Raw genomic sequence first — 42,861 nt, 5'->3', positions numbered from 1 at the left:
CGTTCCAACAGAACGATAATGAATTGACTGTGCTGAGTCCGAAGACTCAATGGTCACTTCGTATCATTGAAACCTAAATTGTTTCCGAAGAAACTATTTGGATTATCATCAACGAGTGCCCACACAGATTGATAGGTTTATATTGTTAAAGAACAGTGCTTTTCGAGAAGCTTTTCTCTCAAAGCGGAGGTGCATTCTAGCGAGATAATTTGAAGAGTCAAACACTTTTTCAAATTTATTTTCTCAAGAAGTTTTCACCTCTCTAACACCGCTGAAGCCTTGTGCTGTCTGCCGTGTCAGTGGATGCGCATTATAGGGAGTTGATTCGATAGCGCAACCCCTTTTTCAAAAAAAATTGAAAAAAGTTATCGTTCGTTGAATTTGTATTCAAAAGCATAAAAAAAGAGAGCATTTTGCTCTCTTTTTATCCTGATTGACTGGGCTTTTAAATAAAAGCGTAGGCATCTGCGAACATGCGGTCGCTGCTGGCACCTTTATTCTGCGTGAACTGTTCACGCGCAGCGCCTGCCATTTCAAAGCGTCCAGCGATATAGATGTCATATTCTGCCAGTGAGTCAAAGTCTTCACTCACCGCTTGAAGCACATTTCCCACTTTACCTTGCCATTCATCTGCTTTTTGCTCGATAACAGGGATAAAGTGAACATTACTGTTCTGGGTTGCAATTTCGATGAGTTCATCTTTCGCGTATAGCTGGCATTCATCACGCGCTCCCCAGTATAGGTAGATGTCGTTCTCTTTATTCTGTGCCACACAGTGATCCAGAATTGAGCGCACGTAGCTGAATCCTGTTCCACCAGCGATAAGAAGCAGTGGACGTTCACTCTCCTCTTGAACCCAAGCATCACCATGTGGCGCATCAATCACTATCTCGCCGCCCTTTTCTAACGCCAGTTTCATTGCTTCAACAACTTCCAGCGCATAGGCATTGTGCTCAGCCGCGCCGATGTGCAACTCTAGCTCACCTTCATGGCGACACGGGCTGCTCGCAATAGAGAAAGGACGCTTGTCTTTTTCACCCATCACAACCATCAGGTACTGACCAGCTTTGAAGCTCACTGGCATTTCAGGGTGAAGAAGAATTTGATAAGTATTACAAGCTAACGGCTTAATAGACTTTACTTTACATTGGATGGTCATGGTGTTCCTCTTACTTACTCCTCAAAAGTAAGTACTAAATTACTGTCGGCAAACGCCTGACAAGCAAAGATCCAACCTTGTTGCTGCTCTTTCTCGGTCAACATTGGTTCAAGGTGGTAACTTACTGTTCCTTCGATTTTGCGGCACAGGCAAGCTGCGCACGCCCCAACCTGGCAACGGTGTGGAAAGCCAATATTATTGTTGAGCGCGGCTTCCAACACGGTTTGCCCATCTTGTACTTCAAACTGAATGTTTTGTGGCGACAAGATGACTGTTTTACTCATGATATTCCCAGCTTACTCCATTTCGCGTCTACCTGCGCGACAAGCTGCGGATCTTTCTTAATCGGAATGCCCCACTCTCGTTGAACTTCACCCGCAAATTTGTTGGTCGCGTCCAAACCGAGTTTCGAGCTTCTTCCATCTTTGGCTGCTATTTGTAGTGTGTCTCTCGCAGGGTCCATTCGAGTGGTCATCGCCCAAATCACATCATTCCAGTCATGCACATTGACGTCTTCATCACAGAGAATGACAAACTTAGCGTCGGTAAACTGAGCCAAGAATTCCCATATGCCGCTCAATAACTGTTTCGACTGATGTGCTTGGGTCTTGCGCATAGAGACAATCACAAAGCGATCATTTCCCGCCGACGCGGGCAGTGCAATGTCGATGACTTCCGGGTACTGGGATTTGAGCTCAGCTAACTGTGCCTCGCCAATCTTGCTTGCGTCAAAGTGATTTAGTTCTGGTGCTGTTGCGTTTTCTGCGTCCCATTTGATCGTTGCGTCCATCCCCATCTTGGAGCCTAGGCCAACAACCGGTGAAGCAAAGTCCAATGAGTCGATTGGTGTGTTCTCGATCATCAAGGTATCGCGTACTGGCTCCATGTTGTCGACCATCGCTTTGACGACGTCATCCCAACTGCGTGCGTTGACACTATCATCACATACGACAACAAACTTGGTGTACATAAACTGGCGCAAGAAAGACCATACCCCTAACATGACTCGCTTAGCATGTCCTGGGTACTGTTTCTTCATCGTCACCACTGCCATTCGGTACGAACAACCTTCAGGCGGCAGATAAAAATCTTCGATCTCTGGGAACTGCTTTTGCAAGATAGGCACGAATACTTCATTTAGTGCCACACCCAGAACCGCTGGCTCATCAGGTGGACGACCGGTATACGTACTGTGGTAAATCGGGTCTTTGCGCATGGTGATATGCGTAATGGTAAAGACGTGATGCTTTTCTTTTTCGTTATAGTAACCCGTGTGGTCACCATACGGCCCTTCGTCAGCAAACTCGTTCGGGTCGATGTAACCTTCCATCACAATCTCTGCACTCGCAGGCACTTCTAAATCGTTACTGATGGATTTCACCACTTCGGTTTTACTGCCGCGTAACAGACCTGCAAACGCATATTCCGACAAGGTATCTGGTACTGGGGTCACAGCGCCAAGAATGGTGGCTGGGTCCGCGCCAAATGCCACAGATACTGGGAATGGTTGACCCGGGTTGGTTTCCATCCAGTCACGCAGATCGAGCGCGCCACCACGATGAGCCAACCAGCGCATGATAATTTTATTCTTAGCAATTTTTTGCTGACGGTAGATGCCTAAGTTTTGACGTTTCTTATGCGGTCCACGAGTCACCGTCAGTCCCCATGTTAATAGAGGAGCGACATCATCCTGCCAGCAGCTCATGACTGGCACTTTATCCAAATCAACCTCATCACCTTGCCAGATAATTTCCTGACACGGTGCTTTACGCAGTCTTTTGGCTGGCATGTTTAAGACTTGCTTAAACACAGGAATTTTTTCCAACGCATCTTTGAATCCGCGCGGCGGCTCTGGCTCTTTAAGATACGCTAGCAACTTACCCACTTCACGCAGTTCTTTGACGTCACTGCGGCCCATACCGATCGCGACGCGCTCTGGTGTACCAAACAAGTTGGTTAACACTGGCATGTCATAACCGATTGGGTTTTCGAATAACAACGCTGGACCACCGGCACGCAGCGTACGATCACTGATTTCCGTCATTTCGTAATGTGGGTCGACGGGATGAGAAATGCGTTTCAACTTACCTTGTTGTTCAAGGTGAGCAATAAAATCGCGTAAATCCTTAAAACTCATAGGCCTTCTGATGGGCTGGTTAAACTGCACGCAGTATAACAAAAAGAGGGATCATTCGATCCCTCTTTTTCATGTGGTTATTTCACGCCTATGGGCTATTGCGCGAGTGCATTAGTAATAGCGTTAGTGCGGATTTTATTGTTATCGAGCGCCAATTCACGTAGCCAAGATTGATAACCCTGACGCGCCAATGCGTTTGCCACTATAGAGGCGTCGTCCCTTTGCTTCATCTTATCGACAAGAAAAGTTTTGATATCGTCGTTCAGTGGCTTAATCCGCGTTAACTCTTGCAGCGCTTGTTCTTTCAAACTTGGGTTCTGAGTCGCAAGCATCAGTTGTTCGATAGAAAACGCGTCGGCAACCTTAGCCAGTCGTGAAAGCTCTTGATAACTGTTGAAGTCAGCACGCATCAACCACAGCAGTTTGTAGACATCGGAGTCTTCACTGACCTGAGCTAATCTCACCATGACAGCCGAGGAAGGCAACCAACTCGTGACCGCTTCTCCGGTTAACTGGGTAGAAAGGTAGTTGAGCGCTTTAGGCGAAAGGCTATCTAACTCGCGAATAAGTAATGATTCACGCATCTGTACCATGTAGTCACTGCCACTTAACCATTGCTTGAGGTTTAGCTCCCCTCGCTCGGCTTTGAGGACAAAATCGAGTGTCGATTGATCTTGCTTCCATCGTTTAAGAAGTCGGCTAGCGATTGCAGGATAATTAAAGGCAGGGACAGAGAATTCATAGCCATCCCCTTTTTCGAGGATCTGATAAGTCGGCACCATTGATTTCTGACTCTCGACAAACAGCGCCATTTTCGGCGTCAAGATGATGTCCTGCTGTTCAAATTTACTCAAAAGCAGAAAACGCACCACTTCTTGCTGCGGCAGAGAAAGCCTCTCAAGCGCAAAGTTGAGCGAGTCAGTATTGTCTTCCACTACATATTGCAGTAGCTCTGCCACTTTATGGTGAATTTGCTCATCCTCAAGCAAACGTTCCACTTTGGCGGGTGCCATTTCTGTCGCAGAAACGACAGGAACTCCAATTAGCAAAGATGCAGACAGGAGAACCGACGACAACATTCCTTGTTGCATTTTAACCTCCTTGTAACATTTAAACCATTTTGCTTGCTCTGCCGTGAGAATGCAAACAAAAACGCCTCCGCAATGCGGAGGCGTTTTCTTAATCTTCTGTCAGGTGTTACTGACGACGCATCGCGTCAAAGAATTCATCGTTAGTTTTGGTCATTGCCAGCTTATCGATTAAGAATTCCATCGCGTCGATTTCGCCCATTGGGTGGACAATCTTACGCAGAATCCACATCTTCTGTAGCTCGTCCGCCTTGGTTAGAAGCTCTTCACGACGAGTACCACTACGGTTGAAGTCAATCGCAGGGAAGACACGCTTCTCAGCAATCTTACGGTTCAGGTGCAATTCCATGTTACCTGTACCTTTAAATTCTTCGTAGATAACTTCATCCATCTTCGAACCAGTATCGACTAGCGCAGTTGCGATAATAGTCAGGCTGCCGCCTTCTTCTACATTACGCGCCGCACCGAAGAAACGCTTAGGACGATGTAGAGCGTTCGCATCCACACCACCTGTCAGTACTTTACCCGATGAAGGGACTACGGTGTTGTAAGCACGTGCTAGACGAGTAATAGAGTCAAGCAAGATAACGACGTCTTTCTTGTGTTCAACAAGACGTTTCGCTTTCTCAATAACCATCTCTGCAACTTGTACGTGACGAGACGCTGGCTCATCAAACGTAGAAGCGATTACCTCACCTTTAACTAGGCGCTGCATTTCTGTTACTTCTTCCGGACGCTCATCGATAAGCAGTACCATCAACTCACACTCTGGGTGGTTATAAGCAATACTCTGTGCGATGTTCTGCAGTAGCATAGTTTTACCCGCTTTAGGCGGAGCTACAATCAGACCACGCTGACCTTTACCGATTGGTGAAGCCAAATCCAATACACGTGCCGTAATGTCTTCAGTCGAGCCATTACCGCGTTCCATCACCATGCGCTCATTCGCATGTAGCGGTGTTAAGTTCTCAAATAGAATCTTGTTACGCGCGTTATCAGGCTTGTCGTGGTTAACTGTATTAACTTTTAGTAGTGCGAAGTAACGTTCACCGTCTTTTGGTGGACGAATTTTACCGGCAATTGAGTCACCAGTACGCAGGTTAAAACGACGAATCTGACTTGGCGATACATAGATATCATCTGGACCAGCTAGGTATGAACTGTCAGCACTACGCAGGAAACCAAACCCGTCTTGAAGTATTTCCAGAACCCCGTCGCCAAAAATATCTTCACCACTTTTAGCATGCGCTTTTAGGATGGCGAAGATGATGTCTTGTTTTCTTAGACGAGCTAGGTTCTCAAGGCCTAGGCTTTCGCCAAGTTTGACAAGATCAGACACAGGTCTGTTCTTCAGTTCTGTTAGATTCATGGTGGTGGATACTTGTTTAGTCAAAATAGGATCTGTTATTTAGTTAGATGGATTTGGTCACAGGATCGACCAAGAAGAGAAACTTGTTTAATTAACGTGCGATAAATTAGCACTAAATACTAGCCTAGTCTAGATTTTGTTGGTCTTCAAAAACAAAACCGTGCACTCCATAAAATGCACGGTCTCATCGAGCTATTATAGGTTTGCGTCTAGGAACTCTTTCAGTTGAGTCTTAGACAACGCGCCTACTTTAGTCGCTACTACGCTACCATCTTTGAATAGAAGTAACGTTGGAATACCACGGATACCAAACTTAGGTGGTGTACCTGCGTTTTGGTCGATATTTAGTTTACCGATAGTGAGTTTGCCTTCGTACTCTTCCGCGACTTCGTCCAGAATAGGAGCGATCATCTTACAAGGACCACACCACTCTGCCCAAAAATCAACAAGAACCGGGCCTGCAGCATTGATTACATCGTTTTCAAAACCGTCATCAGTCAGCTGCAAAATCTTATCACTCATCTTCCACTCCAATGTGTTTTTCAGAACTGGTTGGATGATAACCAGTATTAAGATGCCCTATTGGAATGTATTTACTTTCGTATTGCAAGCTTAAGCTGATATTCTATACCCATGAAAAAGACGCATATCACAGAGCAAAAGTTCGCCGATTTGGGATTACACCCTCAAGTTATCGAAGGTTTGAGCAAAAAAGGGTTCGATTTTTGTACCCCGATTCAAGCCTTGGCGTTGCCGGTACTGCTCACCGGCCAAGACATTGCAGGTCAAGCTCAGACAGGGACAGGTAAAACCCTGGCTTTCTTGGCTGCTACTTTTAACCATCTATTGACGACACCGGAGCATGAAGGTCGTAAGCCAACACAACCGCGAGCCATTATCATGGCGCCAACGCGTGAACTGGCGATTCAGATCTACAACGATGCAGCACCACTGATCGAAAGTACCGGTATCAAAGCCGCGCTCGCGTATGGTGGCGAAAGTTACGACAAGCAACTTGCGAAACTAGAGCAAGGCGTGGATATCCTGATCGGTACCACGGGTCGTATCATCGACTTTTACAAGCAGCGTGTTTTTAACCTCAACAACATCCAAGCGGTTGTACTGGATGAAGCGGATCGTATGTTTGACCTTGGCTTTATTAAGGACATTCGTTTCCTATTCCGCCGTATGCCTGAGCCAAAAGAGCGTTTGAACATGCTGTTTTCTGCGACGCTGTCTTACCGCGTACAAGAGCTGGCTTTCGAACACATGCACAACCCAGAGCACGTAGTGGTTGAGCCAGAACAGAAAACCGGTCACCGCATCCAGGAAGAGCTGTTCTACCCATCAAACGAACACAAAATGGCGCTACTTCAAACTCTCATTGAAGAAGAATGGCCAGACCGTGCAATTATTTTCGCTAACACCAAACACAAATGTGACTCGGTTTGGGGACATCTAGCGGCAGATGGTCATCGTGTTGGTCTACTCACGGGTGATGTACCACAGAAGAAACGTGAACGCATTCTGGAGCAATTCACGAAAGGTGAAGTGGATATTCTGGTTGCGACTGACGTTGCAGCGCGTGGTCTACACATTCCACAAGTAACGCACGTATTTAACTACGACTTACCGGACGACTGTGAAGACTACGTACACCGCATTGGCCGTACAGGTCGTGCTGGTGCAAGCGGTCATTCAATCAGCTTTGCGTGTGAAGATTACGCGATTAACCTTCCTGCGATTGAAGAATACATTGAACACATGATCCCTGTTTCTGACTATGATCCAAGTGCGTTGATTGAAGACCTACCAGCTCCAATCCGTATGCGTTCTAATCGTCCGCAACAACGTCGTACTAACACGGGTGGTTCACGTTCAAATAACCGCCGTCAAAACACTCGCTCTCGTCCGCGCCAACAAAAGGATTCGTAAGTCGTCTATGAGCCAAGCAGTTTCTTCTCCGCTTTACGCAGCCATCGACCTCGGGTCGAACAGTTTTCATATGCTCGTTGTGCGTCACATTGATGGCAGCGTTCAAACTATGGCTAAGATCAAACGCAAAGTGCGTCTTGCCGCTGGGTTAGACGAACACAACGCTCTTAGTCTGGAAGCCATGCAGCGCGGTTGGGACTGCCTGAGCCTATTCGCAGAACGACTGCAAGATATCCCCAAAGAGAACATCCGCATTGTGGGTACCGCCACGCTGCGCACCGCGACCAATGTGGATGATTTTCTCGCTAAAGCTAATCAGATCCTAGGTCATAACATCGAAGTGATCAGTGGTGAAGAAGAAGCTGCGACTATCTATAAAGGTGTTGCGCATACTTCTGGCGGCAGTGGCCGTCGTCTGGTGGTCGATATCGGTGGCGCAAGTACCGAGCTTATTATCGGTGAAGGTTTCGAAGCCAAAGCCTTAACCAGCCTGAAAATGGGCTGTGTCACTTGGTTGGAGCGTCACTTTAAAGACCGACAACTCACGGCAAGCAACTTCAACAATGCGATTCAAGCGGCGAAAGACACGCTCCAACCGATGCTAGAGCAATACACGCAGATTGGTTGGGATGTGTGTGTTGGCGCTTCGGGTACAGTGCAAGCGCTGCAAGAGATAATGTTGGCACAGGGCATGGATGAGGTCATCACCCACTCCAAACTAAAGCGCCTACAGAAACAGGCGATGCGTGCAGACCATCTTGAAGAGCTGGAAATCGAAGGGCTGACTCTAGAACGCGCGTTAGTGTTCCCAAGCGGCCTGTCGATTTTAATCGCGATCTTTGAGCTTCTAGAAATCGACTCAATGACGCTTGCCGGTGGTGCGCTACGTGAAGGCTTAGTCTATGAAATGGTTGATGAACTCAAGCAAGACGACATCCGCGCCCGTACCATTGCCAGCGTGCAAAGCCGTTATCAAATCGATATCTGTTACGGTGAGCAAGTCGCTACGCTAGCCTCCAAGCTGTTAGGACAATGCCAATCTGAGTGGATCAGCGAAGAACAAGGTCGCATCCTACTCGATACCGCTGCGAAGCTACATGAAATCGGTTTAACGATTGATTTCAAAAAAGGTGGCGAGCACAGTGCTTACTTATTGCAAAGCCTCGACTTGCCTGGCTTTACGCGCGCGCAAAAACACCTGTTGGGTGAGCTTGCACGCCGCTATCGCGAGCAACTGACGTCATTGCCAGAACAGCACGCGATTTCCGGTACCAGTGCCAAACGCGTATTACGCTTGTTGCGTTTAGCGGTACTGCTATCGCACCGACGTAATCCAGCCTTAGAGCCTAACTTCCGCTTAGAATCAGACGGTGACAAGCTGACATTGACGCTCGATAGCCAGTGGTTAGAACAAAACCCACTGACCACGGCTGAGCTAGAAATTGAAGCAAACCGACAAACCGATATTGGCTGGCCATTGAGCGTGGTAGCTAAATAGCGAAGTGAACAGATAACAAAAAGCCCGAGTGATGTTTTCACTCGGGCTTTTTTATTTCCGATGCCGATATGGCTTAGTTCGCGCCGACCATCTTGAACTCTGGATTCACTGCGGTCAGTTTCTTCACTAGGTAGTTAAGTAGCACACCATACATAGGCACAAACAGACCTAAGCTGATCACCAATTTAAAGCCATAATCAACCAAGGCGATTTCTGTCCAGTGCTCTGCCATAAATGGGTCTGGGCTTTGGTAGAAAGCAATCGCAAAGAAAGCGATGGTATCAATCGCGTTACCAAACAGCGTCGAACAGGTTGGCGCTACCCACCACTGTTTTAACTGGCGCAGGCGATTAAATACGTGTACATCGAGAATCTGTCCTAGCAGATACGCCATAAAGCTCGCCGCAGCAATACGTGCGACAAACAAGTTAAACTCGCTCAATTGAGCAAAACCTTGAAACTGGCCTTCGTAAAACAGTACCGACAGCGCGTAAGACACCGCTAACGCTGGCAACATCACTAAGAAGATGATGCGACGCGCTAATTGCGCACCAAAGATACGTACCGTTAAATCCGTCGCCAAGAAAATAAATGGGAAAGTGAATGCGCCCCACGTGGTGTGGAAACCAAAGATGGTAAACGGAAGCTGAACCAGATAATTGCTCGATGCAATAATGATCAGGTGGAACAAGGTCAAAAAGAAAAGGGCTTTGCGCTGCTGCGCAGGGGTAAAGTTACTCATGCGATACCTTTTTAGTTTGGTTTGGGGGTGAGGGAACCCAAATCGAATCCATCCCAACTATTTGGAATGACTCTTACCAACAATGTAAATAAAGAGATTAAGATATTTTAAATAGTTGGAGTTTCAACAAGGCGACAAATGAGTACTGCCCTATGAGCATAGGGAACCTATGCGATTAGGCCGGGCTGGCGAACCAGAGGACGAATGTAGTCAACGACGATGAAACTTCAAATATGACAAATATCGCGGCGGGCGATTATACATTAACCAACTTTAGCCGCAAGCTTGAGTGATTACGCAATCGTTGCCGTACTAAAATCCGCGCTGAAACAGGCTGGCTAAGAAGGCAAGCTCTTCTTTTGAATCGTCAACGGCAAGTGCTTCAAACCACACACATTCACTGTAATGCTCTGCTTTGAGAAACAGTTGGCAGCCTTCAAAATCGACCAGCCAAGAGTGAATATCCGCATCCCATTGCTTTTCCAACACTCGGGCGGACAATAATGAAACCAATCGCTCCCCTAGTTCCGGGAAGGAATCAAAATCAAAACGCGGGGTACGGATAATGATACACCCCTCTTCTGCCTGATATTCTTGTAGGCCAAATTCCGTTTGTTGCTCAGCCATGGTTGGTTAAGTGCTCCTGAATTAAATCTAAGAATGGGTCGGCGTACTTTTCCAATTTACGCTGCCCGACGCCATTGACTGCCAACATTTCTCCATAAGAAGTCGGCAGTATTTCTGCCATGTCGATCAATGTCGCGTCACTGAATACCACGTATGGCGGCAACCCGTCTTCGTCGGCAATCGCTTTACGTAGCTTACGCAGTTTGGCAAACAGTTTCTTGTCGTAGTGTTTATTCGACAATTTGTCAGACTTAGCCGCGCGCGCTGCGGTGTCTAAACGCGGCACAGCTAACTCGAGTGACATCTCGCCACGCAGCAGCGGACGCGCCTCTTCAGTCAGTTGCAGCGTCGAATTGCGGGTAATATTCTGCGACAGCAGACCTTTGTGGATTAGCTGACGGAAGATACTCACCCAGTAATCGTGGCTGTTTTCGCGCCCCAGACCGTAGGTCGAGAGTTTATCGTGGCCGTTTTCTCGGATACGAATGTTCTGCATGCCGCGCAGCACTTCTACCACGTAACCCATACCAAAGCTCTGGTTGACGCGGTAGACACACGAGAGTGCCTTTTGCGCTTGCTCTGTCGCATCGAAATGCTTCGGTGGGTCGAGGCAAATATCGCAGTTACCACACGGTTTTTCACGGTACTCGCCAAAGTAGTTGAGTAACACTTGTCGGCGACAGGTTTGCGCTTCAGCAAACGCGCTCATTGCGTTAAGTTTATGCGCTTCGACCTGCTTTTGCGGACCATCGTCTTTTTCATCCAACATACGACGCAGCCAGCTGATATCCGCAGGGTCATACAGCATCATCGCTTCGGCTGGCAGGCCATCACGTCCAGCACGGCCGGTCTCCTGATAATAAGACTCGATGTTGCGCGGAATATCAAAGTGGACAACAAAGCGAACGTTAGGCTTATTGATGCCCATACCGAACGCCACCGTCGCAACCACAATTTGGATATCATCACGCTGGAATGCGTCTTGGACATAAGCCCGTTCATCAACCTCTAAACCGGCGTGATAACTTGCTGCGCGTAAGCCGTTGTTACACAGCTTCTCGGTCAACATTTCGACTTTCTTACGGCTACCACAATAAATGATGCCGCATTGACCGCGCTGGTTTTCAAGAAAACGAATCACCTGCGAAACTGGCTTGTGTTTTTCAACCAAGGTATAGCTGATGTTCGGGCGGTCAAAACTGCCCAAATACACATGCGGGTTATCGAGTTGCAGACGGTGGGTAATGTCTTTGCGGGTCGCGTCATCGGCAGTGGCCGTCAGCGCCATCACAGGCATGTGCGGGAAATACTGTTTGAGTTGTCCGAGCGAGGCATACTCTGGTCGGAAATCGTGCCCCCACTGAGAAATACAGTGCGCTTCATCGACCGCAATCATGGAGAGCGGCAAGTTTTCCAAACGTTCAATGAAATCACGCATCAGTACTCGTTCAGGTGACACATAGACCAACTTCAACGCGCCCGAGTGCATGCGGTTATAGACCGAGATCAGCTCTTCACGCGACAAGGTTGAGTTCACACATTCCGCCGCGACGCCGTTGGCCTTGAGCTGGTCAACTTGGTCTTTCATCAATGAAATCAGCGGTGAGATCACTAATGTCAGTCCACTACGCACCAAGGCTGGAATTTGATAACAGAGCGACTTGCCGCCGCCTGTAGGCATGATCACTAAGCTGTCCTGCCCCTTCACTGCGTATTCGATCGCCTCTAACTGACCATCACGGAATTCTTGGTATCCAAATACCTCCTCAAGCACGCTTTGAGGAGTCACCATTGAATCGGATTGTTCAGCTAACAGTGTGGCAGTCATTTATATCTCAACAGGGATAGAACGCAGAAGTGCAGAAAGCGAAGCGCACATTGTATACCCAAGTCCCCTTCGGATGCTACGGCTGAGGGCAATTGTCCGCCGAGCATTTGTTACGGTAACCTCGTCAATAGTGGCGTAAAACGCTAGGTGATTTGCATCACCATTCGTATACTGGATGTTTCAAATTGTAAAAGTAGTGTTGAGATTATCCAATGACACCAGAAGAACAACAGAGAGCGAAGCAAGGGGTATTGCTTGCTATTGGTGCCTACACCATGTGGGGTATCGCTCCGATTTATTTTAAAACGATTAGCGATGTGTCACCGCTTGAGATCCTCAGCCATCGTGTCATTTGGTCATTCTTCTTATTAGCGCTTCTGCTGCATGTTGGGCGTCGTTGGCGCAGCGTCAGCGATGTCTTCAAGTCGAAGAAAAAGACAATTTATCTATTGTCTACTTCGGTAATCATCGCGGTGAACTGGCTGATTTTCATCTGGGCGGTCAACGCCAATCATATGCTTGACGCCAGCTTGGGCTACTACATTAACCCGCTGATCAATGTGGTGTTAGGAATGATATTTCTTGGCGAGCGATTACGTAAAATGCAGTGGTTCGCGGTCGCACTGGCCAGCTGTGGCGTTATCGTCCAGTTGGTTGCGTTCGGCTCAGTTCCTGTGGTGGCGATAGCGCTAGCATTCAGCTTTGGTTTCTATGGACTACTACGTAAAAAAGTCAGCTTGGATGCCCAAACAGGCTTATTCATCGAAACGTTGGTCCTTTTACCCGTAGCGGCGATATATCTTTTGTGGTTCGCTGACTCACCAACCGCTGATATGACAAAAAACCCGTTAAACTTGAACATTTTGCTTATTGCTGCTGGTGTGATCACAACCTTGCCACTGCTCTGTTTTAATGGTGCCGCAACGCGACTCAAACTCTCAACGCTAGGTTTCTTCCAATACATTGGTCCAAGTTTGATGTTCTTACTTGCGGTACTGATTTACGGCGAAGTCTTCACATCTGATAAAGCAGTGACGTTTGCGTTTATCTGGGCCGCCTTGCTGGTATTTAGCTTCGACGGGCTAAAAACCAACAAGCAAACGAGAAATTCCGCGCTGGCGAAGTGATCGTTTTTTACAAGACAAATTAGGTTTAGCACTATAAGCTTGGTGAATATTTCACCAAGCTTTTTTGTTCCATGGATAAGGTCAACTACCATAAAACGCAAAACCAAGAGATAAGCCTGATAGACGCGAACTACCAGACATTCGCCTTTCAGCGCCATTATCATCTTGATTTTCATATTGGTCTTATCACCAGTGGACAGCAGAAGTTTCACTATCAAGGCTCATCGTACCAAGTAGGCGCAGGTCAGATTGTGGTGATGCCACCCGACGAGCTGCACGATGGCCACTCGCTGCTCGACTCCGGTTATCAAGTCAAAGTCTTTTCCGTCGACCCACAGTGGCTTAGCGATTTAGCCGAGTTAAAACGCCCAGGCAATACCATTAGCTTCAATCAGTTGATCGTGCACGACTCAAGTATCTTCAAACCTTTGGCTCAGTTGCACCAATCACTTACCGAAGACAATCTCAGCCAGCTCGCCAAAGATTGCTTACCTTATGAAGGTTTCAACCAACTGTTTGCGCGCTACGGAGCTCTAAGACAAAAGACTGCTATTCCACTCGGACAACAGTCAGTGAATACACTCAAAGAGTACTTAATGGCAAACCTTGATCAGCCCGTGCGACTAGAACAACTGTCTGAACTTTGCCAACTCAGCCCGACTCAATTTCAGCGTCACTTTAAAACCAAGGTCGGCCTCACGCCGTATGCATGGCTAAGCCGCTTACGCCTTGAACAAGGAATGAAGCTGCTAAAATCGGGGTTAGGTGGTACTGACGTTGCCCATCAGATCGGCTTTTATGACCAAGCCCATTTCAGCAAAGCGTTCAAAGCCACTTATGGTGTTTCCCCTTCACAAATCAGTTAGTGTCAGTTTTTTACAATCGTACTCAACAACGTTGGGGCACAATAGCACTCTGTTTTGATTGTATTGGCACCAGGTAATGAACGAATTTTCCATCTTAATCACCCTAGCGACCGTCCACTTTATCGCGTTGATGAGCCCAGGTCCCGACTTCGCGCTGGTGGTGCAAAACGCCACCCGATACGGTCGACAAACCGGCGTGTATATCGCACTAGGGCTTTCGTTTGGCATCTTGCTGCATTCCATCTTGAGCCTCACTGGTGTCAGCTATTTAGTGCATCAACAACCCGCTTTGTTTGCTTTAGTGCAGATTGCTGGCGGCAGTTACCTGCTCTACTTAGGCTTTGGCGCACTAAAAGGCACATGGCAAACCCTAAGCTCAAAAAGCGTCATTTCAGAGCAGCAATCCAGCCCTGATTTGCTCTTGAGTAACAAGCGCCAAGCGTTCTCGCGCGGTTTCGCTACCAATATCCTCAATCCGAAAGCACTGGTGTTTTTTGTCAGTCTGATGTCGACGCTGGTACCTGCCAGTATGTCGCTCACAGGCAAAGGGATCGCGCTGGTTATTCTCTGGGGCTTATCGTTAGCGTGGTTTTCGTTTCTCGCTTGGGCACTCTCCACGGAGCGTCTACAAACCAAGTTGAAATCACTAACTGTATACATTGATGGCTTGTGTGGCGTCATCTTTACCGTTATCGGCATCAGTATCCTTTGGCAGTCTGTCATGTCACTCTTATAAATGCCTCAACACTCGTGTCTAAGATCTGACTCCAAGTTACATTTTGCTAACAATCTTATAGACGCGTTCAATATCCACTGCCAATCTTGTTAAGCATTCACAACAAGGAGAACAACAAATGCAGTGGACATTGAAACTTCTCACCACTTCCCTCTTGCTTGCTTCAACGTCGGGATGGGCTGACCAAGCGGCAGACTCTGTCGCGCCCGAACAGAGTACCGGCGTCGAACAAAAACGCTTGGTGACCGCGAAAGATTGGATGGTCACCGCGGCAAACCCAATTGCGACCCAAGCGGGCGCAGATATTCTCGCGCAAGGCGGTAACGCGATTGATGCGATGGTGACAACCCAACTGATGCTTGGCTTGGTTGAACCCCAGTCCTCCGGTATTGGTGGGGGCGCATTTCTGGTGTATTGGGATGCCAAAGAGAAAAAGCTCACGACCTTTGACGGGCGAGAAACCGCTCCGCTCGCCGCGACGCCAACCTTGTTCCAAAACGACCAAGGTGAACCACTCGAGTTTTACGATGCGGTTGTCGGCGGTCGTTCTGTCGGCACACCGGGAACCGTTAAGCTGATGTGGGAAACCCAGCAGAAATACGGCAAACTCGAATGGAACAAGCTGATAGAGCCAGTGATCAAACTGGCGCAGCAAGGTTTCGAGATCAGTCCTCGTTTAGCGAGCCTGATTGCAGGCGATGCCGAACGTTTAAGCCGCTTCCCAGCCACAAAAGCCTACTTTTTCAATCCAGACGGTTCACCAAAATCCGCAGGCACACTACTCAAGAATCCAGAATACGCCGCGACTTTAACCACCATTGCTCAACAAGGCCCCGATGGCTTCTATCAAGGTGATATCGCTAAAGATATCGTCAATACGGTGCAAACCGCTGCCGGTAATCCGGGCGTTCTTGCCGAGCAAGACCTGAATATCTATCAAATCAAACAGCGCGATGCGGTTTGTGCACCATACCAGAGCTTTGACGTATGTGGCATGGGGCCACCAAGTTCAGGCGCTCTAACGGTCGGACAAATCTTGGCGATGACCGAGCAATTTGACCTTAAAAGCTGGGGCGCAAGCGATGCAAAATCTTGGCAAGTGATCGCCGATGCATCTGCACTTGCGTTTGCTGACCGCGGTATGTACATGGCCGACGAAGACTTTGTTCCGATGCCAACGGCCGGATTGCTTAACGCAGACTATGTTAAACAACGCGCGAGCTTAATCACTCCGGGGAAAGCTCTGGAATCGGTCTCAGCGGGCACGCCACCTTGGGATTACGCTCAGTTACAAAGTCAGGATGAATCGATAGAACTGCCGTCTACCAGCCATTTCAACGTTGTCGACAGTGACGGTAATGTCGTCTCGATCACTACGACGATTGAAAACGCGTTTGGCTCACGATTGATGGTGCGTGGATTCTTACTCAACAATGAACTGACCGACTTTTCATTCCGCACGCACAGCGATGGCAAACCGATTGCCAACCGTCTTGAGCCGGGTAAGCGCCCACGCTCATCGATGGCACCAACGATTGTGATGCAAGACGATCAGCCATACATGGCGATTGGTTCACCGGGCGGTAGTCGTATTATCGGCTATGTCGCACAAGCGATCATTGCTCATACACAATGGGGAATGGATATTCAAACTGCGATTAATCAGCCACATTTACTCAATCGTTTCGGAACAGTCGACATTGAGCAGGGAACAAGCATCGAAAAGATGCAACCTGAACTTGAAAAGCTCGGACTTAAAATCAATATTCGTGACTTAAACTCCGGTTTACATGCAATTCGATTCACCAAAGATGGTTTAGAAGGTGCTGCAGACCCTCGCCGCGAAGGTGCTGCAATCGGCAAATAACGACGATCTGCCCGCCCATTTGTGCGAGATCTCGCACAAATGGGTGAGCAAAAGTCTCTTTTTTACTACAACAAAGTGCCACCAATAACCATAAGTCATTGAAAATAAACACTTTGGTGTATTTTTCAAAATTATTTCCGCCATGTAATCGTTTTCGTAGCGTTGCTGAAATCGAGCAAAGGCTTAATATAAACCCTGTCGGAAGGATACTGACACGGAACAGGAAATTACCAAGGATTAGGTAATCTTCAGGAAGAAGATACGGGTACTCAGGATGAGTAGTCGGCACGGATAGCAAATTGGACATTGAACGGACGCAATAGTGACTAGGATGGTTGCTACTAGGGATGGGAAATGGACACCTCTGGACGAGGAAAGGAACTTATCATCAGGATGATGAAAGGGACACCGCTCAGGGAACAAGCGAAGTGAGCTAACGAGGATTGTTAGCAGACCAGGATAGGGTCAAGGACACCGCTAGGAAGGCGATGAAAGGATTAGCTGAAGGAAGTCAGCATACTATCAAGGATTTGATGCATGGAGCACTTTTAGTAGCCGGATTGCTGCGAGTAAGACTATAACCCCGATGGGCGCAAGCCCTCGGGGTTTTTCTTTGTCTGAATCTCACCCATCTTCATTATTTCAATAAATCTTGCCATAGCTGTTGACCTCTATTTAACTTGAGGTTTTAAAGTCATTACATCCACAACCAAAATCAATTTAAAACAAGGATGTAAGACCATGAGCTATTACCTAGAACACGCCAACTTGAGTGTTGATAATGCCCAAACCACTGTCGACTTTTTACTGGCCGCGATCCCCACTTGGAGAGTACGTGGCGGTGGCGATTGGGACTCACCAACCGGACAAACTGTCGATTGGTACCATGTTGGTGACGACAATCAGTACATCACCGTGCAATCTGGTGGAGACGGTCCAGCGCAAGACTGGACGTTAAAATGGACCGGCGTCAAGCACCTCGGCATCACAGTCCCCAACTTAGAAGACGTGATTGAACGCTTACGCCAACACGGTTACGAACTCGATCATTTAGGTGGTGAGCACCCACATCGTAAAAGCGTTTACTACTTAGATGGCAATAATCTGCAATTTGAATTTGTCGAGTATCTTTCCGAGCGCACCGATGAGCGCAATGACTACAGCTTGTAGGCAATAAAAAAGCGCTAACTCGGTTAGCGCTTTCTTTGGTTATAGCTTTTCAAGCTTAGCGTATGCGGTGACAAGCCACTTAATGCCCTCACCGTTAAACGCAACCTGTACTCGGCTTTGCGGACCACTACCTTCAAAGTTGATAATGGTTCCTTCACCAAACTTCGGATGCATTACACGCGCCCCCAGACTAAAGCCAGTTTCGTTAAAGCTTTCTTTGACGACAGTTTGGCTAAAGCGACCGGTACTTGTTGGACGACTCACTTGCGCTTTCATGCGTACTTCATCGAGGCAAGTTTCTGGCAATTCGCGAATAAAACGCGACGGTTTATGGTATTTATCCTGACCGTACAAACGGCGCATTTCTGCATATGTGATGTAGAGTTTTTCCATCGCACGGGTCATGCCTACGTAGCAAAGACGGCGTTCTTCTTCCAAACGCCCCGCTTCTTCTGCAGACATTTGACTTGGGAACATGCCTTCTTCGACACCGACCATAAACACCAACGGGAATTCCAGACCTTTCGCACTGTGTAGCGTCATCAGCTGAACTGCATCTTCAAATTCGTCCGCCTGACCTTCGCCCGCTTCAAGTGCTGCGTGGGTTAAAAACGCCGTCAGTAGCGGCATTTCATCTGCTTCTTCGGGCTTTTCAAATTGGCGCGTTGCGGTGACCAGCTCTTCCAAGTTTTCAATTCGTGCCTTGGACTTCTCGCCTTTTTCTTGCTCGTACATCGCGAACAAGCCCGAGTACTTAATCACGTGGTCAGTTTGCTCGTGCAATGGCAGCTCGCAGGTGTCGTCTTCCATCGCGTTAATCAGTTCGATAAAACGGCCCAGCGCGCTTGCTGCTCGACCAGCCAGCACTTTGTCTTCCAACAAGCGCAAGCTCGCCTGCCACATGGTGCTGCCTTGGTCACGCGCAGCAAAACGGATCGTTTCCAGCGTTTTGTCACCAAGACCACGCGTCGGGGTATTCACAATACGCTCAAACGCTGCGTCATCGTTGCGGTTCGACATCAAACGCAGATAGCCCAGCGCATCGCGGATCTCTTGACGCTCGAAGAATCGCATCCCACCGTAAATTCGGTATGGCAAACCCGCTTGGATCAACGCTTCTTCCAATACACGAGACTGGGCGTTGTTGCGGTATAGCATCGCGGCATCGCTAAGCGCTCCGCCTTTCTCCTGCCACTCTTTAATCTTATTGACCGCAAAACGCGCTTCATCCAACTCGTTGTACGCCGAGTAGACGGAGATAGGCTCGCCTTCCGCGCCCTCAGTCCACAGCTCTTTACCCATACGTTCGGTGTTATTGGCGATCAACGCGTTCGACGCTTCAAGAATCGTCTTAGTTGAACGGTAGTTTTGCTCCAAACGGATGGTATTTACACTCGGGAATTCTTGGGTGAATTTTTCGATGTTCTCGATCTTCGCCCCGCGCCAACCGTAAATGGACTGGTCATCGTCACCAACGATCATCACGTGTGCATCTGGGCCCGCCATCATTCGAAGCCAAGCGTATTGGATGTTGTTGGTATCTTGGAATTCGTCGACCAAAATATGCTTAAAGCGCGCTTGGTAATGTTCGCGAATGTGCTTTTTATCGCGTAACAACTCGTGCGTTCGCAGCAAGATCTCAGCAAAGTCGACCAAACCCGCCCGGTCACACGCTTCTTGATACGCGCTGTACAGCTGCAGATAAGTTTTGGTCACTGGGTCGTGGTAAGCGTCAATGTGGCTTGGACGCAGACCTTCATCTTTTTTGCCGTTGATCCACCATGCGACCTGACGCGCTGGCCACTGCTTATCATCGAGATTCTGCGCTTTGATTAAACGCTTAAGCAAGCGCTGCTGATCATCGGTATCGATGATTTGGAAATCTTCCGGCAGCTTGGCATCCAGATAATGCGCGCGAAGAATGCGGTGACAAATGCCATGGAACGTTCCATTCCACATCCCAGACGCACTGCCCATCATCAACTCTTCAATACGACCACGCATCTCTGCCGCTGCTTTGTTGGTAAACGTCACCGACATAATCGAAAACGGTGACGCTTGTTCAACCGACATCAACCAAGCAATACGGTGTACAAGCACTCGCGTTTTACCACTGCCTGCGCCAGCAAGGACAAGGAGGTTTTCTAGTGGGGCGGCAACGGCTTCACGCTGCTTGTCATTGAGACCGTCGAGAAGTAATGAAGGATCCATTCTGAGCTCAGCTACTGGTTATCTATACATGAAAATCGATTATAACCTAAACACCGATGCCATTTCAGGGTAAAAGCGAGAAAAAATTCAACGAATATTTTCAACGAGTTATCAAACACTTAAATAAAACCCATCAATAATTTACGTATTTATCATTAATTGACTGAAAGTTTTTTTATCGCGCTTCTTTCTTTTTGAATAAGCGAGCTGGTTAAAAACCATACTTAACCCTTAACCACTTGCGTAGCTATAAAAGCTATTTAACTAGGAAAAAAGAAATAAAGTCAGAGGAAACTACTATGAAAAAGTCAAATCTTGCCGTTACTGCTGCTGTTACAGGTCTACTTGCACTAGGTGGCACCATGCTCACTGCCACTCACGCAGTCGCTGCTGAAAAAGAAAAATGCTACGGCGTTGCCAAAGCGGGTAAAAACGACTGTGCAACCAAAACCGGTTCTTGTGCAGGTACTGCGAAAAACGACAGCCAAACAGACGCTTTCGTTGTAGTACCGAAAGGACTTTGTGACAAGCTTGCTGGCGGTAGCACCCAGTCTTCTTAATCGTTTTGCCACTGTAAGCCGATCGTATGGCGACCATGCATTATTAGGTCGCCATTTTTTTCTTACCTTTCTGGCTCAATACTTTATCGTAAAGTAAGGACTCGCCCGTGACTGACAAGCAATATCACCCTTATACCGGCGTTGGACTGCGCTCACCACATCTGGATTATTTTTCCACCCAGAAACCGCAACTTGGCTGGCTGGAAATCCACAGCGAGAACTACTTTCAACCGTATTCAACCGCCCGGCAGACCTTACGCCGTTTAGCCGACGACTATCAAATCAGTTGTCATGGCATCGGCTTGTCACTAGGGAGTGTCGAGCGACCAAATCAACGCCACCTAAAACAACTCAAACATCTTGTCGATGAACTGCAGCCATTTTTGGTTTCAGACCACTTAAGCTGGAGTGAAAATGGTGGCCATTATTTTAATGACCTGCTGCCTCTGCCCTACACGGAAGAAGCCTTAGCGGTATTTTGCCGCAATGTCATCGAAGTACAAGATTACCTGCAGCGTCCGATGCTGATAGAAAACCCGTCGAGCTATCTCAAATTTAATCACTCAACAATTTCAGAGTGGGAGTTTCTCACTGAAGTACAACGACGCACTGAGTGCCGACTGCTGCTCGACTTAAACAACGTTTACGTTTCGGCGTTTAACCACGGTTTTGACACTGAGACCTACCTCAACGCTATTCCCGCAGACGCGGTGGATGAAATTCACTTGGCCGGTTTTACCATCAAGCAGTTAGAACAAGGCGAAATTTGGATTGATACCCACAGCAAACCGGTGTGCGACGAAGTCTGGCAACTGTTTGATCGTTGGTTAGTGCAACACGGAGCTCGCCATACCCTAATCGAATGGGATTTGGATATCCCCGCTCCCGAAATCTTGTTAGCGGAAGCCGACAAAGCCAGCCAACGATTGGCAAGCTGGTGTGATCATGACGGGAGGAAAGCATCATGAGCTTATCTCTAGCCACTCTGCAAAGCCGGTTTGCTGCCGCGCTGCACTATGACGCGACAGGCGAAGAATGCGACGTCACCAGTGACGTGTTTAGCGCCGACGAACGTATGCAGATCTATCGCAATAACTTCATCATCGGTTTGAGTGAAGTGCTGCAAGCGGGCTACCCAATGGTATTGGCGTTGGTTGGTGATGAGTGTTTCGACCAACTCGCACGACAACATGTGTTGGATAATCCGCTCGCCTCAGGCGATGTCAGCCATTATGGCGAACACTTTGCACAAACTCTTGAGCATTTCCCTGCCGTGCTTGAGGCCGCGCCTTATCTCAAAGCGGTAGCCGAATTTGAGTGGCAGATTGATCTCGCTCAGCAACGCCACGACAGCATGAGTTTGCAAGAAGCGTCGATGCCGCTGGCATTACTTCATGACCTACCTGCAGAAAAACACCCGTTCGTCCGCTTGCATCTTCAACCGGGCGTCTTACCTTTTACTGCCAAGTTTGCGGTGTTTTCACTCCAACGTGCTATCGAGAACCATCAGTTTGAGGGATTAGATCTCAACCAAGTCGAATGTGGCGTGGTGTGTCATTTAGCAAACGAAGACATGATCGAAGGAGAGAGCTGGAGTTTGGCTTTGAGCGACGAGCAGTTTCAATTGCTGCAAGCGATCGAGAATGGAGCCCGCTTAGGGGACATCCCTGATGAGCACTTAGCGCAGCTGAATTTTTTACTCGAACACCGTCTACTGGCGGGCTTTTCACTTATGGATTAAGGAGCCAACTATGTCGACTGCCATCAAGAACACCATTACCCGCTACGACTCGCTGATTGGCAAAGCTCAAACCCTTTTTGTTCCCTTGTTGCTACTGTTTTGCCGCTTATGGGTCGCTTACGTATTTTTTAATTCTGGACTGACGAAGATCGCCACTTGGGATAGCACGCTGTTTTTGTTTGAGTATGAATACCAAGTGCCGCTGCTACCTTGGCAACTCGCCGCTTATCTCGGCACGGCTGCCGAGCTAGTCTTACCCATTTTTGTCGCTTTCGGATTATTGACCCGTCCTATGAGCGCGATTTTATTCGTCTTCAATATCATCGCGGTGGTGTCTTACCCGCTGCTGTGGGAGCGCGGATTCCATGACCACCAGCTTTGGGGATTGATGATGTTGGTGGTGATCGTCTGGGGAGCGGGTCCTTTCTCTATCGATCGTCTGCTGAAAAAACGCCTCACGCGTTAACCCTACCAACGCTCAGATAAAACAATGCCCTCGATATTGAGGGCATTGTTGTTTTGGCTATCGGTGTTAAGCGCTGATACCCGAGTGGCGCAGCAAGGCATCGATTTTTGGCTCACGACCACGGAAGCGCTTAAATAGCTCCATCGGCTCTTCACTGCCGCCCATCTCTAGGATGTTATTGAGAAAGCTCTTACCCGTTTCCGCGTTGAAAATGCCTTCTTCTTCGAAGCGAGAAAACGCATCTGAAGACAGCACTTCTGCCCACAAGTAGCTGTAGTAACCCGCGCTGTAACCACCAGCAAAGATGTGACTAAAGCTGTGAGAGAAACGGTTCCACTCTAGGCTTGGCAATACCGCCACTTTTGACTTCACTTCCGCCAGCGTTTCCAGTACTCGCGGGCCGACTTCTGGGTCGAACTCGGTGTGCAGGGTAAAGTCAAACAGACCAAACTCAAGCTGACGCAAAATAAACATCGCCGACTGGAAGTTCTTCGCCGCCAGCATCTTGTCTAGCATCTCTTTTGGTAGCGGTTCACCCGTTTCGTAATGGCCTGAGATAAACGCCAGCGCGTCTTCTTCCCAACACCAGTTCTCTAGGAACTGACTTGGTAGCTCGACGGCATCCCAAGGAACGCCGTTAATACCCGAGACAGAACCAGTCTCTACTTGGGTCAACATATGGTGGATACCGTGACCAAATTCGTGGAATAGCGTCACCACTTCGTCGTGGGTGAATAACGCAGGCTTGTCGCCAACCGGGCGGTTGAAGTTACAAGTCAGGTACGCAACCGGTGACTGCAGTTCACCATCGGCATTGATACGGCGCACGCGACATTCATCCATCCATGCACCGCCACGCTTGTGTTCACGGGCGTAAAGATCTAGGTAGAAACTACCACGCAGCTTATCGTCTGCGTCGAAGATATCGAAGAAACGCACCGATTCGTGCCAAGTATCGACGCCTTTACGTTCTTTGACTGACATGCCAAACACACGCTTCAAGACCTCAAATAAGCCACTGACAACTTTGGCTTCTGGGAAGTAAGGACGTAATTCTTCGTCTGAAATCTGGAACAACTTCTGTTTTTGCTTTTCGCTGTAGTAGGCGATGTCCCATAGGTTGAGTTCTTCAACGCCACATTCACTCTTAGCAAACTGACGTAACTCTTCCACTTCGTGTTCGCCTTGTGGTTTCGCCTTGTTGGCCAAATCGTTTAAGAAGCTCAATACCTGAGACGGATTTTCCGCCATCTTAGTCGCAAGTGATTTTTCACTGAAGGTGTTAAAGCCGAGCATACGCGCGATTTCATGGCGTAGTTTCAGTTGCTCGTTGATGATCTCGCTGTTATCCCACTCGCCTGCATTCGGACCACGATCAGACGCGCGTGTCACATACGCTTCGTACAATTCTTTACGCAGCTCTTGGTTATCACAGTACGTCATCACAGGGAGATAAGACGGGATATCAAGTGTTAGCAAGTAACCGTCTAACTCTTTGGCTTCTGCGGCCGCTTTCGCTGCTGCCAGCGCCGATTCCGGCATGCCTGCCAACTCTTTTTCGTCGCGAATGTGCTTGGTCCAGCCCATGGTCGCATCCAGCACGTTATTCGAGAACTTAGAACCCAGCTCCGACATACGTTTACTGATTTCACCGTAACGATGCTGCTGGTCAGCCGGTAAACCGATACCAGACAATTCAAAGTCACGCAGTGCATCGGTGATGGTTTTCTTTTGCGCCTGAGAGAGCGACTTGTAAGACTTATCTGCTTTCAGCGCTTTGTACGCTTCAAATAAGCCTTTATGTTGTCCAACCCAAGTGCCGTATTCTGACAGCAATGGTAGACAGCTTTCGTACGCTTCACGTATCTCGTCGCTGTTCACTACCGAGTTCATATGACTCACCGGTGACCAAATACGGCTTAGACGGTCATCCACCTCTTCGATTGGGGCAACCAAGTTTTCCCAGCTTGGCGACGTGTTGCCTTCTAGCACTTGCTCAATCTTAGCGCGACAGTCGGCAATCGCCTGCTCTACCGCTGGTTTTACGTGCTCGGGTTTAATCTGAGAAAACGGCGGCAGGTCCGTAAAAGTCAGTAGTGGGTTAGACATATAAGATTCCTTTTGATTCAGTGAGGTATCCTAGCGATCCTCGCTGTTATGAATTATTCATCTTAGATAGTAAATATAGGTAGGTTCAGCAATTTTCAATAGTAACGTATACTAAGGTCCAATTATTCATAATGCTCCTCGCACCGATTCTGAGAGAAATATTTTGTTAAGTTATCGCCACAGCTTTCACGCGGGTAACCACGCTGACGTAATAAAGCATATTGTTCAAAGCCTTATCCTTGATGCTCTAAAACAAAAAGATAAGCCTTTTGTCTACCACGATACCCATTCTGGTGTTGGTCGATACGATCTTACTCACGAATGGTCGGAAAAAACCGGTGAATACAAACAAGGTATCGCTCGCGTTTGGGAGCAAACACAGATTCCGGCGGACATTGAAAGCTACCTAGATTCAATTAAAGCACTCAACAACGGCGACAAACTACGCTACTACCCGGGATCGCCTCGTGTCGCGCGTGCACAGATCCGTAAACAAGACCGCATGGTGCTAACCGAATTGCACCCAAGCGATTACCCGTTACTCGAGCAAGAGTTTCATCGTGATCGTCAGGTCAGCATTTACAAAGAAGATGGTTTTAAGCGCCTGAAAGCGAGCTTGCCGCCGAAAGAGCGTCGCGGTTTAGTGTTGATTGACCCACCGTACGAACTCGCAAAAGAGTACCGCGATGTCGTGCAAGCAATCTGGCAAAGTCATAAACGCTGGGCAACCGGCATCTACGCGATTTGGTATCCTGTGGTCAATCGTCACGACATCGAAGACATGATCGAAGGGCTAGAAAGTCTAGGCATTCGCAAAATCTTACAAATTGAATTGGGTGTCGCACCTGACACCAACGAGCACGGTATGACGGCTTCTGGCATGATAGTCATCAACCCGCCGTGGAAGCTGGAAAGCCAAATGAAAGAAATTTTGCCTTTCCTCAAGGAAGCAATTGCGCCGGCAACCGGTCATTGGAAAGTAGATTGGATTGTTCCTGAGTAACAATCAGAAACCGCGGTATTTACACAGGATGGATTGAGTTCAACCGATTCATCCTCAATATAAAAGATAAACCACATTTAAACTCTCAGGGAGCTTGCGGCCTCACAATAGTGAAACCCTGCCCTCGCCCCTAGATAAACGGAGAAAGTAATGGCGACTCATTTTGACTATATCTGTATCGGCGGCGGCAGCGGCGGTATCGCATCAGCAAACCGCGCGGCAATGTACGGTGCTAAAGTAGCGCTCATCGAAGCTCAAGACCTTGGTGGTACGTGTGTAAACGTTGGTTGTGTACCAAAGAAAGTCATGTGGCACGGTGCACAAATCGCAGAAGCGATGAACCTGTACGCGGAAGACTACGGTTTTGACGTTGACGTTAAAGGCTTCGATTGGAGCAAACTGGTTGAGAGTCGTCAGGCGTACATTGGCCGCATCCACCAATCTTACGACCGCGTACTAGGCAACAACAAAGTTAACGTCATCAAAGGCTTCGCTAAGTTTGTTGACGAGAAAACCGTGGAAGTAAACGGTGAACACTACACCGCCGATCATATCCTGATCGCCGTTGGTGGTCGTCCAACTATCCCTAACATTCCGGGCGCTGAATACGGTATCGATTCAAACGGTTTCTTTGACCTAGCAGAGCAACCAAAACGCGTCGCCGTTGTTGGCGCGGGTTACATTGCGGTAGAAATCGCTGGCGTACTGCACGCACTAGGCACTGAAACGCACCTATTTGTCCGTAAAGAGTCGCCACTGCGCAGCTTTGACCCAATGATCATCGAGACATTGGTTGAAGTGATGGATGCAGAAGGTCCAACACTGCACACTCACTCTGTACCAAAAGAGATCATCAAAGAAGCAGACGGCAGCCTGACTCTGCACCTAGAAAACGGTGAGAGCCAAAACGTTGACCAGCTAATTTGGGCGATCGGTCGTCACCCAGCAACAGACGCGATCAACCTAGCATCAACTGGCGTGGCAACGAACGACAAAGGCTACATCAAAGTCGATGAGTACCAACAAACCAACGTACCTGGCATCTACTGTGTTGGCGACATCATGGAAGGCGGTATCGAGCTCACCCCTGTCGCGGTAAAAGCGGGTCGTCAACTGTCTGAGCGTCTGTTTAACAACAAACCAGACGCGAAAATGGATTACGACTTGGTCCCGACTGTCGTATTCAGCCACCCACCAATCGGCACTATCGGTCTAACGACTCAAGAAGCTGAAGAGAAGTACGGCAAAGACAACGTTAAGGTTTACACGTCTGGCTTTACAGCAATGTACACCGCAGTCACCAAGCACCGTCAACCATGTAAGATGAAACTGGTTTGTGCGGGTGAAGATGAGAAAGTCGTTGGTCTGCACGGCATCGGTTTCACTGTCGATGAAATGATCCAAGGCTTTGGCGTGGCGATAAAGATGGGCGCAACCAAGGCAGACTTCGACTCTGTTGTCGCTATCCACCCAACAGGCAGCGAAGAGTTCGTGACGATGCGTTAATCGACAAACATATCAATGCGTTTAAGTAACGCATTCATAGTTCGTTACGCGTATGTTTAAAAAGCAGCCAGTCTAGGCTGCTTTTTTGTATCCAATTGCAGCAAGAAACTCAAAAGTAAGAAAATTCCGAGATTCTCATTCCAATTTTTAATACACTTCACTAACAATTATAAATATTAGCCAAAGTGCAGTGAAGCTAGATTCAACAAAGACTGAGATCTACTATTCGTTACTAGACCTCGACGACAAGCAAAAATCCGACGCCCTCAATCAGCTGAGAATCAGCGCCCCTGACTTATACAAACAGGTTTCGGCGCTAGTCGAGGCGGAAGACGCCGAGTACGTTGAAGATATATTCCAACTTTCACTGTTGAATGGCGCCTTTGCAGAGTACGACTACTCTGGTCAGCACATCGATAAATACCATATTCTGCACGAACTGGGGCGAGGTGGATTAGGCGTCGTTTACGCAGCTTGTCGCGCCGATCAGACTTTCGAGCAACAGCTAGCGATCAAATTCCTCCAATCAGACCTCAGCCAAATCTTCGGTAACCGCGCCTTGTTTGATGAAGCGCAGATGCTGGCGAAACTCAGCCATCCTCACATTGCCAAAGTCTTTGATGGCGGCATCCATAACGGCGACGTTTACATTGTGATGGAACAAGTTGAGGGCGAATCGCTTAATGCCTATCTGGTGGCACACTCACTGACCAAACACGAGAAGTTACGTTTGTTCATCCAGCTGTGTAGTGCTATCGAACACGCTCATCAACAAGGCGTAGTCCACGGCGACTTAAAGCCAGAAAACATCCTCATTGACGGGTTGCACCACGTAAAGCTGATTGATTTTAACCTGACACAGAAAGCGTCAGAGCAGAGCAACAATGCAAGTGAAGGTCTACGGGCTTTTAGTAAAGAGTATGCCAGTCCTGAGCAGCAAGCCGGATGCAGTATTGGCGCAGCCAGCGATATTTACTCGTTGGGTAAATTGCTGACCTGGTTGTTCCCAGAGGAAAAGCGATTCTCCGACTTACTGTCGATTCAGAGAAAAGCCACTCAAGCAGAGATTGCCAACCGCTATTCGTGCGTCAAACTGATGCGCCGAGACGTCGAAGCCATTTTGGCCAAGCGCCCTATTTCTTTACGCCAACACGTTCCTTTTTACCCATCGCTGCGTTTGTTCCAGCGCCATCCACTGACGTGCACTTTATGCCTCACTCTTGCGGTGTCAGGGCTGTTCTTCTCCAGCGCCTTAGTCAGCAAAAATCGTCAGTTAGAGCGGGAGAAACTCGTCGCCGAGAACATGATTTTTGAAGTCTCCAGCATGATGTTTCATTCCAAAACGCAAGCAGCACAAAACATGCCGCTACATATGGTCGTCGACGCCACCCGAAGACGCATCTTATCGAATCCCGATATCCCTAAACATATTAAGCAAAAACTGCTGCTAGTGATGATGACGCCCATCGAAGAAAAAGCAGCAGACTCTTCAACAAGCCAGTCGTAATTTATGAAGCCAATTCGAACTTTGCCGCTTGTCGGCCTACTATTCTCTAGCCTTGCCTACGCAAACAGTGCGGAGGTTCATACAGGCTATTTCATCGATTCCCCCGTCTCTGGCTTGTACTACCAAACCAGCTCTGAGCTATCGGGAAAAACGGACAAAGGCGCGTTTCAATACCGCTCCGGTGATGTGATCAGCTTTTTCCTTGGCAAGGATGAAAACAGCTACTTACTCTCAACAGTTTCGGCACAAGAAATCATCACACCAACGATGATATCGACCAAGCCGAGCCGTAGTATCAATATCACGCGCTTACTGCTATCGCTTGATAGCACTCCGGAAAACCGTCAAGAAATTTTGCTGCTCGACTCGCAGCTCAGTGATTCTGCTTTCCAATCCGGACTTAAGACTCTTGACCTAAACCAGCTACTAGAAGAAGACATGCAACGTCTCGGACTGAGTACGTTAGCGTCCATGGAAGAAGCGGTCGCTCACCTCAATGAGAGCCAGCAGTTTATCCAAGATAATTTCCAATCCGACGAGGTTATCTTTGACCCGCTAAACCGCAAGTTGACCAACGTGGTGATCAAAAAACGTGATGTGAATGGCCGTATCTGCGCTTATGACCTGAGACTGCGCAATCACCCAAGATATCAACCGCCTATCGGTGAAGTGACCTATCGATTAACCGAAAGCGAAATCATCGAATATCCGAGTATCGGTGACCACTTCTTTGGCTGCCAGATTCGTCCAAGTGATAACCCACAAATGATCACCACTAAGCTGTCTGATTTCCCAGATGATTTTGGCACCTTTGAATGCGCCTCCCGCGGCTGCACCCGTAATGACCTCAATGGTTTCTCAATCGACAATTATGACGATGAGGGAGACTGGAAATACCGCTCCATCGCGATCAACTTTGACCCAACCGCACAACTGTTGATGGAAAAATCACAAGGGCTGGGAAAAAAGCACCAAGTTCATCACCCAAATAAAGGCGAAGACATCTGGTTCACCTACCCAGAAGAAAAGCGCAGTCAGCTCGCTTACCAAGGCGTCTGGCGAAAGACCGACTATGCCGATAAGCAAATACAAGAAAGCTGCTTACTGATCGAAAACGGCACGGTAAAACAAACGGAGCTCATCCAAGAGCAATGTCCTACCGACACCAGTCGATATACCTTGGATGTGACTCAGCAGTACGCCGATATGTGGTGGGTCAACGGCAGTTCTAGCACCGCCTCCATCGAGCAGCTCAACATCGTTGTGCGCTGGTATTTACCGCCACAGCCCAAGCCGTTGTACACCACTTGGGAATACCTCCCTGCTGGAGAGCATTGGGACAAAGGTATTTTATACCGCTATCAACAAACCCTGTCCCGTGCACAGGATGGAAGTGACCAACTCAACACGTACGCCATTTCCGAATATGTAAAAGTTAAGGAGAACATGTAGTGGAACCCCTGACCTCATTGACCCAAATCATCAATCAATGGCAGTCTGGCGACAAGCAAGCGGAGAATCAGTTGTATCAGTTCGCTTATTTGCAATTAAGGAAAATTGCCCAACAAGAGCGTGCCCGTAGCGCGAAGAAATACGGCGATGAAAACAAAGTACTGGCTGACAGCGTCAACAGTACTACAGCACTGATCCATGAAGCGTACCTAAAGATGTCAGGCTCCGATCTTAATGACTTAAGTTCACAAAAGGAGTTCTATTTGATGGCGTCTAAGGTCATGCGCCAAATTCTCATCGACAACGCGCGTGCACATCAGGCGCAAAAAAGGCAGCAGCGATTGGTCGCAGAATCCAGCAACGACATCAAATTCGAACAGTTGATTTCACTCGATCAGGCGCTGGATAACTTCAGTGTACGCTACCCAAGACAATCCAACGCGCTGAAACTGAAATACCTAATGGGGCTCAAAAATCAGGAGATCAGTCGCCTGTTGGAGTGCAGCAATAGCCTGATTGAAAAAGACCTAAAGTTCTCGCGCAGTTGGTTACAGTCTCGAATCGCATCCTAATGAAGAAAAGAACCCTAACCAGCCTAGCCATCACGCTAGGCTTATTCGCTTGGCTACAAACCGAAACGACCAGCGGAACAACACCAGCCAACACCGAGCTACCATCTCAGGTCGATAGAGATAGTAGCCAGCCGCATTCTTCATCATTATCGTTCAATGCAAGTTCTGCTCATTCAGCAACAACATCAGGACTGGCGCTAGACATATCAGAAGATATAGCGCCAGAGGCAGAGCCAACGCCACTGACTGAGTTCAGTGCAATACCAAGTGAGCCACTCAATGACTATCACATCGATGGTGACACACAGACGCACGCCATCACGGCCCCAAAAAGCGAACTGATTGCAGCGGATGACAATAGCAAACCGGTCCTCAATCAAGACGCCTATTTACGTATTGAGCGCGAGATCTCTCGCTGGGAGCTTATCGAAGGCAAACCGACCAAGCTAAGCTTATGGGCAGCAGACTTGTTTGACGACCCTGAGCATGATTTCTTATCCAAACGTATTGAGCTGAATCTTTCAGGCGTGAAACTCGCGGGAACATCAACGCTAGAACTTAAAGGGGTTCCTGCCGCTACTTTCGCTCCAAAGCTGACCATCTCTGCACGTGATGACCACCACGGCGTCGAAGAAGATGCATGGGTTTCGGTACACTTTGACCTGCTGTTGATTCGCCCAAACCAGCTTTTCAGTCACCCCTTAGAAGGCGAAACAGTTTATCGCCTTGAAACCACCAGCAACTTGGCGGGGCAATCGACACCTTACGAAGTCGTGTATTGCGAAGCATTTAAGTTTATCCAACAAGACGTTTATTACGCCGCATCAACCAACAAGACCCAATGCCCCAATCAAGACCGTTTGCAGAAGATTGGTAACTACGAGGTGAACGGAGACGACGTAATCATCTCCAGCCGACGCTCATCGTTCGACGCAGAGCAAATCTGGACGCTAAAAAAGCAGTACGCCTCGATCAAACATCCGGAAGTCGAAAACTACTTTGTCAGCGTATACGACGGCAAGCAGTTCGAAAGCTACACCATGCAGAAGAATCGCTCAGCGATGGAACAACGTATCAACGCGTCTACTGGGCGCTATCTATACCAGATCGCCTTTTTTGACTATCTGTTGCCGCTGCCAAACGGCGAGTATCTGGTGAGTGAAATTGGCAACTTTATCTATAACCACAATACTCAGGCTGTAGGGCCTTTTGGTGAAACCATCGATTCCGATCTCAATCTGCGTACTTACCAGCAAAGTCTGCGTTGTGCCGATATCGCCTTCTGGTACAACAGCCATGTCATCGCTGGTCAGGGCGACTATCAAATCGATATCATCACCTCTCCGTATCCATACGACCCGACATACAATATCGACTGTTACGAGTACACCAGCAACTTAACGACAGGCCAAGTGTCCTTGGCGTTTGACCTGAATTACTCACCATACGATGAGCTACTCGCGGGCGAGGTGTACAGTTATATCTTACGGCCGAAACCAGAATTTGCCGATCGCGTAGAAGAAATTAAGTTAAACCTGATCTACTCACACCCAAACTAACCTGACTCCGCTAGGCACGTCGCAACCAGTCCAAATGGTTGCATAATGCAGCAAAATGAATTCAAACAAATTTATGCAAATAATTTTACGGTTTTTCCGCTGTTTTTCGTGCCTTGTTTTCTCCTCTCTAAAGCCCTACAAAGTGACTCATTTATCAGAAAACTAAACTTTCGTTTTAGTTTTTGCGATTCAAAACAATAGATAACTAACCTTTGAAAAAGGAACATTCAGAATGAAAAAAATGAGTTTGCTAGCAGCGTCAGTGGCTATAGCTCTTACTGGTTGTGGCGGTGGTTCAGGGAGCGACAACACATCAACAGCACAAAGGGGCCTAGAGATCACTGCCATTGATGGTTACTTGAAAAATGCCGCTGTATGGGTAGATACCAACGAGAACTTGGTTCTAGACACCAGTGAAGATACGAAACTGGATGTGGTGACCAACGAATACGGTAAGTTTACCCTTCCAGAAGAGTACAAATCGCAAACAGTGTTTATCCAAGCAGTCGCAGGTCAAACGGAAGACACGACTCGCGGTATCGTAACAGAAACCTTCTCGTTAGCGTCTACATCGGGCTCAAGCGTTGTGAACCCAATGACCAACATGGTAGTGAAGAAGGTTGCTAAGCAGCTCGCCAGTGATCCAACATTAGATGTCGTAGCGGCGAAGAAAGCAGCAAAAGAAGAAGTGGTTGCTAAGTTAACTCAATCGGGTCTTAACGTAGACGCTTCGATGATTTTTGGCGACTACATCGCAAAATCAGACGAATCGAAAGAAGCTCAAGCGCTAAACGCTATCGGTGAAGCGCTGGTTGATAACGCTGAAATCGACGTTGAGAAGCAGCTTGAAGTCGCCGATCTCGTTGCAAAAGAAGCGAACGATATTATCGAAAACAACGGTAATATCACCGATTTTGCACCTGTTATTACTGTACCAACAGATGACAGCCCTGTTGTGGTAGACAAAAACCATCGCCCAACAAGTTCTCAGACGATCGAGCCGATCACAGTAGTGCTAGGCGGTGCTATTACGTCATTCACTGCTTCATTTACCGATATTGACACTGACACGCTAACATACGAGCTAAAAGCGCTAAAACTGGCGAATGGACTGAACGGTTTATCCATTAACTCGACAACTGGCGAAATCAGCGGTACTCCAAAAGAAGCAGGCGTATTTACCTACCAGGTGTTTGCGACTGATGAGCACAAAGCACGCTCTTACCCGCTAATCTTCACAGTGACGGTTGAAGTGCCAAACACAGCGCCAGTGATCAACGAAGATGTACAAGCGCAACTACAAGCCGAAGTCGATGCTTGGTACTGGGTCGAAGGCGAGCAACCTGTTGATACATTGAACATCTCAACGCTATTTGACGATGCAGACTCAGACCTTCTGACATACACGGTAGAGACATCGCTAAGCATAAATGGTGGTGTAGAGACTGGCTTCCAAGTTCATGTGGATGGCAACGGCAACGTTTCATTCGATGGTCCTGTCCCTAACTCGGCAGAAGCAGGGGCTGAACACCTATACGTTTACGCCAAAGACAGCGTTAATGCAGATGAGCCATACGTAATGTTTGAACTGCCTGCTATCGCTGAAGGCACGACTGTTGAGCCAGTTCACCCACTAGAAGGCAAAACATGGTACCGATTGGACCATGGCAGCTCTGACGGTGCTGGCGAGAATAGCTACAGCAACATTTGGTGTGATTCGATTCGCTTCGAAGACAATGTTATCTATGGCAACCAACGTACTATCGACAACCTAACCTCATGTTCCGCTGCAGAAACACCAATGGAAGGTTCATCTTATGTTATTAAAGATGGCACCTTAGTCGCGACTTTCAATGGTTTCGAAGATGGCCAAGCTTTTACTGAAACGCTCGCTATCGAAGTGAAAGGAGCAGCGGATGACATTTCTCCTGGTGCACAAACCGTCGTTTACCGTGATACAAGCGACGGCTCTGGAGAGCTCTACACTTACTTCAGCAACAAAACCGATGCAGATAAACGCCTAACTATCAAATCTGATGTGGGCCCTGATGGTCGTAGCTTTGGTATGTACTTACCAGCCGAGCAATACCCTTACTATGATCTGGGCAGAATCACGGTATCGATGACAGACAATGTCGTTTCACACGATAACAACGTAATGGATGCCAATGTGTTCTTTGATATCGACAACAAGGACTTTACTTGTAGCGAAGTTAGAGAATTTTTCTATCAATTTGAATTTACTGGCAAAGATATTGGTACAGTAGTTTCAACAGATTGGGATGGTAGCCCGATTGAGTGCTTTACTGGTGAAGAAGACAGTGGTCCTAACGGCACTATGATCAAACATGCAGCGGTTGACTTTGACCTACCAGCGCTAACGGTAGGAAACGTTTACAGCATCATCGGCAGAGTTAAAAGCGCTCAAGGCGAATACATTGAAGCCATCAAGTTCAATATCGAATGGACAGGCATTGGTGACACCGAGTAATCACTGACTAAATAAAACACAAAGCCCCGCATTGCGGGGCTTTTTCTTATCTACATGTTTACGCTACTTCACACACATGACGTTGAGTCGTGAACTGCCTTTTAGTTGGTTAACCTTACCGCTATAAAATAGTCCAGTATGTTCTGCGCCCCAATACGGCAGGTGAATTGGCCAGTTGTCTTTTTCCATCACTTTTGAATCCAACAACACTTTCCATTCTTGCGGATTGGCTAAACGCATCCCGATCTGTCGACAGGTTTTGTACGCGCCGTCATAGCTCATACGATTCCAAGGTAACTCATGTTCCATATAGAACAAGTCGTCACTCAGCAAAATATAAGGGACTTTGTAGTCGGTGTTATTGAGTGACGTTTGCAAGCGAATAGAAATATCACTTTTGATGTTTGCTGGTGTTGACGTTGCCTTACGCGCTGGTTGCGTCACCATTTTAGTCATCTTAGTCGTCGTCACTTTCTTCACTGGTGAGCGCTTTTCTTTCGCCGGACGAGCAGGTTTACTATGCTCAAGTTTTCCCGATACCTCACGAATAAACGCTTCTTTGTAACCAGGTTGCTTTTGTACCTGAACAAGCTCATTTTTCGCTTGAGCAAACGTGGTATACGGGCCAATTAGGCAGCGATAACCGTTATCTTCCGGCTTCATCCACACATCGGTGGAAATACGCTGATAAAGTCGTTTAGCTTTATCAAGAGCCAGTGGCTTATTGTAGATCCCGCACTGAATCCAAAATTGCGAGTCTTGATACTTAGGTTTCTGCTTACCCCATAGACCTTTACCTATAGGACAACTTTTATCTAACTGAGGTAACTGCGTCGTCGATGCTTGAGTCGCATCACACAGGAATTCTTTTGCCGACGTCGGCGCAGGTGTCATCACCATCAACAGTGTCGAAATACTCAAGATGTTCACTAAAGGTCGCTTTCGCATCGTCATTTTCGTTTCCCTAGTCCTTACTCAGTCCTGTTTAGGTATTCGAGCGTTTCGATATTGTCGTGGATTTATCGGCTCCGCTGCAATAAATAGAATGCAAAAAAAGAGCCGTAATAAATTACGACTCTTAGTGTAGAAAGGTTTTTGCAACTAAATCTTAGGCTTAGATCACCCTTTGTAGATTTTCGGGTTAAATACATCGCGTAACCAGTCACCAAGCAAGTTGATAACCAATACCAGTGTCACAAGAACAACACCAGGGAAAGCGGTAATCCACCAAGCGCCAGAGAAGATGTAGTTAAAACCGATACTGATCAGTGCACCCAACGATGGTTGGTCAACTGGCAAGCCCAAACCGAGGAAAGAAAGTGCCGCTTCTGACATGATCGCGTTTGCGACTTGTACGGTTGAGATAACCAAGATTGGTGATAAACAGTTTGGCAGGATATGGCGGAACATAATACGCGGAGCTTTAAAGCCCATCACGCGCGCCGCTTCGACATACTCTTTCTTCTTCTCGGCCAATACGGACGCACGAATAGTCCGCGCATACTGTGGCCATTCTGCCACACCGATGATCACCACCAGCATCACTACCGCGTACTGACTGTAGAAATCACTCCCGAAACTCGCCTTAAAGATTGCCGATACAATGATCGCGACCATCATAGTCGAAAACGATAACTGAACATCGGCAAAACGCATTAGGAAGCTATCGATGCGGCCACCAAAGTAACCCGCCGACAAACCAATCACGATACCTAACAGCAGTTGTAGACCGACTGCTAAAAAGCCAATGGTTAATGACAGGCGTGAGCCATAAAGAATCGTCGAAAGAATGTCGCGGCCTTGTTCATCCGTTCCCAATACAAAACGTTCATCGCCACCTTCCATCCAAGATGGTGGTAGCTCGGAATCCATAATGTCAATGGAGATTAGGTCATACGGGTCAGTTGGCGCAATGAGCGGTGCAGCTAACGCCATCACCAAAAACATCATAAAGACGCTAAAGCTCGCCATCGCGACTTTATCGCGTTTAAAGTAGTAAAGAAAATCTGATTGTTTAAAACGCTCCCAGCGAGAAGGAGCTGCAGCTAGTTGGCTCATGGTTATGCTCCTTTTCCTGTTAGGTTCACCGTTGGGTTAATCAATCCGTATAGCAAGTCAACAATCGTGTTGGTGACGACGAAGATCAGGCCGACGAAAATAACGTAAGCGGTAATCAAAGGCGTATCTACGCGGTTGATCGCTTCAAGGAAAAGGAAACCAGTGCCTGGCCACTGGAAAACCGTCTCGGTCAGGATGGTGTATGCCACCATAGTACCGATTTGCACACCACCAACGGTGAGTACCGGCAGCATGGTGTTCTTCAGTGCATGTTGGTAGTAGATTTTGTTTAGCGCCAAGCCTTTCGCTTTAGCGAATTTGATGTATTCCGAGCTCAGCACTTCCAGCATCTCAGAACGAACCAGACGGATAAACAGAGGCAGCATGATAGAAGCAAGCGCCACACACGGTAAGATCAAGTGCGCTAAGCCATCAAGGGTAAAGAAGCCGGACTCCCAGCCCAACCAATTAGCGGTTTCTCCTCGTCCATAAGACGGCAACCAGCCGAGCTCGATAGAGAATACATACATCAGCATGATGGCGGTTAAGAATACGGGGATAGAAATACCGACACTACTCAGTGCCATGACCACTTTAGTAAAGAAACTTTTGGGATGAATCGCTGAGTACACACCCAGTGGGATAGAGAGAAAGATAATGATAATGGTAGCGCCAAACACCAGTTCCAGTGTCGCGACCAATTTATCTAAGATAACTTCAACCGCTGGGCGTTTGAAGAAGTACGATGTACCAAGGTCACCTTGTAGCGCAGCGCCTACAAAGCGAGTGTATTTAGCAATAAAGGGATCATTTAGGCCCAGTTCATCACGCAAAGCTTGACGCTCCGCTTCAGAAACAGACTGACCAACAAGCTCACGCAGCGGGTCACCCAGGTTATCCTGAATGGCAAACGCCACTAAACTGATCACAAACATCACTATCAGTGCCTGAAACAGGCGCTTGACCAGAAACGAAAACATTCCTTGCCCCTTAACTTTCCATAGTTTTCAGCCTGCAACTGAGAGATTCTCGAATTGCATATTCAGTCTTAAAAATGGCACCTAACCCGACTGAAACAAAGTTAAGCACCCAAAATGAGCTGGCATCCGCATCGGGCGGATGCCAGTATTACATTTTTAACTAGTTGTTATTTAACGACTAGATCACCTAGGTATGGGAAGTTCATCGCGTTGACGATAGGTGCGATATCTACGTTAGATTTCGCGCCCCACGCTAGGTTTTGCCAGTGCAGAGGAACAAATGCCGCGTCGTTGTACAGCGTGGTTTCTACTTTCTGTAGCATCGCTGCACGTTTCGCCGGATCCGTTTCTACGTTTGACTCTTCGATTAGCTTATCCACTTCTGCGTTCGAGTAGTAACCACAGTTGTACTGGCCTTTACCTGTCTCTTCGTTACGAGTCATGGTTAGAAACTCAGTAAAGTTCGCTGAATCTTCGGTATCTGAGTGCCAACCAATCATAAGCATGTCTGCTGCACACTTATCGAACTCTGGCCAGTACTGAGCTTTAGGCATAGTCTTCAGGTCAACTTTGATACCAATCTTCGATAGCATCGCTGCCGCTGCCTGAGCGATTTTCGCATCGTTCACGTAACGGTTGTTTGGTGCCATCATAGTTAGCGTGAAGCCTTTCTCGTAACCCGCTTCTTTCATCAGCTCTTTAGCTTTCTTCAGATCATAGCGTGGCACTAGGTCAGCATTGTAACCCGCGTAACCTTCAGGACCTTGCTGACCCGCAACTGTCGCGAAGCCTTTCATGATTTTCTTCACGATACCTTCGTTGTTGATTGCGTGAACAATCGCTTGACGAACGCGAACGTCTTTCAGCGCTTCGTTGCTGTTTTGGTTCATTTGGAACGTGATGATACGAGTACCAGGCAGTGTTACCAGATCAACACCTTTCGCGCTTTTTACACGCTGGTGGTCGTTTGGTGCAACTGGAGCAATCATATCTACGTCACCAGAAAGAAGGGCTGCAACACGCGTCGCGTCTTCTTTGATTGGCACAAGTGTTAGCTTGTCAACGTTACCTGTGTCTTTATCCCAGTAACCGTCGAAACGTTCGAATTCCACTTTTACGCCCTGCTCACGTGCAGTCACAATAAATGGACCTGTACCTGAAACGTTAGTTGATGCAAAAGAGTTACCGTGCTTCACCACTTCCGCTTTATCTTTGCCGTCAGCGGTTGTACCTGAGTAGAACTTGCTGTCCATTGGGAAGATGTAAGTCGCCGTTTGTAGTACAAGCGGGTAAGCACCTTTTGACACTAGCTCAACCGTGTAGTCATCGACTTTAACCATCTTCTCGTATGGTTCGAAGATAGCTTTAAAGTCTGGTGAGTCTTTCAGACGGTCAAATGTCCACACCACATCGTCAGCCATCATTTCGTTGCCAGAGTGGAACTTCACGCCTTTACGTAGTTGGAAACGGAAAGTAGTGTCGTTAACGCGTTCCCACTTCTCTGCTAGACGTGGTTCAAAATCTAAATCTTGCGTGTAACGCACTAGTGGATCAAACACCATGTGAGACATTTGCAGTGTGCCGCCAGATAGCTGCTCATGCGGGTCAAGAGATACTGGATCTGCATCATACGCGATGGTGATATCTGCTGCAGCTGCACTAAAGCTTAAGCCTGCTGCCATTAAAGCCACTGCTAGTTTGCTTTTCATGGTTTTCATTGCATAACTCCTTATGCGGGATTTATCCCTAGTTGTTGTATTTGCTTGTGTTTATTTTGCCCCAATCAAGCATTGGGAAAGTGTTACGACTTACGCCGTTTTTACTTCTTCTCGTAAGCCTGTGAATTCAGGCATCAACGAAATAAGTTGCTTGCTGTACTCATGCTGAGGTGACTTAAACAGTTGCTCAGTTGGCGCCACTTCAAGCAGTGTCCCCATCTGCATCACACCTACTCGGTCACACATTTGGCGGATAACCGGTAAATCGTGACTGATGAACAGCATGGTTAAGTTCAGCTCGTCTTGGAGATCTTTCAGCAGGTTCAGAATCTGAGCCTGAACCGATACGTCGAGTGCCGATGTTGGTTCATCACAAATCAGCAGACGCGGACGAGTCGCCAGCGCACGTGCGATAGAGATACGCTGACGCTGACCCCCAGAGAATTCGTGCGGGTACTTCACCCCAGCCATACGGCCCAAACCAACGTGATCAAGTAGATCGTTAACGATCTGTCTCGTTTCTGCTTCACTATTGGTCAGTTTGTGGAAACGAATTGGCTCAGCAATGATGTCAGCAATCTTCATCCGTGGGTTCATTGATGAATACGGGTTTTGGAATACCATCTGCATTTGACGGCGCATCGGGCGACGTTCTTTTTCAGATTTCAGCGCGGTGAGGTCGATACCTTCAAATGTAACGCGACCAGAGTTTGGCTGATACAGACCAGCGATAACACGAGCAATCGTCGATTTACCGGAACCAGATTCCCCCACCAAACCGAAAGTTTCACCTTCAAAGACTTCAAAGCTGACATTATTTGACGCCTGAACATACTCGCGGCGGCTTTCAAACAGAGAATCTTTGGTAGTAAAACGCAGGTTGACGTTTTCAACATTAAGCAACGCACCAGTGTAGCTGCGCTGATCTTGGCTTTGGCCGAGCCAGTGGTTTTTCACATCCAGTGGCTCCATCTCGGTCGCTTCTTCGATGTAACTCACCAATGGGAAACGGTTGAGTTTGACATCAGAACGCGGTACCGCAGAGATCAAGCTATGGGTGTAAGGGTGCTCTGGAGTACCTAATACTTTCTGGGTTGGTCCGAACTCCACTAAATCACCGCGGTACATAACGGCAACACGGTCGGTAACATTGGATACCACACCCATGTCGTGAGTGACCAACATACAACCTACGTTATGTTCAATACATAGGTCGCGAATCAGTTGTAGGATCTGGTCTTGGATAGAGACGTCGAGCGCCGTAGTCGGCTCATCGGCGATAATTAAGTCTGGCTCACCCGCAAGAGCGATAGCAATAACCACACGTTGGCGCATGCCACCCGAAAACTGGTGCGGGTACTGTTTTAAACGGTTCTCTGGTTGTGGAATCCCCACTTGCTGCATCAGCGCAAGAGAACGTTTGTACGCTTCTTCATCAGAAACATTCATATTGGCGTGAATGGTCTCTTTTAGTTGCTGTTCAACGGTGAACAGTGGATTAAGAGACGTCATCGGGTCTTGGAAAATAAAACCGATCTTCGAGCCGCGAACTTTGCGCATCTGTTCAGGAGACAAACCTGAAATCAACTCTCCATCTAAATACACATCGCCGCTTGCAATACGCCCTGGAGGGCTGAGCAGATCGATAACTGCATTACCGACGGTTGATTTACCCGCACCTGATTCGCCGACCACACCGACGATCTCTCCTCGCTCAATATTGAACGATAGAGATTTAACTGCGGCATGCACACCGTGGCGAGACGGGTACTCAATACGAAGATTTTTAACTTCTAAAAGTGACATTAACCAGACCTCTACTGCTTCGGCAGTTTTCTGCCCTGTCTGAAAAGTGAATCCATTCGAGTCAGTCTATTACCTGACAATTTATAAGCTCATCAATTTGGCAAATAATTCACAAAAAAGCAACAAAGATAGGATAAAAATTCGATATCGGGCAAAAAACAAGCACCTTAACAAAATAAATATGCAATTATGCGAAAGTAAAAATTGATCAGACCACTTTGCAATATCGCCCAAACACCGATTAAAGCGTTATTAATTAGCGCTACAAGTTATATAACCCATCTAAAAGAAAAAGCATAAATATTCAAGTCACAAACAGAATTTTAGTTAACAAAAATAAAACAAAAAACCATTAAAACACTAAATTAGCGGAATATATAACCATAATACAACCAATAAAACAGAGTTATCATCTATCCATACATTTATGTATAGACCAAGAATCTAGTGCTGTTAAAAAATTTTCTCGTAACAAGCGCACTGCCAGTTTTCCACAACTAGAGTCCACTACAATTTTTACGTGCGACTACACCTAAAAGCTGGCACTACTACCGAAAGAAAAGAGTCTCAATGTGAACAAGTGAGAAGCTAGAAACTCGAGAAACAATCACGCTAAAAAGTTACGAAAATTCGGTGATTTTGCTCTGAAGCATAAAAGAAAAATGAAAGTAATAAGAAGAAATAACGCAGTGACGAATGATTTACTATCGGATGAGTTCGATGTTTAAAACGTGATAAATCGATAAATTCAGAATGTAAAAAACTCCAGTCTTTCGACTGAAGCTTTAATAGTGGTCGGTGAAGAGCCAGATCTCGAATATCAGCCGAACCCCCGACCCTAAAAGGATTAAATCGGTAAATTTAAGACGTAAAAAAGCCCTAGTCTTTCGACTAGGGCTTTAATAGTGGTCGGTGAAGAGCCAGATCTCGAATATCAGCCGAACCCCCGACCCTAAAAGGATTAAATCGGTAA

At 47.6% G+C, this 42,861-nt stretch carries 34 protein-coding genes; 18 read left to right on the top strand and 16 right to left on the bottom strand.

Annotation, left to right across the window (positions count from 1 at the left end; translation table 11 throughout):
- Positions 1-445: 445 nt before the first annotated feature.
- The 6 genes from fre to trxA all read right to left on the bottom strand — a co-directional run bounded on the left by fre (position 446) and on the right by trxA (position 6,275).
- Positions 446-1,159, bottom strand: a complete 714-nt coding sequence (fre, locus tag HCZ42_RS19140; RefSeq protein WP_167422317.1) for an NAD(P)H-flavin reductase — start codon at positions 1,157-1,159, stop codon at positions 446-448.
- A 14-nt stretch (positions 1,160-1,173) separates the two neighbouring features.
- Positions 1,174-1,443, bottom strand: a complete 270-nt coding sequence (locus HCZ42_RS19135) for a 2Fe-2S iron-sulfur cluster-binding protein (protein ID WP_167422316.1) — start codon at positions 1,441-1,443, stop codon at positions 1,174-1,176.
- Complete coding sequence (ubiD, locus tag HCZ42_RS19130; RefSeq protein WP_167422315.1) at positions 1,440-3,296, bottom strand: 4-hydroxy-3-polyprenylbenzoate decarboxylase; 1,857 nt, start codon at positions 3,294-3,296, stop codon at positions 1,440-1,442. Before ubiD ends, HCZ42_RS19135 begins: the two co-directional genes overlap by 4 nt.
- A gap of 95 nt (positions 3,297-3,391) precedes the next feature.
- Positions 3,392-4,387 (bottom strand): hypothetical protein, encoded by a 996-nt coding sequence (locus HCZ42_RS19125; protein ID WP_167422314.1) that lies wholly within the window; start codon positions 4,385-4,387, stop codon positions 3,392-3,394.
- 106 nt (positions 4,388-4,493) lie between these two features.
- Complete coding sequence (rho, locus tag HCZ42_RS19120) at positions 4,494-5,753, bottom strand: transcription termination factor Rho (RefSeq protein WP_053410961.1); 1,260 nt, start codon at positions 5,751-5,753, stop codon at positions 4,494-4,496.
- Positions 5,754-5,948: 195 nt separating this feature from the next.
- Entirely contained in the window at positions 5,949-6,275 is a 327-nt protein-coding gene (gene trxA / locus HCZ42_RS19115; RefSeq protein ID WP_167422313.1) for a thioredoxin TrxA, read from the bottom strand.
- A 111-nt stretch (positions 6,276-6,386) separates the two neighbouring features.
- On the opposite strand from trxA, the gene rhlB reads away from it, so the two are divergent.
- Positions 6,387-7,688, top strand: coding sequence for an ATP-dependent RNA helicase RhlB (rhlB, locus tag HCZ42_RS19110; protein ID WP_167422312.1), 1,302 nt, complete (start codon positions 6,387-6,389; stop codon positions 7,686-7,688).
- A 7-nt stretch (positions 7,689-7,695) separates the two neighbouring features.
- The gene (gene gppA, locus HCZ42_RS19105; protein WP_167422311.1) at positions 7,696-9,186 is read left to right on the top strand and encodes a guanosine-5'-triphosphate,3'-diphosphate diphosphatase; all 1,491 of its coding nucleotides are present in this window, start codon (positions 7,696-7,698) and stop codon (positions 9,184-9,186) included.
- Positions 9,187-9,259: 73 nt separating this feature from the next.
- On the opposite strand, the gene HCZ42_RS19100 is transcribed toward gppA, so the two are convergent.
- The 3 genes from HCZ42_RS19100 to recQ all read right to left on the bottom strand — a co-directional run bounded on the left by HCZ42_RS19100 (position 9,260) and on the right by recQ (position 12,383).
- The gene (locus HCZ42_RS19100; protein ID WP_053410965.1) at positions 9,260-9,928 is read right to left on the bottom strand and encodes a 7-cyano-7-deazaguanine/7-aminomethyl-7-deazaguanine transporter; all 669 of its coding nucleotides are present in this window, start codon (positions 9,926-9,928) and stop codon (positions 9,260-9,262) included.
- A 312-nt stretch (positions 9,929-10,240) separates the two neighbouring features.
- Positions 10,241-10,555 carry a DUF3630 family protein gene (locus HCZ42_RS19095; protein WP_167422310.1) on the bottom strand — a complete coding sequence of 105 codons (315 nt, stop codon included), beginning with the start codon at positions 10,553-10,555 and terminating at the stop codon, positions 10,241-10,243.
- Complete coding sequence (recQ, locus tag HCZ42_RS19090; RefSeq protein ID WP_167422309.1) at positions 10,548-12,383, bottom strand: ATP-dependent DNA helicase RecQ; 1,836 nt, start codon at positions 12,381-12,383, stop codon at positions 10,548-10,550. Before recQ ends, HCZ42_RS19095 begins: the two co-directional genes overlap by 8 nt.
- Before the next feature lie 212 nt (positions 12,384-12,595).
- Between recQ and rarD the strand changes: the two genes are divergently transcribed.
- The 5 genes from rarD (at position 12,596) to HCZ42_RS19065 (ending at position 18,149) form a co-directional block, all read left to right on the top strand.
- Positions 12,596-13,510: an EamA family transporter RarD gene (rarD, locus tag HCZ42_RS19085; protein ID WP_167422308.1), complete on the top strand. Its 915-nt coding sequence runs from the start codon at positions 12,596-12,598 to the stop codon at positions 13,508-13,510.
- 71 nt (positions 13,511-13,581) lie between these two features.
- Complete coding sequence (locus HCZ42_RS19080; protein WP_167422307.1) at positions 13,582-14,376, top strand: AraC family transcriptional regulator; 795 nt, start codon at positions 13,582-13,584, stop codon at positions 14,374-14,376.
- 76 nt (positions 14,377-14,452) lie between these two features.
- Positions 14,453-15,112: a LysE family translocator gene (locus HCZ42_RS19075; protein WP_167422306.1), complete on the top strand. Its 660-nt coding sequence runs from the start codon at positions 14,453-14,455 to the stop codon at positions 15,110-15,112.
- Positions 15,113-15,230: 118 nt separating this feature from the next.
- Entirely contained in the window at positions 15,231-16,979 is a 1,749-nt protein-coding gene (ggt, locus tag HCZ42_RS19070; protein WP_167422305.1) for a gamma-glutamyltransferase, read from the top strand.
- Between the two features lie 741 nt (positions 16,980-17,720).
- Positions 17,721-18,149 carry a VOC family protein gene (locus HCZ42_RS19065; RefSeq protein ID WP_167422304.1) on the top strand — a complete coding sequence of 143 codons (429 nt, stop codon included), beginning with the start codon at positions 17,721-17,723 and terminating at the stop codon, positions 18,147-18,149.
- A gap of 39 nt (positions 18,150-18,188) precedes the next feature.
- On the opposite strand, the gene uvrD is transcribed toward HCZ42_RS19065, so the two are convergent.
- A complete protein-coding gene (uvrD, locus tag HCZ42_RS19060) occupies positions 18,189-20,360 on the bottom strand; it encodes a DNA helicase II (protein WP_167422303.1) in 2,172 nt (723 codons plus the stop codon).
- Between the two features lie 299 nt (positions 20,361-20,659).
- On the opposite strand from uvrD, the gene HCZ42_RS19055 reads away from it, so the two are divergent.
- The 4 genes from HCZ42_RS19055 (at position 20,660) to HCZ42_RS19040 (ending at position 23,127) form a co-directional block, all read left to right on the top strand.
- The gene (locus tag HCZ42_RS19055; RefSeq protein WP_053410974.1) at positions 20,660-20,920 is read left to right on the top strand and encodes a BufA1 family periplasmic bufferin-type metallophore; all 261 of its coding nucleotides are present in this window, start codon (positions 20,660-20,662) and stop codon (positions 20,918-20,920) included.
- Positions 20,921-21,027: 107 nt separating this feature from the next.
- Positions 21,028-21,888 carry an MNIO family bufferin maturase gene (gene bufB, locus HCZ42_RS19050; RefSeq protein WP_167422302.1) on the top strand — a complete coding sequence of 287 codons (861 nt, stop codon included), beginning with the start codon at positions 21,028-21,030 and terminating at the stop codon, positions 21,886-21,888.
- The gene (locus HCZ42_RS19045; RefSeq protein ID WP_167422301.1) at positions 21,885-22,661 is read left to right on the top strand and encodes an HvfC/BufC N-terminal domain-containing protein; all 777 of its coding nucleotides are present in this window, start codon (positions 21,885-21,887) and stop codon (positions 22,659-22,661) included. Before bufB ends, HCZ42_RS19045 begins: the two co-directional genes overlap by 4 nt.
- 10 nt (positions 22,662-22,671) lie before the next feature.
- Positions 22,672-23,127 (top strand): DoxX family protein, encoded by a 456-nt coding sequence (locus HCZ42_RS19040; protein ID WP_167422300.1) that lies wholly within the window; start codon positions 22,672-22,674, stop codon positions 23,125-23,127.
- Between the two features lie 66 nt (positions 23,128-23,193).
- Here HCZ42_RS19040 and prlC read toward each other — a convergent pair whose 3' ends face one another.
- Positions 23,194-25,236 (bottom strand): oligopeptidase A, encoded by a 2,043-nt coding sequence (prlC, locus tag HCZ42_RS19035; protein ID WP_167422299.1) that lies wholly within the window; start codon positions 25,234-25,236, stop codon positions 23,194-23,196.
- Between the two features lie 163 nt (positions 25,237-25,399).
- On the opposite strand from prlC, the gene HCZ42_RS19030 reads away from it, so the two are divergent.
- From HCZ42_RS19030 to HCZ42_RS19000, 7 genes are all read left to right on the top strand, one after another.
- Complete coding sequence (locus HCZ42_RS19030) at positions 25,400-26,239, top strand: 23S rRNA (adenine(2030)-N(6))-methyltransferase RlmJ (protein ID WP_167422298.1); 840 nt, start codon at positions 25,400-25,402, stop codon at positions 26,237-26,239.
- Between the two features lie 150 nt (positions 26,240-26,389).
- Positions 26,390-27,745 (top strand): glutathione-disulfide reductase, encoded by a 1,356-nt coding sequence (gene gorA / locus HCZ42_RS19025; RefSeq protein ID WP_167422297.1) that lies wholly within the window; start codon positions 26,390-26,392, stop codon positions 27,743-27,745.
- A gap of 190 nt (positions 27,746-27,935) precedes the next feature.
- Positions 27,936-29,252: a serine/threonine protein kinase gene (locus HCZ42_RS19020; RefSeq protein WP_167422296.1), complete on the top strand. Its 1,317-nt coding sequence runs from the start codon at positions 27,936-27,938 to the stop codon at positions 29,250-29,252.
- 3 nt (positions 29,253-29,255) lie between these two features.
- On the top strand, positions 29,256-30,704 hold the full coding sequence (locus HCZ42_RS19015) for a chromosome partitioning protein ParA (protein WP_167422295.1): 1,449 nt from the start codon (positions 29,256-29,258) through the stop codon (positions 30,702-30,704).
- Positions 30,704-31,276, top strand: a complete 573-nt coding sequence (locus tag HCZ42_RS19010) for an ECF-type sigma factor (RefSeq protein ID WP_167422294.1) — start codon at positions 30,704-30,706, stop codon at positions 31,274-31,276. Before HCZ42_RS19015 ends, HCZ42_RS19010 begins: the two co-directional genes overlap by 1 nt.
- A complete protein-coding gene (locus HCZ42_RS19005) occupies positions 31,276-32,835 on the top strand; it encodes a hypothetical protein (protein WP_167422293.1) in 1,560 nt (519 codons plus the stop codon). Before HCZ42_RS19010 ends, HCZ42_RS19005 begins: the two co-directional genes overlap by 1 nt.
- A gap of 232 nt (positions 32,836-33,067) precedes the next feature.
- Positions 33,068-35,326, top strand: coding sequence for a putative Ig domain-containing protein (locus tag HCZ42_RS19000; protein WP_167422292.1), 2,259 nt, complete (start codon positions 33,068-33,070; stop codon positions 35,324-35,326).
- A gap of 63 nt (positions 35,327-35,389) precedes the next feature.
- Here HCZ42_RS19000 and HCZ42_RS18995 read toward each other — a convergent pair whose 3' ends face one another.
- The 5 genes from HCZ42_RS18995 to HCZ42_RS18975 form a co-directional block, all read right to left on the bottom strand.
- Entirely contained in the window at positions 35,390-36,274 is an 885-nt protein-coding gene (locus HCZ42_RS18995) for an SPOR domain-containing protein (RefSeq protein WP_439849006.1), read from the bottom strand.
- A 171-nt stretch (positions 36,275-36,445) separates the two neighbouring features.
- Positions 36,446-37,384: an ABC transporter permease gene (locus tag HCZ42_RS18990; RefSeq protein ID WP_167422290.1), complete on the bottom strand. Its 939-nt coding sequence runs from the start codon at positions 37,382-37,384 to the stop codon at positions 36,446-36,448.
- A 2-nt stretch (positions 37,385-37,386) separates the two neighbouring features.
- The gene (locus HCZ42_RS18985) at positions 37,387-38,364 is read right to left on the bottom strand and encodes an ABC transporter permease (RefSeq protein ID WP_053410988.1); all 978 of its coding nucleotides are present in this window, start codon (positions 38,362-38,364) and stop codon (positions 37,387-37,389) included.
- Between the two features lie 167 nt (positions 38,365-38,531).
- On the bottom strand, positions 38,532-40,082 hold the full coding sequence (locus HCZ42_RS18980; protein WP_167422289.1) for an ABC transporter substrate-binding protein: 1,551 nt from the start codon (positions 40,080-40,082) through the stop codon (positions 38,532-38,534).
- Positions 40,083-40,172: 90 nt separating this feature from the next.
- Entirely contained in the window at positions 40,173-41,888 is a 1,716-nt protein-coding gene (locus HCZ42_RS18975; protein ID WP_167422288.1) for an ABC transporter ATP-binding protein, read from the bottom strand.
- Between the last annotated feature and the right edge of the window lie 973 nt (positions 41,889-42,861).

This window comes from Vibrio hepatarius, assembly GCF_011806575.1.
In the GTDB taxonomy this organism is placed as follows: Bacteria; Pseudomonadota; Gammaproteobacteria; order Enterobacterales; family Vibrionaceae; genus Vibrio; species Vibrio hepatarius_A.
This window is presented reverse-complemented; position numbering and strand designations above follow the sequence as displayed.

Bases quoted from the DNA above. Each gene is read 5' to 3' on its own strand.
- HCZ42_RS18985 (WP_053410988.1), bottom strand. From the start codon at position 38,364: ATGTTTTCGTTTCTGGTCAAGCGCCTGTTTCAGGCACTGATAGTGATG.
- HCZ42_RS19075 (WP_167422306.1), top strand. From the start codon at position 14,453: ATGAACGAATTTTCCATCTTAATCACCCTAGCGACCGTCCACTTTATC.
- trxA (WP_167422313.1), bottom strand. From the start codon at position 6,275: ATGAGTGATAAGATTTTGCAGCTGACTGATGACGGTTTTGAAAACGAT.
- HCZ42_RS19040 (WP_167422300.1), top strand. From the start codon at position 22,672: ATGTCGACTGCCATCAAGAACACCATTACCCGCTACGACTCGCTGATT.
- gppA (WP_167422311.1), top strand. From the start codon at position 7,696: ATGAGCCAAGCAGTTTCTTCTCCGCTTTACGCAGCCATCGACCTCGGG.
- rhlB (WP_167422312.1), top strand. From the start codon at position 6,387: ATGAAAAAGACGCATATCACAGAGCAAAAGTTCGCCGATTTGGGATTA.
- rho (WP_053410961.1), bottom strand. From the start codon at position 5,753: ATGAATCTAACAGAACTGAAGAACAGACCTGTGTCTGATCTTGTCAAA.
- HCZ42_RS19125 (WP_167422314.1), bottom strand. From the start codon at position 4,387: ATGCAACAAGGAATGTTGTCGTCGGTTCTCCTGTCTGCATCTTTGCTA.
- recQ (WP_167422309.1), bottom strand. From the start codon at position 12,383: ATGACTGCCACACTGTTAGCTGAACAATCCGATTCAATGGTGACTCCT.
- HCZ42_RS19065 (WP_167422304.1), top strand. From the start codon at position 17,721: ATGAGCTATTACCTAGAACACGCCAACTTGAGTGTTGATAATGCCCAA.
- HCZ42_RS18975 (WP_167422288.1), bottom strand. From the start codon at position 41,888: ATGTCACTTTTAGAAGTTAAAAATCTTCGTATTGAGTACCCGTCTCGC.
- fre (WP_167422317.1), bottom strand. From the start codon at position 1,159: ATGACCATCCAATGTAAAGTAAAGTCTATTAAGCCGTTAGCTTGTAAT.
- HCZ42_RS19100 (WP_053410965.1), bottom strand. From the start codon at position 9,928: ATGAGTAACTTTACCCCTGCGCAGCAGCGCAAAGCCCTTTTCTTTTTG.
- HCZ42_RS18980 (WP_167422289.1), bottom strand. From the start codon at position 40,082: ATGAAAACCATGAAAAGCAAACTAGCAGTGGCTTTAATGGCAGCAGGC.
- HCZ42_RS19045 (WP_167422301.1), top strand. From the start codon at position 21,885: ATGAGCTTATCTCTAGCCACTCTGCAAAGCCGGTTTGCTGCCGCGCTG.
- prlC (WP_167422299.1), bottom strand. From the start codon at position 25,236: ATGTCTAACCCACTACTGACTTTTACGGACCTGCCGCCGTTTTCTCAG.
- HCZ42_RS19095 (WP_167422310.1), bottom strand. From the start codon at position 10,555: ATGGCTGAGCAACAAACGGAATTTGGCCTACAAGAATATCAGGCAGAA.
- HCZ42_RS19055 (WP_053410974.1), top strand. From the start codon at position 20,660: ATGAAAAAGTCAAATCTTGCCGTTACTGCTGCTGTTACAGGTCTACTT.
- HCZ42_RS19000 (WP_167422292.1), top strand. From the start codon at position 33,068: ATGAAAAAAATGAGTTTGCTAGCAGCGTCAGTGGCTATAGCTCTTACT.
- HCZ42_RS19080 (WP_167422307.1), top strand. From the start codon at position 13,582: ATGGATAAGGTCAACTACCATAAAACGCAAAACCAAGAGATAAGCCTG.
- uvrD (WP_167422303.1), bottom strand. From the start codon at position 20,360: ATGGATCCTTCATTACTTCTCGACGGTCTCAATGACAAGCAGCGTGAA.
- HCZ42_RS18995 (WP_439849006.1), bottom strand. From the start codon at position 36,274: ATGCGAAAGCGACCTTTAGTGAACATCTTGAGTATTTCGACACTGTTG.
- HCZ42_RS19135 (WP_167422316.1), bottom strand. From the start codon at position 1,443: ATGAGTAAAACAGTCATCTTGTCGCCACAAAACATTCAGTTTGAAGTA.
- ggt (WP_167422305.1), top strand. From the start codon at position 15,231: ATGCAGTGGACATTGAAACTTCTCACCACTTCCCTCTTGCTTGCTTCA.
- rarD (WP_167422308.1), top strand. From the start codon at position 12,596: ATGACACCAGAAGAACAACAGAGAGCGAAGCAAGGGGTATTGCTTGCT.
- gorA (WP_167422297.1), top strand. From the start codon at position 26,390: ATGGCGACTCATTTTGACTATATCTGTATCGGCGGCGGCAGCGGCGGT.
- HCZ42_RS18990 (WP_167422290.1), bottom strand. From the start codon at position 37,384: ATGAGCCAACTAGCTGCAGCTCCTTCTCGCTGGGAGCGTTTTAAACAA.
- ubiD (WP_167422315.1), bottom strand. From the start codon at position 3,296: ATGAGTTTTAAGGATTTACGCGATTTTATTGCTCACCTTGAACAACAA.
- HCZ42_RS19005 (WP_167422293.1), top strand. From the start codon at position 31,276: ATGAAGAAAAGAACCCTAACCAGCCTAGCCATCACGCTAGGCTTATTC.
- HCZ42_RS19015 (WP_167422295.1), top strand. From the start codon at position 29,256: ATGAAGCCAATTCGAACTTTGCCGCTTGTCGGCCTACTATTCTCTAGC.